This is a genomic window from Pseudomonas sp. MYb2 (assembly GCF_002979955.1).
In the GTDB taxonomy this organism is placed as follows: domain Bacteria; phylum Pseudomonadota; class Gammaproteobacteria; order Pseudomonadales; family Pseudomonadaceae; genus Aquipseudomonas.
The window spans coordinates 1-56136 of record NZ_PCQC01000024.1 but is presented as its reverse complement, the minus strand read 5'-3'; the positions used below and the strand labels follow the sequence as shown (position 1 = coordinate 56136).

Sequence of the window (56136 nt, the reverse complement as noted above, 5' to 3'; positions counted from 1 at the left end):
TAACAAACTGTTGCTGGCATTGACCGTAATGAGCGCCAGTATCGCGGCCCAGGCCGATACCACGTCGAACTTCGCCGGCCTGACCTTCGGCCAGACCAGTGACAAGATCAACAAATCCAGTTCGCTGAACAACAACCTCGATCATCCGAACGCCACCGGCGCGATCGACGGCAACAACACCTACGGCGTCCGCCTCGGTCAGCAAAACAGCCAGGGTCGCTACTACGCCACTTACGACAACGTGTCGGGCTCGCACAATGGCATTAAACTGCGTCAGGAAAATCTGTTGGGCAGCTACGATCTGTTCTACCCGGTGGGCGGCAGCACCAAGTTGTTCGGCGGTGCAACGGCCGGTCTGACCAAACTGACCCAGGAGTCGCCAGGCTTTAGCCGCGACAGTGATATCGGTTATGCCGTCGGCGGTCAGCTCGGTGTGTTGCAACAAGTATCGCAAAACACTTCGGTCGAACTCGGTTACCGTTACCTGCGCAGCAACGCCAGCACCGAGATGAGCGAGCGCGGCGGCAACAAGCAAGGCTCGCTGGATTTGACCAGCAGCGCCCAGACTTACCTGTCGGCCAACTACAATTTCTAAGGAGTTGCCAGCAGGTTCAATGTGGGAGCGAGCCTGCTCGCGAAAGCGGTGAATCAGTCGATCAATTTATCGACTGACACACAGCCTTCGCGAGCAGGCTCGCTCCCACAGGTGTGTGACTGGAGATTCTGATTTGCCCGGGAGAGTGTTATGAAACTGTTGGTCGTCGAAGATGAAGCGCTGTTGCGCCATCACCTGCAAACCCGCCTCACGGAGAGCGGTCACGTGGTCGAGTCCGTGGCCAATGCCGAAGAGGCGCTGTACCAGACCGGACAGTTCAACTTTGACCTGGCGGTGATCGATCTCGGCCTGCCGGGCATGGGCGGTCTCGACCTGATTCGCCAGTTGCGCGCGGGCGGCAAGACCTTCCCGATCCTGATCCTCACCGCGCGCGGCAACTGGCAGGACAAGGTCGAAGGCCTCGCCGCCGGTGCCGATGACTACGTGGTCAAGCCGTTCCAGTTCGAAGAGCTCGACGCCCGTCTGAATGCCTTGCTGCGCCGCTCCAGCGGGTTCACCCCGTCGACCATCGTCGCCGGGCCGCTGCTGCTTGACCTCAATCGCAAACAGGCGACTCTCGACGAACAACCGCTGGCGCTGACGGCCTATGAGTACCGCATCCTCGAATACCTCATGCGCCACCATCAGCAAGTGGTGCCCAAGGATCGCTTGATGGAACAACTCTACCCGGACGACGACGAGCGCGATCCGAATGTCATCGAAGTGCTGGTCGGCCGCTTGCGCCGCAAACTTGAAGGCCCGGCCGGTTTCAAGCCGATCGACACCGTGCGCGGTCTCGGTTACCTGTTCAATGAGCGCTGCACTTGATTCGTTCTCTTCGCGTTCGCTTGATGCTCGCCGCCACCACGCTGGCGGTGTTGTTCATGCTCGCCTTGCTGCCGGCAATGCAAGGCGCCTTCAGCCTTGCGTTGCAGGATTCGATCGAGCAGCGCCTGGCGTCTGACGTGACCACGCTGATCTCGGCTGCACGCATCGAAAACGGTCGGCTGGTGATGCCCAATCAGTTGCCGGACGAGCGCTTCAATCTCACCGACTTCCGTTTGCTCGGTTACATCTACGACCGCGAAGGACATCTGGTCTGGCGCTCGAAAGCCACCCAGGAAGAGCAGATCAACTACAAACCGCGCTACGACGGCCTCGGCAACGAGTTCGCGCGGATCCGCGAGGCCAACGGTCAGGAATTCTTCGTTTACGACGTTGAAGTCAAACTGCTCGGCGGCAAAAGTGCGGCGTTCAGCATCGTCGCCCTGCAACCGGTGCGCGAGTACGAAACCACCCTCGAAGGCCTGCGCGAGAATCTCTACCTCGGTTTTGGTGCAGCCTTGCTGGTGTTGTTGGCGCTGTTGTGGATCGGGCTGACCTGGGGCCTCAAAGCCTTGCGCCAACTCAGTCAGGAACTCGATGAAATCGAGGGCGGCACCCGCGACAGCCTGACCGAACAACATCCCCGCGAACTGCTGCGCCTGACCGGCTCGCTCAACCGTTTGCTGCACAGCGAGCGGCAACAGCGCAGCCGTTATCGCGATTCTCTCGATGACCTCGCGCACAGTCTGAAAACCCCGCTGGCGGTGCTGCAGGGCGTCAGTGAAGACATGGCCCAGCGTCCCGAAGAACGCGATCAGGCCTGGGTGCTGCAGAGCCAGATCGAACGCATGAGCCAGCAGATCAGCTACCAATTGCAACGGGCCAGTTTGCGTAAAAGCGGTCTGGTACGACATCAGGTGCGCCTGCAACCGGTGCTGAAAAGCCTCTGTGACACGTTGGATAAGGTCTATCGCGACAAACGTGTGCGAGTGGCATTCGATCTACCCGAGCATTGCTACGTGCCGATCGAGCAGGGCGCGCTGCTGGAGATGATGGGTAACCTGTTGGAAAACGCCTATCGCCTGTGTCTGGGCGAAGTGCGCATCAGCGTGCGCGAAAGCTTGGCCGGAGTTGAACTGTGTGTGGAAGACGACGGCCCCGGTGTGCCGCCGGATCAGCGCGCGCGGATTCTCGAGCGTGGTGAACGCCTGGATGCTCAGCACCCGGGGCAGGGGATCGGCTTGGCGGTGGTCAAGGACATCATCGAAAGCTACAACGCCAAACTGGCCTTGGGTGATTCACCGATGGGCGGGGCGGCGTTCAGGATTCATTTTCCGGCGGTGTGATCGGGAGTTGCCCTCACCCTAACCCTCTCCCAGAGGTAGAGGGGACTGACCGAAGTGTCTTGCGAAAATGATCGACCTGAGCGATTTGCAGCGAATATGGATTCAATAGAGAGCTTGCAGGTCGGCGTATTTCTCAAGCATCCCCCAATCAGTCCCCTCTCCCCCCCGGGAGAGGGTTAGGGTGAGGTGCTTTTGATTTGGCGCCTCACTGCTCCTGCGCCCGATAAGCCCCCGGCGTCAACCCTGTCCACTTCTTGAACGCCCGGTGAAACGCCGACGGCTCAGAGAATCCCAATTGTTCGGCAATCTGTTGCAACGACAGATCCGCCCGGCCCAAATGATAGATGGCGATATCCCGCCGTAGCTGATCCTTCAATTCCTGAAAACTGCTGCCTTCCTCACGCAAATGCCGGCGCAGGGTCTGTGGGCTGATGTGCAAGTGCGCCGCCACTGCCTCCAGATCCGGCCAGTTAGCATTGTCGCGGCTGAGCAAGCGGCGCAGGCGACTGCTGAGGCTATCGCCATCGTCCGGACGTGAGAGCAGGTCGGCGGGGGAGCGTTCGAGGAAATGTTTGAGCGTGCGTTCGTCCTGCAACAGCGGCATAGACAGATAGCGGCTGTGGAATAAAAGGCTGCTTTGATCAGTGCCGAAGGTCAGCGGGCAGGGAAACAGCAGATCGTATTCGGCGCCATGCTCGGGGCGTGGATAGCTGAAGCTCGCCTGTTCGAGGCGAATCCGCTGACCGATCAGCCAACTGCCGAGGCGATGCCAGATCACCAGCAGGCTCTCAGTGAGAAAGTGATCTGGATCCCACAACGGTGAGTCGTCGAGGCTCAGGCGCACCCATTCGTCTTCGCGCGTCAGGCTCAGGCGCGGGGCTTCGGGGAATAGGCTATAAAACAATAAACCGCGTTGCAGGGCTTTCTCCAGATTGCGGCAGTGAATCGAGGCGTGGCACATCATGGCGAAACTGCCGGGTTTGCTCGGCGCGTTGCCGAAACCCAGATATTCGTCGTCCAGCGCCAGCCACAGGCTCTGAATCAACCGGGTGAATTGTTCCGGGGCAATGCGCGCGCGTGGCTCATCGAGCAGTTCCGGGCTGATGCCCAGTTGCAGCAGCAGGCCCGAGTAATCGAAACCCACGCGGCGCGCGCCACCGAGGGCGGCACGGGCAAAATGACTGGCGATGGTGCGTTCGCGCATAAGCGGCAGATCCTTCCTCAGGCGCCGGATGGTAGCTGGCGGCTGGACGCGCCTACAAGGCGGATTTCCGCCAAATTGTAGGACGAGAAGCGGCGAGTTGGCGGAAATCCGCCACGTCTGAGTCACAGGATGGTGACATCCGTAGACCCGTTACCCCTGATATCAAAAGGCTTGCTGGCAATCGCACCAAAGTGGCACGACGTTTGCGATACAAGCCACAGAAGCGTGCGTTTGGCCCTGATGGAAAACGCTGCTCCAACAACAAATCCCTCCAGTGCAGGAGGGTTCGCAATTAAGGTTTCGCGGCCAACAGATGGATGTTGCCACGCGGGACGCTTGAGGAAACCTGCAATGACGACTCGTCAGCCACTGTACAAATCCCTGTATTTCCAGGTGATCGTTGCCATCGCCATCGGCATCCTGCTTGGTCACTTCTATCCTCAGACCGGTGTGGCCCTCAAGCCGCTGGGTGACGGGTTCATCAAGCTGATCAAAATGGTCATCGCCCCGATCATCTTCTGTACCGTTGTCAGCGGCATCGCCGGCATGCAGAACATGAAGTCCGTGGGCAAGACCGGCGGCTACGCGCTGCTGTACTTCGAAATCGTTTCCACCATTGCCCTGCTGATCGGTCTGATCGTGGTCAACGTTGTGCAACCGGGCGCCGGCATGCACATCGACGTCACCACCCTGGACGCCTCGAAAATCGCCACTTATGTGACGGCCAGTAAAGACCAGAGCATTGTCGGTTTCCTCCTCAATGTAATCCCGAACACCATCGTCGGCGCGTTCGCCACCGGTGACATCCTGCAAGTGCTGATGTTCTCGGTGATCTTCGGCTACGCCCTGCATCGCCTGGGTTCGTACGGTCGTCCGCTGCTGGACATGATCGATCGCTTCGCCCACGTGATGTTCAACATCATCAACATGATCATGAAACTGGCGCCGCTGGGTGCTTTCGGCGCGATGGCCTTCACCATCGGTGCCTACGGCGTCGGCTCGCTGGTGCAACTGGGCCAGTTGATGATCTGCTTCTACATCACCTGCATCCTGTTCGTGGTGGTGGTGCTGGGTGCGATCTGCCGTGCTCACGGTTTCAGCGTGTTTAAACTGGTGCGTTACATCCGTGAAGAACTGTTGATCGTACTGGGTACATCCTCGTCGGAATCGGCACTGCCACGCATGCTGATCAAGATGGAGCGTCTCGGCGCGAAGAAATCCGTAGTGGGTCTGGTGATCCCGACCGGTTACTCGTTCAACCTCGACGGTACTTCGATCTACCTGACCATGGCGGCCGTGTTCATCGCTCAGGCGACCGACACCCACATGGACATCACCCACCAGATCACTCTGCTGCTGGTGCTGCTGCTGTCGTCCAAAGGCGCTGCCGGTGTAACCGGTTCGGGCTTCATCGTACTGGCAGCGACCCTGTCGGCGGTAGGTCACCTGCCGGTGGCCGGTCTGGCGCTGATCCTTGGTATCGATCGCTTCATGTCCGAAGCTCGCGCACTGACCAACCTGGTCGGTAACGCGGTAGCCACCATCGTGGTTGCCAAGTGGGTCAAGGAACTGGATACCGATCAGCTGCAAACCGAGCTGGCCTCGGGCGGTCGCGGTATCTCCGACGAGCGTGAAGAAGACGACCTGGGTGTGGCTGAAGGCCCAACCCCAAGCAATGTGAAATAAGCACTGCTTGCCTGGAAAAACCCGCTTCGGCGGGTTTTTTCTTGCCTGTTGTTTGAGCGTAACGGTCACACCCGCTGACATTTCCGGTGATTGCCGTGCGCGGCATCGCTGCCTAGGCTGAGTGCATCGCTTAAGGAGTTCGCCCATGTCCGCACCGCTGGCCTCACTGAAGATCCTCGATTTCTCGACGCTGTTGCCGGGGCCGTTTGCCTCGCTGTTGCTGGCGGACATGGGCGCCGAGGTGCTGCGCATCGAATCACCGACACGCCTGGATCTGCTGCGGGTATTGCCGCCCCATGATGGCGGAATATCGGCCAGTCATGCCTACCTCAATCGCAACAAGCGCAGCCTGGCACTGGACCTGAAACAGCCCGAGGCGTTGGAAGTGGTCAAGCAGTTGCTCGGCGATTACGACATCGTTCTCGAGCAGTTTCGCCCCGGTGTGATGGAACGTCTGGGGCTGGGTTACGAAGCACTGAAAGCGATCAATCCAAAACTGATCTACGTGTCGATCACCGGTTACGGCCAGACCGGGCCGTACAAGGAGCGCGCCGGGCATGACATCAATTATCTGGCACTGGCGGGGCTGGCCAGTTACACCGGCCGCGCCGAAAGCGGGCCGCTGCCGCTGGGCATGCAGGTGGCGGATGTCGCTGGTGGTTCGTTGCACGGGGTGATCGGCTTGTTGGCCGCTGTGATTGCGCGGCAGCAAACGGGACAGGGCACGCATCTGGACGTGAGCATGACCGACTGCGCGTTCAGTTTGAATGCCATGGCTGGCGCTGGGTATCTGGCCTGTGGCGCAGAGCCAGGATGGGAAGATCAGATGCTCAATGGCGGCAGTTTTTACGACTACTACCGCTCGCGGGATGGGCGCTGGATGTCGGTGGGCAGTCTGGAGCCGGCCTTCATGCAGCCACTGTGCGCCGCGCTGGGGCGGCCGGAGTTGGCGGCGCTGGGGTTGTCGCCCAAACCTGAGCAGCAGCGACAATTGAAATACGCGCTGACGGTCGAGTTTGAAAAGCATGATTTTGCTGAACTGTGCGAGTTGTTTGCCGGGATCGATGCGTGTGTCGAGCCGGTGTTGAACTTGGCAGAGGCGGTGCGCCATCCGCAGTTGCAGGCGCGTGAGCTGGTGACGCAGGTGCCGCGCGGGGATGGCACCACGCAGGCGCAGATGGCGTGTCCGTTGAGGTTTTCCGAGGAGTTACCGGCGCCGCGGCATGTTGGCGCGGCGTTGGGGCAGCATACGGATCAGGTGTTGGGGGAGTTGGGGTTTAGTGTTGAGCGGATTGCCGAATTGCGAGCCTTAAAGGTAGTTGCGTAGCTCGTTCCCACGCTCTGCGTGGAAATGCATCCCGTGACGCTCTGCGTCACAGTGGACGCGGAGCGTCCATGGCGGCGTTCCCACGCGGAGCATGGGAACGATCAGGGAGTCATTCGACGCGCATCTCACCACTGAACACCAAGGTACTGCGGCAGCGCCGACACAAATACCGCCGCCCCTGCCGTACCAGACTATGGCGCTGCGCCGAGAACGGAAAATCACTGTCGGCGCACGGGCATTTGTAGATGTAACGAGTCACGCTGCGCCGCTTGATTGCGTAGGTGTGGCACCGATCCGGCGGCAGTTCGTAAACCCCGCGCATGATCAGTTGCCACTCCTCGCCATGGGGCTGGATACGGTCGCCAAACAACTGATGAGCGATCAGATGCGCGACTTCGTGGGCCACGGTCTGCTTGAGGAAGTGTTCGGCGTTTTCCCGGTACAACTGCGGGTTGAAGCGCAGCAGGTTCTCGTGCAGATGCGCGACACCGGCTTTTTGCCCGCGCAGCTTGAGGCTGACGACAGGGCGTGGGAAAGAACGTTTGAAAAAGGATTCGGCGAGTTGGTAACAGTCTTCGACGCGGGTATTGAGTTGCTCGGGCATGCTTGATGGATCTCCAGAGACGTCGAGTATGCCGCAACGCCTTGGACTTGCGAATCGTCGAGCTGCCGAATGGTCATCCTTGAAACGACAAGGCCGCCTTGCGGCGGCCTGTATTCAGCCTGGCGAGTCAGTTGGTATAGACGGGACCAACGCCCAGCCCCCACACAATCACGGTAAACGCCATGATGGCGACCAGCACCACCAGACCCACGGCCAGCACTGAGCTGGAAAACAGGAAGCCTTCGTCCGATGGAATATTCATGAACGTCGGCAGGCCCACGTACAGCAGGTACACCGTGTAGCAGATGGCCGCCGTGCCGACGATCATTCCCAGCCACATATGCGGATACAGCGCCGCCAGCCCGCCGACAAACAACGGTGTCGCGGTGTAAGTGGCAAACGCCACGCAGCGAGCCAGACTCGGATTGGCGTCATAGGTCCGGGCCATCCAGTGCACGAAGGCACCCATGACCGCGACCCCGCCGAGCATCGCCAGGTACGACATGACGGTCATCCAGATCGCGCTTTCGACGGTGAGCATCACCGGCGCGCGGTTACCAATCACCCAGCCGACCTGGGTGGTGCCAATGAACGCCGAGATTGCCGGAATCGCCGCCAGAATCAGCGTGTGCGTCAGGTACATGTGGCTGATGCTTTCCTCTTGGTCGCCACGGATTTCCTTCCATTCCTGATCGGGGTGGGTGAAAAGTCCCACTACGTGATGGATCATGCCAGTCACTCCTCTTGTTATTGCCATCGCCCCCCAACGGAGCGCCTACGGGCCAAGGTGGCCGAGCAAATACAGGTCTTCAGATGTGTGCGACCTTATGTCGCAGTATAGAAAGGTCTTACCCGCACAGGTATTAGGGGCTTAGAGCAAATCGCGCTGTAAACAAGTGGCTTAATCGCCGCGCAGTCTTGACGAGCCCCCGTAGGAGCTGCCGAAGGCTGCGATCTTTTGATCTTGTTTTTAAACATCAAAATCAAAAGATCGCAGCCTTCGGCAGCTCCTGCATGAATATGCATTTCGGAATGCGACCGGTCGGTATGCTTCGCCCACGCCGGGTTTTTGCGTAAAATGCCGGCCTTTCGTCACACCTCACGGATTTCGCGTCATGGGCACTCTTACGGTCAACCAGAACAAACTGCAAAAGCGCCTGCGCCGCCTGGCCGGCGAAGCGGTTGCTGACTTCAACATGATTGAAGACGGCGACAAGGTCATGGTCTGCCTGTCCGGGGGCAAGGACAGCTACACCATGCTCGACGTGCTGCTGCACCTGCAGAAGGTTGCACCGATCAAGTTCGAGATCGTCGCGGTGAACATGGACCAGAAGCAGCCGGGCTTCCCCGAGCATGTGCTGCCGGCCTATCTGAAAGAGCTGGGCGTCGAGTATCACATCGTCGAGAAAGACACTTACTCGGTGGTCAAGGAACTGATTCCGGAAGGCAAGACCACTTGCTCGCTGTGCTCGCGCCTGCGTCGCGGCACGCTGTACACCTTCGCCGACGAAATCGGCGCGACCAAGATGGCCCTCGGTCATCACCGCGACGACATCGTCGAGACGTTCTTCCTCAACATGTTCTTCAACGGCAGCCTCAAGGCGATGCCGCCGAAGCTGCGCGCCGATGACGGCCGCAACGTGGTAATCCGTCCGTTGGCGTACTGCAACGAGAAAGACATTCAGGCTTACTCGGATTTGAAAGAATTCCCGATCATCCCGTGCAACCTCTGCGGTTCGCAGGAAAACCTGCAGCGTCAGGTGGTCAAGGAAATGCTTCTGGACTGGGAGCGCAAGACCCCCGGTCGAACTGAAAGCATCTTCCGCAGTCTGCAGAACGTGATCCCGTCGCAACTGGCCGACCGCAACCTGTTCGACTTCACCAGCCTGAAGATCGACGAGACCGCAGCTTCGCGCTTTGTGAACATCGTCAATCTGTAAACCCATTTCAAATGTGGGAGCGAGCCTGCTCGCGAAAGCGGTGTGTCATTCAACTGAATTTGTTGACTGGTACTCCCACTTCGCGAGCAGGCTCGCTCCCACATTGGTTTCTTCGCTTCATTCAATAGGAGAGGGCATGCGCGATTACAAGTGGCTGCACGAATACTGTCTGAACCGCTTCGGTTCGGCGGCTGAACTGGAAGCCCATCTGCCCGTTCCCAAGACTCCCGCGCAATTGCGCAAGATCAGCGACGATCGCTACCTCTCGACCATGGCCCTGCGCGTGTTCCGTGCCGGCCTCAAGCACAGTCTGGTCGACGCCAAGTGGCCGGCCTTCGAAGAAGTGTTCTTCAAGTTCGACCCGGAAAAAGTCGTGCTGATGAGCGCCGAGCACCTTGAGCGTCTGATGCAGGATGCGCGAATCATTCGCCATCTCGGCAAACTGAAAAGCGTGCCGCGCAATGCGCAGTTCATTCTTGATGTCGAGAAAGAGAAGGGCAGTTTTGGCGCGCTGATCGCCGACTGGCCGGTGACCGATATCGTCGGTCTGTGGACGTACCTGAAAAAGCACGGTCATCAATTGGGCGGACTGTCGGCGCCACGCTTTTTGCGCATGGTCGGCAAGGATACCTTCGTGCCGAGCTACGACGTGGTCGCGGCGCTGAACGCACAGAAGATCGTCGACAAGGTGCCGACCAGTCTGCGCGATCTGAAGATTGTGCAGGACGTGTTCAACCAGTGGCATGAAGAGAGTGGCGGGCGGCCGATGAGCCAGATTTCGATGATGCTCGCTTACACCGTCAATCATTGAGTCAATCCGATCGTTCCCATGCTCCGCGTGGGAATGCCGCCCGGGACGCTCCGCGTCCCTGAGACGCAGAGCGTCTCTGGATGCATTCCCACGCAGAGCGTGGGAACGATCGAATGTAGGAGCTGCCGAAGGCTGCGATCTTTTTCCATCAGGCGACGGAGATTTCCCCCTCGCCAGCCAACTTGCGATTCAACTGATACCGCCAGCGCACATACAGCAGTGCCGAGCAGAACACCGCCAGGCTCGCGACCATTTCCAGCACACCAAACAACTGTCGGTTCGGGTCATACGCCGCCAGTGCGCCTTTGATGAAGTACAGATTCACCACAAAACACATCCACGAATGGCCACGGGCGCTGCCCATGATCATCGCCGGTGCGAGGACGATCCATGGGATCAGTTCGATCAGCAGAATCACCCACGGCCGCGCACCGTGCAGGTCGGCGAACAGCAGGTAGTAGGCCGCGAGCAAACCGGCGAGAGCGAAAAAACTCAGCAGGCTTACCACCCGCATCGCTTTTACTCGTGGCTCCAGCCATTCGATGGAAGGCAAAACCTTCGGCTTCTTCGCCACTGTCAGCCCTCCAGTTTTTGCGCAATCTTGGCCAGGCGCAAGCCGAGGGCGCGACACAGTGCGACTTCGTGCTGATCCAGACCACTTTTGCCGTCAGCCCCGGCGTGGTGGCTAGCGCCATAAGGCGTGCCGCCACCCTGGGTTTCCAGTAGCGCCGATTCGCTGTACGGCAGGCCGGTGATCAGCATGCCGTGGTGCAGCAGCGGCAGCATCATCGACAGCAGGGTGGTTTCCTGGCCGCCGTGCAGGCTGGCGGTAGAGGTGAACACACCGGCCGGTTTGCCGACGAGGGCGCCGGTCAGCCACAGGTTGCTGGTGCCGTCGAGAAAGTATTTCAGCGGCGCGGCCATGTTGCCGAAACGTGTCGGGCTGCCCAGCGCCAGGCCGGCACAGTTCTTCAGATCATCGAGCGTGGCGTAGAGCGCGCCCTCATTCGGAATGTCCGGCGCTACGGCTTCGCACTCGGTGGAGATCGCCGGTACGGTGCGCAGGCGCGCTTCGAGGCCGGCCTGTTCGACGCCGCGCGCAATCTGCCGCGCCATCTCGTTGGTGGAGCCACTGCGGCTGTAATACAGCACCAGAATGTAAGGCGCGCTCACGGTAGCAACTCCAGGATTTTTTCCGGCGGACGCCCGATCACGGCTTTGTTGCCGACTTCGAGAATCGGTCGTTCCATCAGCTTGGGGTGCTGGGCGATAGCGTCGATCAATTGCGCTTCGCCGAGGCTGTCATCAGCGAGTTGAAGCATTTTGTATTCATCTTCTCCGGTGCGCAGCAACTGACGCGCGCTGATCCCGAGTTTGCCGAGCAGGGCCTTGATTTGCGCCGCGTTCAATGGGGTTTCGAGGTAGCGCACGACGTTTGGTGTCAGGCCGCGGGCTTCAAGAAGCTCCAGCGCACCGCGGGATTTCGAGCAGCGCGGATTGTGATAAAGCGTCAGATCGGTCATGGCGGGTCGCTTCTGGCGTAAAGTGGCGGCTATTCTAACTGTGCAGCGCGCAATCCAGAACTGTCAGAGGCGATGGGTCGCAGGCGCGTTTAAATTTTCACAAGGAACACGACATGACACGGCGATTGGCAGCGGCATTGACGGTTATCGGGGCGTTGATGCTGGGGGGCTGCGGCAATGATTACGGGATCGATCAGAATGGGCAGAAAGTCGCCTCCGAACGTCTGGACAAACAGTGGGTGGTGCTCAATTACTGGGCCGAATGGTGTGGTCCTTGCCGAACCGAAATCCCGGAACTCAACCATTTGGCCGATGAGCTCAAAAGCAGGAATGTCGGTGTGTTCGGGGTCAATTTCGACAATGTGCAGGGCGCGGAACTGAAAGAGGCGAGCGAGAAACTCGGCATCAAGTTCACCGTGCTGGCGCAGGATCCGGCGGAGTTGTTCGAGTTGCCGCGCAGTGAGGCACTGCCGGTGACGTATATCATCGACAACAAAGGCAAGGTACGTGAGCAGTTGATGGGTGAGCAGACGGCGGCGGGGGTGCTGGCCAAACTCGAAGCGTTGCAGGCGACCCAGTAACGTCAAAAGCCCCTCACCCCAGCCCTCCCGAAACGTCGGACCGCCCGTAGGGAGAGGGGGCCGACCGAGGTGTCTGGCGAGTTACATCGACCTGAGAAATCGAGTTGATTGTGGATTCGTCAAAACCAGATCAGCTCGATTAGGCAGTCGCCAGAGCGGGATTCGATCGATTATGGATTCGGCGAAAACCTTCCAGGTCGGCGTATCTCTCCAATATCCCCCAATCAGTCCCCTCTCCCTCTGGGAGAGGGCTAGGCGGGCGGCGTTCCGATGAGGGCTTGGCGGTCTTGAGACTCAACCCTCTTCCAGCCACCAGCGCAACGGCTTGCCTTCAGCCGGCCAGAAGCGCATCTGCTCGATTGGCGAGATGTCCCAGCGCTGGACATGTTCCAGCGCCTGCAGGAAGCGTTGTTCCTGCTCCATCAGCGCCGGAGCGCAGAGCTTGCGGGTCTTGCCGATCTTGCCGAAGGTGATCTTGTCACCTTCAAGGGTGTACGGCGCGAACCAATGGTTGCAGCCACCGTTGCCATAGGCACGGCCATCTTCACCGAGGGTGATGGTCAGGTGGCTGTAATCCATCAATGGCCGTTCGCCGATCCACTCCAGAATGTAGCTGCGGTTTTGCTGCAGTTGCACTGGCTCCGCAGCGCAGCCTGCCAAACCGACACCGACCAGAGCGGCCAGGGCAAGGCGTTTCATCATGCCGGCTCCTGGCATTTCGGGCACAGGTGCTTGTCGCCGACGGCTTTCCAGCCCAGCTCGGCGATGCGCGCGGTGGCGGCCGGTTTCTCGGCGGCTTTGCCGAGTTTGGCATCCACGGCGAACTCGAAGCTCAGCTCTTTGGCGCAGCTGTCGCAGTTGACCTGCCAGGTGTGGATGGCCAGTTCGCCGAACACCGGGCCTGTGGTCATCGCGGTCCATTGGCCCGGCGGGTTGATCAGGTGGCGGACGGTGTCGACGGTCAGGCGCATGGACAAATCCTTGCTGCCTTTGAGGGTGACCAACAGGACATCACCGATGCGGATCGAACCACCGTTGCCGGTGACCTGATAGCGGCCCGGAACCAGGGCGCGGCATTCGGTGAGGGTGTGTTGCGGGTTCATCAGGGTGTAGCGGAAATCGTGTTCGACCATGGGTCCTCCAAATATGCGCGACATGCTAGCACGGGCTCGATTGCAGAATGATGTGCGCTTGCGACCTTCGATCCGGTTCAAATCGACAGGCGCTCATGGCAAACTGCCGCCCCTCGACTCTGAAGGAACGGAACATGGCGCTGATCGAATGTTATGAATGCAAGCGGAGCATCAGTTCCGAAGCCTCGGCGTGCATTCATTGTGGGGCTCCGATGGCGGAGCAGATCGTTCGCGCTCATGCGCAGACGGTCGCGGCAGCAGAACCGGCACCTGCGCCTGCTAAGCCTTCGACGATCTCTTTTGGCAGCCTGCCGCGCAACAAGGCAGTTCCGGAAGCCGTGGCACCAGCTCCTGCGCCGGAGCCGTTACCGAAAGTCATGCCGGCAGCGGCGGGGCGTCGGCGCCGGCAGCCAGTCGAACAGCCGGCGCCAGCGTTTCAAACGCAGACCAATGCCGATGGCAGTCGTCCGGTAGAAGGCTGGCTGAAGATCATGATCTTCCTGCTGCCGATGGTTTTTGTCTGGTTTCTGCTGCGCAACGGGCACTCGATGAAGCAGCGCTTTTTCGGCTTTGGCTGGCTGGCTCTGTTGATCCTGGCGTCCACGCTGTCGCCAAAGTAAACCGTCAGGCCATCAACGCTCGACCTGGTTTTGCGGTGCACCTGCCGCCCAGGTCGCAATGTTGTGCAGTGTGGTCGCGGCGATCGCGCCGAGTGCTTCATGGGTCAGAAACGCCTGATGCGCGGTGATGATCACGTTAGGAAAGGTCAGCAAGCGTGCCAGCACGTCGTCCTGCAACGGCAGGTCGGAGCGGTCCTCGAAAAATATCTGCGCCTCTTCTTCGTACACATCCAGCCCGAGATAACCCAACTGCCCGTCCTTTAAGGCGTCGATCAGCGCCGGCGTGTCGACCAGACCACCGCGTCCGGTGTTGATCAGCATCGCACCGGTCTGCATGTGCGCCAGCGAGTCGCGGTTGATCAAGTGTTTACTGTGCTCGTTGAGCGGGCAGTGCAGGCTGATGATGCGCGATTGCGCAAGCAGTTCGGGCAGGCTCAGATAACGCGCGCCCAAGGCCACGACCTCCGGGTTCGGATACGGGTCGTAAGCCAGCAATTGGCAGCCAAAGCCGTGCATGATTTTTGCGAACGTCGCGCCGATCTGTCCGGTGCCGACGATGCCGACGGTTTTGCCGACCAGATCGAAACCGGTCAGACCGTGCAGGCTGAAATCGCCTTCGCGGGTGCGGTTATAGGCGCGATGCAAACGTCGATTCAGGGCCAGAATCAACGCGACAGCATGTTCGGCCACGGCATGTGGCGAGTAGGCCGGGACGCGCACGACGCTTAGCCCAAGGCGTTTGGCCGCGATCAGGTCAACATGGTTGAAACCCGCCGAGCGCAGGGCAATCAGGCGCGTGCCGCCAACGGCCAGGCGCTCCAGTACCGGCGCGCTGAGGTCATCGTTGATAAAAGCGCAAACCACTTCGTGGCCGTCGGCCAGTGCGGCAGTGTCGAGACTGAGTCGAGCCGGCTGGAAATGCAATTCGATCCCGCTTGGGCAAGCGGCACCGAGGAAGCTGTCGCGGTCGTAGGTCTGGCTGCTGAAAACGATCGTGCGCATGAAATCCTCCTGGAGCATCGACGCGGGCGCAAATCACCCGCGACCACTGTAGCGCCCTGCTGTATTGCCGGCATTGCCGTGGATCAGGCGCTGATCTTCGCCTGCGTGGCCAGACGATTGATTGCCCGCTCCAGTTCATCGAGCGCCATCAAAGCTTTCGGATCCTCTTGTTTGAGCAGGGTTTCACTGCGTTGGCAGGCTGCGCGCAACTGCGGCACACCACAGTAACGTGTCGCGCCATGCAGGCGATGGACACGCTCGAGCAGAGCATTCTGGTCGTGGTTGTCGCGTGCCGTACGGATGGCTTCGCGGTCAGCTTCCAGTGAGGCGAGCAGCATCGCCAGCATGTCTGCCGCCAGATCCGCCTTGCCGGCCGCCAGACGCAAGCCTTCCTCATGATCGAGCACCGGCAGTTCGTGATTGCCCAAGGCGCTTTCGCTGGAGCGCTCCGGCCCTTGATTGCGCAAGGCCAGACCGGTCCATTTCAATACGACTTGAGCCAATTGCCGTTCGCTGATCGGTTTGGTCAGGTAGTCGTCCATGCCGCTTTGCAGCAGCGCGCGTTTTTCGTTGGCCATGGCGTGGGCGGTGAGGGCGACAATCGGCAGCGGCGTGCAATGCCGTTCGCTTTCCCACTGGCGGATGGTTTCGGTGCTCTGGCGCCCGTCCATACCCGGCATCTGCACGTCCATCAGCACCAGGTCAAAAGATTCGCTCTGCACCGCTTTGACGGCGGCATAGCCGCTTTCCACGGCGAGAACCTTGGCGCCCATGTCTTCGAGCAGGGTCTGCACCAGCAACAGGTTGGCCGGGTTGTCGTCGACGCAGAGCACTTTCGGTGCGCGGCTCGACAGCGGTTCGCCCGGCTCATTGCGCGGCTGGCGCGGGTTGGCCAGATCCGACAACGCGCGGCGCAGTTTGCGCGTGCACGCCGGTTTGGCCTGGAGCTGGCTATGCGGGTTCGGTACCGAGAGATGGAACAGCGTCTGCTCGGTGGTCGGGCACAGCACCAGCACTTTGCAACCAAGGTGTTCGAGGTCCCAGATGTGCTGGTTCAAACGTTCCGGGAGCATGTCGTTGCTGGTGATGCCGAGCACCGCCAGATCAATCGCCTGATCGGTCTGATGCGCGCCGGTGACGCCATTGGTCAGGCTTTCGAGGGTATTGAACGTGGTGACATCGAGGCCGCAGTCTTCCAGTTGATGCTGCAGGGCCTGACGCGCCAGTTCGTGGTTTTCCAGCACTGCCACGCGGCGTCCGAGCAGCGGCGCCGAAGGCAGGTCCTCGGCATCGTCGCGGGTCTTTGGCAGGTTCAGGCTGATCCAGAATTCCGAACCTTCGCCCGGCGTGCTGTCGACACCGATTTCACCGCCCATCTGCTCGATCAGGCGCTTGGAAATCACCAGCCCGAGGCCAGTGCCGCCAGGTTGGCGCGACAATGAATTATCGGCCTGACTGAAAGCTTGGAACAGCGCACGGACATCCTGATTCGACAGACCGATGCCGGTGTCCTGAATGCTGATGCGCAGTTGCACGCTGTCTTCGTGTTCTTCTTCAAGCATCGCGCGGGCGACGATGGTGCCTTCGCGAGTGAACTTGATCGCGTTGCTGACCAGGTTGGTGAGGATCTGCTTGAGGCGCAGCGGATCACCGACCAGCGACAGCGGCGTGTCGCGGTACACCAGGCTGACCAGTTCCAACTGCTTGGCGTGAGCGGCGGGGGCAAGAATGGTCAGGGTGTCTTGCAGCAGGTCACGCAGGTTGAACGGAATATGGTCGAGCACCAGTTTGCCGGCCTCGATTTTCGAGAAGTCGAGGATCTCGTTGATAATGCCTAACAGGCTGTCGGCGGATTTTTCGATGGTGCCCAGATAGTCGAGCTGGCGCGGGGTCAACTCGCTTTTCTGCAATAGATGGGTGAAGCCGAGAATGCCGTTGAGCGGCGTGCGGATCTCGTGGCTCATGTTGGCAAGAAATTCGGATTTGATCCGGCTGGCTTCCAGTGCCTCTTTACGCGCCAGATCCAGTTCGATGTTCTGGATCTCGATGGTTTCCAGATTCTGCCGGACGTCTTCGGTGGCCTGATCGACGCTGTGCTGCAGTTCTTCGCGAGCGTTCTGTAACGTTCCGGCCATACGGTTGATGCCCGACGCCAGCTCATCCAGCTCCTGACTGCCGAGCGGCGGCAGACGGGTTTCCAGGTGGCCGTCCTTGAGTTGTGCGACGGCCTGTTTGATCTGGCTCAGCGGGCGGTTGATGGTGCGGCCCATGCGCAACGCCAGCAACGCCGCTCCGGCAAGACCGGCGGCGATCAGCAACAGGCTGGCAAACAGACTGCGATAACCGCGCAGCAGCATGCCGTTGTGCGACAGCTCCAGTTCCACCCAACCGAGCAGACGATCGGATTCTTCGGGGATCAGTTCTCCGGCGAGATTACGGTGCTTGCCGAACACCGGCATCAGGTAGCGCGTCGCGTCATTGCCGCTGCGCCGTTGCAATTGCGCGCTGTCGCCAGTCGGTGCCTGATTGAGCATGGTCGGGCCGGCGTGGGCCAGCGGCGAGCGATCCGGCGCAAGGAAAGTGACGGCGCGCACGTCCGGTTGTTCGAGGGACTGGGTGGCGATGCGCTCGAGCAATTCATTGTTGCCGTGGCCCATGGCCGGCGCCACCAGCGGGGCCAGTTGCTCGGCGATCATTTCGCCGCGCTGCATCAACTGGGTCTGCAAGTCGGACTGCTGCGCCCAGGTGAAATAACCACCGAGCACTAGCGCCATCAGGCTGGTCGGCAACAAGGTCAGCAACAACACGCGACCTTTGATTCCCAGTTTCTTGAGCACACCTATCTCCTGCATCCCGCTGAACTGTTGACTCATGCGTGCATCCGGCACGCGACATTCGCGCAGTGTAGCGATTTGCTCGCAGGCAATCTCCGGAAAAATGCGCTCGGGTCGGTTCAGGGCGCAGAGGCTCGTTGGTCCGATAGGACATCCTTGGGTTGCCCGATGCCCGGCAATCTTGAATAATCGCCCTTAACTGAGAATTACTTGCAGATAGTCATGACTCCTGTTTCCGCTGCCCAGCCACGCATACTTTCCATTGAGGACGATCCGGTTCTCGGCGCCTATGTTCACGAACATCTGGGTCGCAGCGGCTTTCAGGTGACCTGGTGCCAGAACGGCCAGGAAGGTCTGAGCATCGCCAGGCGCCAGCCGTTCGACGTGGTACTGATGGATATTCTGTTGCCGGGCATGGACGGTTTGAACGTACTGACGCAATTGCGCCAGAGCCATTCGACGCCGGTGCTATTGATGTCGGCTCTCGGTGCCGAGGCGGATCGCATCAGCGGTTTCCGTCTGGGCGCCGACGACTATCTGCCCAAACCGTTCAGCATGGCCGAGCTGCATGTACGCATCGAAGCGATCCTGCGCCGGGTCGCGCTGGATCGGCGCCCGGCATCGCTGGCGGCGCCCGTGGCGGCCGGTACGCTGCGGTTCGACGATGAACGGTGCGATGTGCTGTTCGGCGAGCAAGCCGCCGGGCTGACCCGCAGCGAGTTCCGTTTACTGGAAACCCTCAATCGCAATGACGAGGAAGTACTGAGCAAAGCCTTCCTTTATCAGCACGTTTTACAGCGCGGCTACGCGGCCCACGACCGCAGCCTCGACATGCACATCAGCCAGATCCGCCGCAAACTGAAAGCCATCGGTTACACCGAGCGTGAAGTGCGCACCGTGTGGGGCAAGGGTTACGTTCTGAGCGCGGCCGATGAAACGCTCTGAACTGCCGGGGCGGCATTCGCTGTTCTGGAAATTGGCGTTTCTGCTGGTCGCGTTCTGTCTGCTGATGATCTGGTTGAGCTGGTCGTGGGGCCGTTATATGGAGGAGCGCAACCAGTTCCTCTCCGACGAAGCGCGGGGCACGCTCAGTCGTTATGCCGCGCAAGCGGAACAGGCGTGGCAGCACGGCGGCCGCAGCGGGGTCGATGACTGGTTGCAGAGCATGGAGTTGCGTGAAGCCAGTTGGGTCGGCGTCATCGGTGGCAACTTGCAGTCGCTGAGCAGCGATCCGCTGAATGAACAGGAAATCCAGCACCTGACGTTCTTGCGCGGTCTTGACTGGCCGATCCACAAACAGAACCGGCCGTGGCTGCGCATACCTTTTCCCAAAGAGCCGTCCGCCGGCAGCCTGGTGATCGAATTGCCCGAGCGATTTCTGCCGGGTAAATATCGGCTGTTCTGGCGCGTCATCACCAACGGCGTGATTCCGGGGTTGTTCACTTTGCTGCTGTGCGTCGGTCTCTATCGTCTTCTGGTAGTGCCGCTGAACAACTTGCGTGAACAGGCCAACGCTTGGCGCGCCGACCAGTTGAATGTGCGCCTGTCGAGCGGCATCACCCAGCGGCCGGATGAGCTTGGAGAGCTGGCGCGGGCATTCGACTCGATGTCCGAGCGCCTGCAATCGACCGTGGCTCTGCAACAGCAACTGCTGCGTGATCTGTCCCACGAATTGCGCACGCCGCTGAGCCGTTTGCGTGTCGCCAGTGAAAGCGAACAGGGTCTGATGCAACTGCGCGAGCGCATCGGTCGTGAAGTTGACGGTATGCAACGGCTGGTCGAAGACACCTTACAACTGGCCTGGCTCGATACCGACCGCACGCCGCTGCCCGAGGAAGCGATCCAGATTCAGGCCCTGTGGGAAATGCTCACGGACAACGCCTGTTATGAAAGCGGCTGGCCGAGCCTGCAATTGCAGTGTTCGGTCGAGGCGTCGTGCTGGGTGCGTGGCAACCTGAATACGCTGGCGCAGGCGCTGGAGAACATTCTGCGTAACGCGATTCGGCATTCGCCTGCGGGTGGGGTCGTGCGACTGGATGGACGGCGCGACGGCGATTTCTGGCATCTGTGGCTGGAAGATCAGGGCGGCGGCGTAGCGGAAGGGGATCTGGAGCGGATCTTCTCGCCGTTCACCCGCCTCGACGGCTCGCGGCCCGGCGACGGTGGATTCGGCTTGGGCCTGAGCATCGCGCGCAATGCCGTGCAGCGTCAGGGCGGAAGTATTTGGGCGGAGAATAGCGGGGCGGGGTTGCGGTTGAATTTGCGGTTGGTGGCTGACGATGGCGTTGCGCCGACTGACGCCTTCGCGAGCAGGCTCGCTCCCACATTGGATCTCGGTTCGCCGCAGGTTGTGTGATCAACGCAGATCTCCTGTAGGAGTGAGCCTGCTCGCGATGTAGTCCATTCGGGTGGCCAATCCTGATGGCTTGCCGGAGCGCTCGCCTTTTTTTGTACGACATTTCCCAAGTTGCATCGGCGGTCATTTCAAGCTTCCTGAAGGGGTTAGGCTCGTGCTTCACCTGATCTTCAAGGAATTGCGCATGACTGTATCCAGCGTTACTGGCAACCCGGATGGCGAACGTTTCAACGAAGTGCTCGCGTTGATTCACAGTTCCAGACATAAGGCCATGCAAGCGGTCAATACACAGCTGATTGAGCTTTATTGGCAGGTGGGGGCGCATATCAGTCGTAAGATTGAGCAGGCGGAGTGGGGCGATTCGGTCATAACTCAACTGGCCGCACATCTGGCGTATACCCAACCGGGCTTGCGTGGGTTCACCCGACCAAATCTGTTCCGAATGCGCCAGTTTTATGAAACCTATCGGGATGATCCAATTGTCTCACCACTGGTGAGACAATTGCCGTGGACTCATAACATGATCATTTTGAGCCAAAGCAAACACCCGGAAGAGCGTGGGTTCTACCTGCGAATGGCCGTTCAGGAACAGTGGTCGAAGCGCGAACTGGAACGCCAATTCAAGTCTGCTTTGTTTGAGCGAAGCGTCACCGATCCTGCAAAAGCCTCCGCCGCACTGAAACAAAATCATCCCGAAGCTCTCGAGATATTCCGCGATTCCTACATGGTCGAATTTCTCGACTTGCCCGCTGCTCATTCCGAAACCGATCTGCACCAGGGGCTTCTTTCACGTCTCAAGGCGTTCCTTATTGAGCTCGGTCGCGACTTCTGCTTTGTCGGTTCCGAATATCCACTGCAGGTCGGTGGCCGGGATTTCTCTCTCGATCTTCTGTTCTTCCACCGAGGGCTAAACTGCCTTGTAGCCATTGAACTCAAGGTCGGCCGTTTTGAGCCGGAATACCTCGGTAAGCTGGATTTCTATCTGGAGGCGCTGGATCGCAATGTCCGCAAGCCTCACGAAAGTCCGGCCATCGGTGTCCTGCTGTGTGCAAGCAAGGAAGATGAGGTCGTCGAGTACGCCCTCAATCGCAGTCTTTCGCCCGCATTGATAGCGCAATATCAAACCTGTCTGCCGGATAAGCAGTTGCTGCAGGCCAAGTTGCATGAGTTTTATGCAATGGATACGGCGCCAGCAGAAAATAGCGACTAACCGCTGCTTATTCCCATAAACCATAAGCACCGCACTTTGCGTGATATGGCCTGCGCGGGTTTGCCGGTATGATAGGCGCCCCCGCACGTCTGGATTGCGAATACGCCATGACCCTGCAGTACCCAACCATCGCCGATTGCGTCGGCAACACTCCGCTGGTGCGTTTGCAGCGCCTGCCCGGTGCCACCAGCAACACCCTGTTGCTCAAGCTCGAAGGGAATAACCCGGCGGGTTCGGTCAAGGACCGTCCGGCGCTGTCGATGATCACTCGCGCCGAGTTGCGCGGGCAGATCCATGCCGGCGATACGCTGATCGAAGCGACCTCGGGCAACACCGGGATCGCCCTGGCCATGGCCGCCGCCATCAAGGGTTACAAGATGATCCTGATCATGCCCGACAACTCCAGCGCCGAGCGCAAAGCGGCAATGACCGCTTATGGCGCCGAGCTGATTCTGGTCAGTCAGGAAGAAGGCATGGAAGGCGCCCGCGACCTCGCGCAGCGCATGGAGGCCGAAGGCCGTGGCAAGGTGCTCGATCAGTTCGCCAATGGCGACAATCCTGAGGCGCACTACACCACCACCGGTCCGGAAATCTGGCGTCAGACCCAGGGCTCCATCACCCATTTCGTCAGTTCGATGGGCACCACCGGCACCATCATGGGCGTTTCGCGCTACTTGAAAGAGCAGAGCGACAACGTGCAGATCGTCGGTCTGCAACCGATGGAAGGCTCGGCCATTCCCGGCATCCGCCGCTGGCCGCAAGAATACCTGCCGAAGATTTATCAGGCCGAGCGCGTCGACCGTATTGTCGACATGGCGCAAAGCGAGGCCGAGGACGTCACCCGTCGTCTGGCCCGCGAAGAAGGCATCTTCTGTGGCGTGTCTTCGGGCGGTGCGGTGGCAGCGATGCTGCGCCTGTCCAAAGAACTTGAAAACGCGGTGATCGTCGCGATCATCTGCGACCGTGGCGACCGTTACCTGTCGACCGGCATTTTCGACGCACCCAACTGATGGCCAAGCACGAGAGAGGCCTGCGCTTCCAGCCCACAGGCGGCAGCAAGGCACCGCAAATCCCGACCGGCAAAAAGCAGCGCTTGAACATCGAGCGCCTGGCCAATGACGGTCGCGGCATCGCGTTTTTCGAAGGCAAAACCTGGTTCGTCCTTGGCGCCCTTGCCGGTGAAGAGGTCGAAGCGCGGGTGCTCGGCGCCCACGGCAAAGTGGTCGAGGCGCGCACCGAGCGCGTGTTCAAGGCCAGCGAACTGCGCCGCCCGGCACCGTGTCAGCATGCCGGCCGCTGCGGCGGTTGCAGCGTTCAGCATTTGCCCCACGACGAACAGCTTGCCCTGAAACAGCGCATGCTCGCCGAACAACTGTCGCGGGTTGCCGCTGTCGAACCTGAAGAGTGGGCCGCACCGCTGACCGGTCCGGAATTTGGCTATCGCCGTCGTGCTCGGATTGCCGTGCGCTGGGACATGAAAGCGAAGAACCTCGAAGTCGGTTTCCGCGCCGCCGGCAGCCAGGACATTGTCGCGATCAGCGAATGCCCGGTGCTGGTACAGCCCTTGCAACCGATCATGACCCGCTTGCCGGAGATGCTCCGTCGCTTGAGCAAACCGCAGGCGCTGGGGCATGTCGAGTTGTTCAGCGGTTCGTCGCTGGCGGTGCTGCTGCGGCATATGGCGCCCTTGTCCGAAGCGGATCTGACCATCCTCAAGGATTTCTGCGAGTTTCATGAAGCGCAATTGTGGCTGCATGGCGAAGGCGAGCCACAACCGGTCGATCGAACCCAGTCGCTGGGCTATCGCCTGGAGCAGTGGGATCTGGACCTGGCGTATCGGCCGGGGGATTTCATCCAGGTCAACGCCGGTGTCAACGAAGCCATGGTGGCGCAGGCGCTGGAATGGCTGAAACCGGGCCGCGACGAGCGCGTGCTGGATCTGTTCTGCGGCTTGGGCAACTTCGCTTTGCCGCTGGCCAAAACCGTGCGCGAAGTGGTCGCGGTGGAAGGTGTGCAGACCATGGTCGATCGCGCTGAAGCCAACGCCGCCAGTAACAATTTGCATAACACAAAGTTTTTTCAAGCCGATTTATCCCAGCCTTTGACCGATGCCCAGTGGATCGGAAACGGCTTTTCTGCGGTACTCTTGGACCCACCACGTGACGGTGCTTTCGAGGTAGTACGCAAGCTGGCGAGCCTGGGTGCCAAACGGTTGGTGTATGTGTCGTGCAATCCGGCAACGCTGGCGCGCGATACGGTCGAATTGATCAAGCAGGGCTACCGGTTAAAACGTGCCGGGATTCTCGATATGTTTCCTCAGACGGCACATGTCGAGGCCATGGCGTTATTTGAAGCGAGCCAGGATGGCTCGTCTGAATCCGTCTGACCTGTCCGCGCAGTGCTCGCATCGGCCCCGCGAGCGCAAACGGACCGTAGAGGTCAGCGATTTGACGCATTGAATCTGCGTCGTAGGGAAGGTAAAGCAAGATGGTACAGGTGAGAGCACACCAGCCGATCAACACTGACGGCAGTATCAATCTCGAGGCTTGGCTCGATCACGCGGTCAGTGTCGATCTGGCACTGGATCGCGAAGCCTTGAAAGAAGCCTGCGAGTTCGCTCGCGAGGCCGAACAACAGTCCAATGCCAAGAAGAATCTGTGGGCCGAAGGCTCCGGCAGTTTCAGTACTGGCCTGGAAATCGCCGAGATTCTCGCCGACCTCAAGCTCGATCAGGATTCGCTGGTCGCGGCGGTCCTGTATCGCGGCGTACGCGAAGGCCAGATCGAACTCGCGGCCATCGGCCAGCGCTTCGGCCCGGTGGTCGCCAAGCTGATTGACGGCGTGCAGCGCATGGCTGCGATCAGCGCCAGCCTCAGTCCGCGTCAGTCGATGGTGATGGGCACGCAAGGGCAGGTGGAAAACCTGCGCAAGATGCTCGTGGCGATGGTCGATGACGTTCGCGTTGCGTTGATCAAACTGGCCGAACGTACCTGCGCGATTCGTGCGGTGAAAACCGCTGACGACGAAAAACGTAACCGTGTCGCCCGGGAAGTGTTCGACATTTATGCGCCGCTCGCACATCGCCTCGGTATCGGTCATATCAAATGGGAGCTGGAGGACTTGTCCTTCCGTTACCTGGAGCCGGATCAATACAAACAGATCGCCAAGTTGCTCCACGAGCGACGGCTGGATCGTGAGCGTTTCATCGCCGACGTGATGACCCAGCTCAAGGACGAGTTGCAGGCCACCGGCGTCGACGCCGACATCAGCGGCCGGGCCAAACACATCTATTCGATCTGGCGCAAAATGCAGCGCAAGGGTCTGGAATTCAGCCAGATCTACGACGTGCGTGCGGTGCGTGTGCTGGTGCCGGAAATGCGCGACTGCTACACCGCGCTGGGCATCGTCCACACCTTGTGGCGGCACATCCCGAAGGAATTCGACGACTACATCGCCAACCCGAAAGAGAACGGCTACCGCTCGCTGCACACCGCGGTGATCGGCCCTGAGGGTAAGGTGCTTGAGGTGCAGATTCGTACGCACTCGATGCACGAAGAAGCCGAACTCGGTGTCTGCGCGCACTGGCGCTACAAGGGCACCGACGTCAAATCCGGTTCGAATCACTACGAAGAGAAAATCTCCTGGCTGCGTCAGGTGCTCGAGTGGCACGAAGAGCTGGGCGACATCGGCGGTCTGGCGGAACAGCTGCGTGTCGATATCGAACCGGATCGGGTGTACATCTTCACCCCCGACGGCCACGCCATCGACTTGCCGAAAGGCGCAACGCCGCTGGACTTCGCCTACCGCGTGCACACCGAAATCGGTCACAACTGCCGTGGCGCGAAGATCAACGGGCGCATCGTCCCGCTCAACTACAGCCTGCAGACCGGTGAGCAGGTCGAGATCATCACCAGCAAGCACGGTACGCCGAGCCGCGACTGGCTGAACTCCAACCTCGGTTATGTCACCACCTCGCGGGCGCGGGCGAAGATCGTCCACTGGTTCAAATTGCAGGCGCGCGACCAGAACGTTGCCGCTGGTAAAACCCTGATCGAACGCGAACTGACGCGCCTCGGTCTGCCTGCGGTGGACTTCGACAAGCTGGCCGACAAGGCCAACATGAAAACCGCCGAAGACATGTTCGCCGCCCTCGGAGCCGGCGACTTGCGTCTGGCGCAATTGGTCAACCTCGCGCAGCAACTGGTCGAGCCGGAACGCGGCAACGAACAGCTGGAGCTGATCCCGCGCAAAGCCACCGGCTACAAACCGGGCAAGCGCGGCGACATTCAGATCCAGGGCGTCGGCAACCTGATGACGCAAATGGCCGGCTGCTGCCAGCCGCTGCCGGGCGATGCGATCGTCGGTTACATCACTCAGGGCCGTGGCGTGAGCATTCACCGTCAGGACTGCGCCTCGGTGCTGCAACTGGGCGGGCGTGAGCCAGAGCGGATCATTCAGGTCAGCTGGGGCCCGGTGCCGGTGCTCACCTATCCGGTGGACATCATCATTCGCGCCTACGACCGTTCCGGTCTGCTGCGTGATGTGTCGCAAGTGCTGCTCAACGAGCGGATCAACGTGCTGGCGGTCAACACCCGCTCGAACAAGGAGGACAACACCGCGCTGATGTCCCTGACCATCGAGATCCCGGGTCTGGATGCGCTGGGACGATTGCTCGGGCGGATTTCGCAGTTGCCGAACATCATCGAAACGCGGCGTAACCGTACGCCTTGAAGATGACCAATGTAGGAGTGAGCCTGCTCGCGATGAGGCCGTGTCAGTCAGCATTAATGGTGACTGATACACCGCTATCGCGAGCAGGCTCGCTCCCACAGTGGTTTTGTGGTGAGACAGAAATATGATGTACAGCCTTGAAGACCTGCTCCACCTCATGAGCCGTCTGCGCGATCCGCAGTACGGTTGCCCGTGGGACATCAAGCAAACCTACGCGACCATCGTTCCGCACACCCTCGAAGAAGCTTACGAAGTGGCCGACGCCATCGAACGTGGCGACTTCGATCATCTACAGGGCGAGTTGGGCGATCTGCTGTTCCAGGTGGTGTATTACAGCCAGTTGGCCAAGGAAGAAGGGCGTTTCGAATTTGCCGGGGTGATCGACAGCATCACCCGCAAGCTGATCCGTCGTCACCCTCATGTCTTTCCGACTGGCGATCTGTACGCGCCGCTCGACGTGCCGCGCTTGAGTGAAGAGCAGGTCAAGCAGCGCTGGGAAGAGATTAAAGCCGAAGAGCGCGCCGAGAAATCCGCCGCGCCCGAGCAGCTGTCATTGCTCGATGATGTGCCGGCCACACTGCCGGCATTGTCGCGTTCGGCCAAGTTGCAGAAACGCGCAGGGCAGGTCGGTTTCGACTGGCCGGATGCCTTGCCGGTGCTCGACAAAGTGCGCGAAGAGCTCGATGAAGTCCTCGAAGCCATGTCGGAAAACGATCCCGTTGCCGTGGCCGACGAGATCGGCGACCTGCTGTTTTCCGTGGTCAATCTGGCCCGGCATCTGAAGGTCGATCCGGAAACCGCGCTGCGTGGTGCCAACGGCAAGTTTGAAAGACGTTTCCGATTTATCGAACAGGCATTGCGCGACACCCACCGTCCCATAGAAGATTGCACCCTCGAAGAGTTGGACGCCCTGTGGGGCGAAGCCAAACGTCAGGAAAAGAATGCGCCCAGCTGCGGCTGAGCAACTGCCCAAGTGAGTAAGCCCGATGAGTATTTCCCTTCGCGACCAGTTGCTCAAAGCAGGTCTGGTCAACCAAAAGCAGGCCAAGCAGGTCAGCAAGGACAAGCAGAAGCAGCAACGTCTGGCGCATAAAGGCCAGATCGAACTGGACGACTCGCAGCAGCGTGCTGCCCAGGAAGCCATGGCCGAGAAGGTCAAGCGCGATCAGGAACTGAACCGTCAGCAGAAAGAGAAAGCCGAGGCCAAGGCGCGTGCGGCGCAGGTCAAGCAGTTGATCGAAGTTTCGCGTCTGCCGAAGCTGACGACCGAGGACTACTACAACTTCGTCGACGACAAGAAGGTCAAGCGCCTCTCGGTCAACACGCTGATGCGCAACAAGCTCAGCAGCGGTTCGCTGGCGATCGTCCACCATGCCGGTGGTTACGAAGTGATTCCGCGTGAAGCGGCCCTGAAGATCCAGGAGCGCGATCCGCAACGTATCGTTCAGCTCAATGTGCAGACCGAAGAGGTCAGCACCGAGGACGATCCGTACGCGGCGTATCAGATCCCTGATGATCTGATGTGGTAAACCGATAAAGCTGTAACAACGACAAACCCCGCTCATGGCGGGGTTTGTCGTTTTCAATGCTGTGGTTGAATCAGGCGGATTTCAGATCACGTTGCTGTTCTTGCACTTCCAGCTCGGCCTTATAGTTGTGGGCATCGATCTCGTTGTGGAACATGCCGACCAGCAAGTCTTGTTGATGCACATCCCAAATGCGGATACCGGCGGCTACGCCTTCGTGGGACATGTGTGAATCGTCGCGTTCAGTTACTTTTACAGTCATCTGCTAGCTCCAAATCTCAAGTTATCTGCAGCAAGGCGTGTGCAGGACTCTGTTATATGATTTGTTAGCTTGCTAAGTAAACGGCTGATTTGTGCAAGGTGTTGTTGCGTTTTTTGCAACAGTGCTGCAGCCCGCGTAATCCGCGACATTCGGTCGCAGGGCGGTAAGTTTCATGACAGAAGTTTCATTTCCAGAAGCGCCGAAACCCATTGTTGATCGTTCCCACGCTCCGCGTGGGAACGCCTCTGGGGACGCTCCGCGTCCAGTGACGCGGAGCGTCACGGGGGTTGCATTCCCACGCAGAGCGTGGGAACGATCAACAACACGGACCGGTAGTGTCCCGGCTAATTTCTGCAGGCGAAAAAAAACGCCCCGAACCAGTCGGGGCGTTTTCATGTGTGGCTCAAGCAGGGGGAATTACTTGCCTTCCCAGCGCTTCAGTACCAGCGTGGCGTTGGTGCCGCCGAAGCCGAAGCTGTTGCTCATCACGGTGTTGATGGTGGCGTTTTCGCGGGTCTTGGTCAGCACCGGCAGATCGGCCACTTCAGGGTCCAGCTCGTCGATGTTGGCGGAGCCGGCAATGAAGTTGCCTTCCATCATCAGCATGCAGTAGATCGCTTCGTGAACACCAGCGGCGCCCAGGGAGTGACCGGACAGGCTCTTGGTCGAGCTGATCGCAGGTGCCTTGTCGCCGAACACTTCACGCACACCTTTCATTTCCGCAACGTCGCCGACCGGAGTCGAGGTGCCGTGGGTGTTCAGGTAGTCGATCGGGGTATCAACGGTGGACATCGCCATCTGCATGCAGCGGATCGCGCCTTCGCCACTTGGGGCAACCATGTCGTAGCCGTCGGACGTTGCGCCGTAGCCAACGATTTCGGCGTAGATTTTCGCGCCACGGGCCAGAGCGTGTTCCAGCTCTTCAACCACGACCATGCCGCCACCGCCAGCGATGACGAAACCGTCACGGTCTTTGTCGTAGGCACGGGAAGCAAGTTCCGGGGTGTCGTTGCGCTTGCTGGACAGAGCGCCCATGGCGTCGAACAGGAACGACTGGCTCCAGTGCTCTTCTTCACCGCCACCGGCGAAGACGATGTCCTGCTTGCCCATCTGGATCTGTTCCATGGCGGTACCGATGCAGTGAGCACTGGTGGCGCAGGCAGAAGCGATGGAGTAGTTCAGGCCCTTGATCTTGAATGGCGTGGCCAGGCAAGCGGAAACCGTGCTGCTCATGGTCCGCGTGACACGGTACGGGCCAACGCGCTTCACGCCTTTCTCGCGCAGGATGTCCAGCGCTTCCATCTGGTTCAGCGTGGAAGCACCACCGGAGCCAGCCACCAGGCCGGTACGCGGGTTGGACACTTGCTCTTCGGTCAGGCCGGAGTCAGCAATGGCGTCTTTCATGGCCAGGTAGGCGTAAGCCGCTGCGTGGCCGACGAAGCGATAGATCTTGCGATCGATCAGCTCTTCAAGGTTCAGGTCAATGGAGCCGGAAACCTGGCTACGCAGACCCATTTCGGCATATTCCGGGTTGAACCGGATGCCAGGGCGGCTTGCACGCAGGTTAGCGGAGACGGTCTCTTTGTCATTGCCCAGGCACGAAACGATGCCCAGACCAGTGATAACGACGCGGCGCATGCGAATAACCCTTAGAAGTTGTCAGTGGAGGTGAACACGCCGACGCGAAGGCCTTCGGCGGTGTAGATTTCGCGACCGTCAACAGACACCGAACCGTCGGCAATGGCCAGGTTCAGCTTGCCCTTGAGGACGCGCTTGATTTGAATGTTGTAGGTGACTTTCTTGGCGGTCGGCAGGACTTGACCGAAGAACTTCACTTCGCCCGAACCCAGCGCACGGCCGCGGCCCGGCAGGCCTTGCCAGCCCAGGAAGAAGCCGACCAGTTGCCACATGGCATCCAGGCCCAGGCAGCCCGGCATCACCGGATCACCTTCGAAGTGGCAGGCGAAGAACCACAGGTCAGGGTTGATATCCAGTTCGGCGACCAATTCACCTTTGCCGTACTTGCCGCCTTCTTCGCTGATCAGGGTGATGCGATCGACCATCAGCATGTTCGGGGCGGGCAGTTGCGCGTTACCTGGGCCGAACAGCTCACCGCGACTGCAGCGCAGCAGATCTTCCCGAGTAAAGGCGTTTTGTTTGGTCATGCGAGCTCCTCAATAATCCCATGCGGCAGGTGGGGCAAATCTTCCCGACCGTTCGACGCGTTCATGCCTCGAACCGGCAGCCTACTCATAGACTATTGCGTTGTGGTGAAAGTCACAGCACCAAGGACATGAATGTACACTTGTGCACTGAAATTTTTATTCAAGCCCCTTTTGAGGCTTGTTCGGGTGCCTAAGACTGCCGCACTTTCGCTTTTCACGCCAGTCGCAGATGGTCGAAAGGCCCACACTACGACACCCAGCGCTGCAGAATCTGCTGCAGATCATTACGTTTGAACGGCTTCGCCAGATAATCGTTCATGCCTGCCTCCAGGCAGGTTTCGCGGTCACCCTGCAACGCGTTGGCGGTCAGTGCGATGATCGGCACGTCGCTGCGTCCCGGCAGTTGGCGGATCTGTCGCGTCGCCTCATAGCCATCGATGATCGGTAAGCGGCAATCCATCAGAATCACTTCGAAATCACTTTCTTCAGCGCTGCGTACGGCCTGCGCGCCATCGACGGCGACGCTGACAGTAAAGCCCAGACTGCGCAGCATCGCTTCGATAACCGTCTGGTTCACCGGATTGTCTTCCACCAGCAAGACATTGCGCCCTTCACCCTGTCCTTTGCCGTTCAGTGCGCGCGGCGCGGCCAATGGCGGTAGCGCTTGCTTATAAAGCGCCAGCGGGATCTCCAGAGTAAAGACCGAACCGCGGCCTTCCTCGCTCTGCGCGCGCAAAGTGCCGCCCATGCGTTCTGCCAGGGTGCGGGCGATTGGCAAGCCGAGGCCGGTGCCGCCATAGCGCCGCGAGATCGAACTGTCGGCCTGCTGGAAAGCGTTGAACATCAATTCCAGACTTTCGGAAGAAATGCCGATGCCGCTGTCGCGTACCGAGCAGGTGAACCACAGCAATTCGTGATCCAGCGATTGCCACTGCGCCTCGATGCTGACCCGACCCTGTTCGGTGAACTTCAGTGCGTTGCCGACCAGGTTGACCAGAATCTGCCGGATCCGCGTCGGATCGCCCTGCACCTGCAAACTGCGCATGTCGTCCGGGATCCGCAGATTCAGCGCCAGGCCGCGTTGCACCGCGCTGTGCTGGAACGACTGCGCGCAGGCACCGATCAGCTCGGTGAGGTTGAACGGTATGTGCTCCAGCTCAAGTTCTGATCGCTCGATGCGCGAGAAGTCGAGAATGTCGTTGATGACTTTCAGCAAGTGCTCGGTGGACTCCGACGCGAGGGCTGCATACTCGATCTGCTCCTCAGTCATCTCGGTGGTTTCGAGCAACTGCAGCATGCCCAGCACACCGTTCATGGGGGTGCGCAGTTCATGGCTCATCATCGCCAGGAAGTCGGATTTTGCGTTGTTGGCCTTTTCCGCTTCTTCGCGGGTCTGGATCAGTTGCGCCATGGCTTGATGCTGCTCGCGGCTGGCCTGTTCCAGCGCCTGTGCGAGGTTGTTGATGTGCTGCGACAAAGCCCCCAATTCAGTGTCGTCGACAATCGGCAACGGGGTCTTGTAGTCGCCGTCCTGAATCGCCTTGACCGCATCGCCGATGTCGCGAATCGGCTGCGACAGGCTACCGGCCAGACGCCGAGCCAGGACAAAAGTGAAGAGCAGGGCGAACAGCGCGAGAATCCCGGCCTTGAGCAGAATTTCCTGCTGACGCTGACTGAAGGCATCGTTGGACAGGCCGACGATCACGCGTCCCAGATAATCCTCGGCGGCCGCACCATTACTGACTTTGCCGTCCTGAAAGAAATCATTGTGCAGGGAGATCCGCTGCAGTCGCACCGGGGCCTGAAACACTTCGACCTGATGCGGGCGATTGTGGGTGTCAGCCGGTTGTTCGACGTACACCAGAATCCGGTTGGCGCTGTCCTGCACTTCAAGAAAACGCACATTGGGCGTAGCCAGTGTGGCTTTGAGCAGGCTCTCCAGCACTTCATTGTTGCCGGAAATCACTCCGTACTCGGTGGCAGGGGCCAGTTGGTTGGCGATCAGTTGGCCGGTGTGGTTCAGCTCCTGGCGCAAATCCTGGATGCGCACAAACGTGAAGAAGCTGATCAACAGCAAGGTCAGCAACAGCGCCGGGCCCAGGCTGATCAGCTGGGTGCGGGTGTTGATGTCCCAGCGGCGACGGAAACTCATGGGCGGCGTTCTCCTTCGGCCAGCGCTCTGGCGACAGACGCATCATTCAGCGGTTCGATACCTAATGAACGAGCCACCTGTGCATTACTTGAAACATTAAAACGTGCGGGATAGAGCGCTCGCGGCCAAGCAGCCGAGGGTTGGTCAAGCAATTGATCAAGGATTGCCAGCCAATCGTTCTGATCGCTGTAGCTGCTGGCCAGGCTGCCGGCACGGACGAAAGCGACGTTGGGTCCGACCAGCGCGACTTGCCGCGAGTAGCTGCTGAGCAACAGGTTCTTCGCGGTCTTCGGGTTGTACAGATCGGGATCGTCGAGGCCCAGCAGCACGTCGCTGTTTTTCAGCACGGCTTGCAGTGGACGACTGTCAAGGGTGTTGTCCCAGCGCTGGCTGACGATTTGCAGATTCAGCGGTTGTGCAGCCAGATTCAGTTCTTTCAGCAAAAACTCGCTGTGTTGATCGAACAGCACGCCGACCCGCCGTGCCTGCGGCAAGATTCGCCGGATCAATTGCAGTTGCCGACTCAGTGGTGGATCGCTCCACAGCAGGCTCAGGTGTGCAGGTTCTGCGTCACCAAAACGCTGGCGCGCTTGCAAGCGGCTGATGCGCAGCACCAGCGTTGCCGGACCTTGGGGTTCTTGCAGGCGCCAATCCAGGCTTGGCAGATCGAGGAGGATCAGGCGCAGGCTGGCCGGCAGTTTGCCCGGTGCCGGGAGACTGTCCAGCGGCTGGAAACGCACGTTGTCGGTCGGGCGCAATTCGCTCAGAGCCTGAACGAACGCTTGTACGCCGGGGCTTTCCTCGGCCCCCGTGAGCAGAATGTCCGCGGCCTGGACCGCGACACCGTGCAGCCACGCAGTCAAAAACAGAAAGACCCCGGCCAGCCAGTGGCCAAGGGTTGGCGTCTTCCGTGACAGGCCGTGACGCATCCTAGAACTCCAGTTCGGCGCTGAAGTACATCACCCGGCGCTCGTCGTAGTTGTTGTCGACGAAGGTAGTCGGCTCATGGTCGAGACGTTGTTGCAACACGCCGGCCAATTGCAGCTGAGCCTTGCCCAGCGGGATGCGTTTGGCGATGCGCGTGTCGACCCGTTCGAAGCGGTAGCCATTGAGCGCGTTGTCACCATAATAGAAGAGGGCGCTGTTCCAGCCGTGCCCCCAGTCGCGCAGCCAGCCGGCGGAACCGCTGTTGCGCGAAGTGAATTGCTGATCGAGCGGATTGCTCGCCTCGGCATCGACAAAAGCGTAAGTGAAACGCAAGCGGTCGGCCCTGCTCACACGCCAGTCGAGCTGGGTTTCGGTACCGCGAAAACGTGAGCTGTTGGCGTTGCTGGCGATGTACTGATTGTTGCGTAATGGCTCGCTGATCATCCCGGTGATTTCGTCGTAGAACAGCTTTACGTCGAGTGCCAGACCCAGTTCGGCGAAATAGCCGTTGTAGCCCAGTTCACGCGAGCGCATGTGTTCCTGATCGAGATCGCCCGGGCCGCGCGTCTTGACGAAGTAGCGCGCCGAAGACTGTCCGTAGGCCGAGGGCCGCAGGTTGTTGACCTGATAGCTCCAGTTCACATTGTTCTCGAACATGTCCGGCGAGCGGATTGCTTCCGAGTACACCGCGCGCAAGCCGTGGCGCGGATTGATCAGATAATTGACGGCAAAGCGCGGCGTCAGCGAACTGCCGATCAGTTGCGTGTCTTCGAACATCGCGCCGCCCTGCAACAACCAGTGCTCAGTGGCGCGCCATTCCAGTTGGCCGAACGCACGCCAGGTGGTGTCGTCCAGCGTGCCATTGAAGTAGGTTTCGGAATCGGCGCGGTCGTAACGATAGTTCATGCCGCTGACCAGACGCAGGCTGTCGGACAGGCTGAGGGTGTCCTGCAATTCGAGGTCGTAGCGCGATTCGCGGGCGCTCTGGTCGATGTCGCCGCACAAGGTCTGGCTGGCGCCATTGCGCCATTGATCCAGCACCCGATTGGCCAGAGCCATTTCCTGCGGTGTGCCCGGTGCTGCGCCGGGGCCGGTGAAACGGGTGATGTTGCGCGCCAGGCGTTCGGTGTAATTGGGGTTGAGTTGCCACAGTTGCGTCAACTCGGGGCTGAATGACACCTCGGCATCGCAGGCGCGCCAGGTTTGCTGGCGATCCCAGTGTTGCGCCGAGCCTTGTATATAAAGGCTGTGTTCGGGATTGATGTCGAGGTTCCAGCGCACCGAACCGGCGTAATCCTTGGCGACTACGTCAGAATTGTTCCCGGCGGCGGTAATCCCGGAGAACACCGGCCGATAGGTGTAGGGCCGCTGGTTGGTGCCGTCTTTGGCGTTGACCTGCCAGTCGAGACTCTGGTTATCACTGAGGGTGTGGCTGACCGCAAGACTGAAACGGTTCAAGCGGCGGCTGTCACGGTAATCGGCGCCGCTGCGATCGCTGTCGAAGCCGTCATCTTCCTGACCGGACAGCGACAGGCGCAGATCGCCGCCATTCCAGCCGGTGCCCTGGCTGGCATAGAAATCATTGATGCCACGCTGGCCGCGGGTATATTTCAGACGCGTTCCATGGCTATCCGCCGGGTTGCGCGTGATGATATTGACCACCGCCATCAGCGCGTTGGCGCCATAACTGACGGTGTTCGGGCCGCGAAAGACTTCGATGCGCTCGATGTCCTCCATGGCCACGGGGATGTCACTCCAGTCCACCGTGGCCAGACCTGCGCGGTACACCGAACGGCCGTCGATCAGCACCTGCATGCGCCGCGCTTCGGTGGCATTGGTGCCGTGGTAATTGACCGCCGCCTGATTGCCGCTGATGTTGCCGACCATCATCCCAGGCACCAGGCGCAGCAGTTCGCTGATGTCACGGGCACCGCTGGCGTTGATCAATTCGCTGTCGAGTACGGTCATGCTCCCCGGCACTTCTGCCGGTGTCTGTTTCAGGCGCGTGGCCGTCAGCACCTGTGGCAGTGCCTGGTTGTCCATGAACAGGTCGTCCGCCAGCACTAGCGGGCTGAACAACAGCGCCAGCAACAGGGGCGAACGGGGAGGGCGAGGAGCGAAAAACACGACGCAGCCTTGATCGTAAAGATTTGGCGCGCATGTTAACCGAGCACCGTGACTTTTCCATTCACGTTAGTAGCATTTTCCTAGGTTTTATTGGTCTTCTTCCTACAAGTGTCGGTAATTGTTGCTGGGGCTGGCCGCGACCGGGCTGCCCCGTATAATGCCGCCATCGCCACTGGTATGGATTAACGGATTGCATATGACTGAACAGCGCCCGATTGCGGTCCTGGGAGGCGGAAGTTTCGGTACCGCCGTGGCCAACCTTTTGGCCGAGAACGGCCATCAAGTCCGGCAGTGGATGCGTGACCCCGAGCAGGCCGAGGCCATCCGGGTCAATCGCGAAAACCCGCGTTACCTCAAAGGCATCAAGATTCTGCCGGGCGTGACCGCCGTCACCGACCTGCAGGAAACCCTCGACGCCTGTGATTTGTGCTTTGTCGCACTGCCGTCCAGCGCGCTGCGCACGGTGCTCGCGGCCCACGCCGAGCGCTTGAGCGGCAAGATGCTGGTCAGCCTGACCAAGGGCATCGAGGCCCAGACCTTCAAACTGATGAGCCAGATTCTCGAAGAGATCGCCCCGCAGGCGCGCATCGGCGTGTTGTCCGGGCCGAATCTGGCGCGCGAGATTGCCGAGCACGCGCTGACTGCCACGGTGGTCGCCAGTGAGGACGAAGAACTCTGCAAGCAGGTGCAAGCCGCGTTGCATGGTCGTACTTTCCGCGTCTACGCCAGTGCTGATCGCTTCGGCGTCGAGCTGGGCGGGGCGTTGAAAAACGTTTACGCGATCATTGCCGGCATGGCGGTCGCGCTGGAAATGGGTGAGAACACCAAGAGCATGCTGATCACCCGCGCACTGGCGGAGATGACCCGCTTTGCGGTGAATCAGGGCGCCAACCCGATGACCTTCCTCGGTCTGGCCGGTGTCGGCGATCTGATCGTCACCTGTTCGTCGCCGAAGAGTCGTAACTATCAGGTCGGTTTCGCGCTGGGTCAGGGCTTGAGCCTCGACGAAGCGGTGTCGCGCCTCGGAGAAGTCGCCGAAGGCGTCAACACCCTCAAAGTGCTCAAGGCCAAATCCCAGGAGGTCGGCGTGTACATGCCGCTGGTCGCCGGGCTGCATGCGATCCTGTTCGAAGGACGCACGCTGGAGCAGGTGATCGGTCTATTGATGCGAGCCGAGCCAAAAACCGACGTCGACTTTATTTCCACCAGTGGTTTCAACTGAGTGAGCCGGGAGCAGCAAGCCATGAACGATCCGAAAACCGAAGCCAAGTACGAATCCATCCTCCTGCGGGTGCTGTGGATGATCGTCTACGTGCTGGTCTGGCAAGTGGCGCAGTTCATCCTCGGCGCGGTGGTGCTGGTGCAACTGATCTATCGTTTGATCTATGGCGCACCGAGCGCCAGCCTGATGAACTTCGGCGACAGCCTGAGCCAGTTTCTGGCGCAGATCGGCCGCTTCGGCAGTTTCCACAGCGACCAGAAACCCTGGCCTTTCGCCGACTGGCCAGCGCCGCGTACCCCGGAAGGTGAAGCGCCGCACGCCGTGCCGCCGACACCGCATCCGGTTCGAGATGAGGAACCCAAGCTATGAAACTCTGGGTATTGCGTCACGGTGAGGCCGTGCCTTACGGCTCGTGCCCCGATTCCGAACGGGAGTTGACCGAGCACGGTCGCAAAGAAGCCTTGAGCAGCGCTGCCCATTTGATTGGCCAGCCGCTTACTGCGATCTACGCCAGCCCTTATCTGCGGGCGCAGCAGACTGCACAGATTGTGCGCGAAGCGCTCGGGTTCGAACCGGAGATTCGCACGGTCGAGTGGCTGACTCCGGAGGTCGACCCGGACAAGGTTACCGATCAACTGGTGTCGGTAAGCAACGTGCTGCTGGTCAGCCACAACCCGCTGGTGGGCAATTTGCTGAGCTATCTGCAGCATGGCGCCGGACATCCTCCGGAGCGGGTCAGCACCGCCGATCTGGCTGAGCTGGAAAGCCCGGAGTTGCTGATCGGCTCGATGACCCTTAACAGCCTCAAACACCCGTGAAGTTGTAAACACCGACCCCTGTAGGAGTGAGCCTGCTCGCGATAGCGGTCTATCAGTCGCTATTTATGTCGACCGACAGACCGCTATCGCGAGCAGGATCACTCCTACAGGTACCGCGTACACCATGAAATTATTTGTTTGAATTTTCCAACCAAGCACTTGCTTGGTTGACTACGCTTGCTCCAGACCAAAATCACAGGAGCGAGTCGCATGTCTGCCGCATTCCGATTGCCGCTGGACGTGTTTTATGAACGTGAAGCCCGGCATCCGCGCCAGCGCTTTCTGGTGCAGCCCACTGGCGGCGGGCAGGTCGAGACCCTGACCTGGGCCGACGTCGGCCATCAGGCCCGCTGCGCCGCGCACTGGTTGCGTGCCCGTGAGTTGCCGCACGGCAGCCACATCGCCCTGATCTCGAAAAACTGCGCACACTGGATCATCGCTGACCTCGCTATCTGGATGGCCGGGCACGTTTCTGTTCCGCTCTATCCCAATCTCACCGCCGACTCCGTAGCGCAGGTGCTCAATCATTCGGAAAGCGTCCTGGCGTTCATCGGCAAACTCGATGACTGGCCGGGCATGGCCAAAGGCGTGCCGGCCGATTTGCCGACCATCAGCCTGCCGCTGCATCCACCTGGCGAATTCGATTTCAACTGGGCAGACCTGCAACGCAGTTCGCCGATCCAGGACGATCCGCGTCCTGCCGCCGAGCAACTGGCAACCATCATCTACACCTCCGGCACCACCGGCCTGCCCAAAGGCGTGATGCACAGTTTCGCCAATCTCGGCTTCGCCACCACGCGCGGCACGCAGCTGTTCGGCCTCAATGAGAATGATCGGCTGCTGTCGTACCTGCCGCTGTGTCATGTCGCCGAGCGCATGTTCGTTGAATTGGCCTCGATCTATACCGGGCAGACGGTTTTCTTCGCCGAGAGCCTCGATACGTTCATCACCGATTTGCAGCGCGCACGGCCGACCGCGATGTTCGGCGTGCCGCGAATCTGGACCAAATTCCAGATGGGCGTGTACGGCAAGATTCCGGCGAAACGCCTGGATTTCCTGCTCGGCCTGCCGTTCATCGGCAAGCGGGTCGGGCACAAAGTCCTCGCCGGGCTGGGGCTGGACGCCTTGCGCGTGGCGTTGTCCGGTGCGGCGCCGGTACCGCAGACCCTGCTCGCCTGGTATCAGAAACTCGGTCTCGACGTGCTTGAGGTCTATGGCATGACCGAGGGTTGCGGTTACTCGCACATCTGTCTGCCAGGGCAATACAAACAAGGCTGGATCGGTAAACCGTGCCCGGATGTCGAAGTGCGCATCGATGAGTTGGGTGAAGTGCAGGTGCGCAGTCAGGCGAACATGCTCGGCTATTTCAAGGAACCGCAGAAAACCGCCGAAACGATCACCGAGGACGGCTTCCTGCGTACCGGTGACAAGGGCGAGCAGGATGCCGAAGGGCGTCTGCGCCTGACCGGGCGACTCAAGGAAATCTTCAAGACCAGCAAGGGCAAATACGTCGCTCCAGCGCCGATCGAAAACCGTTTGGCCGTGCATTCACGGATCGAGCAAGTGTGCGTGGTCGGCGATGGCCTGAGCGCGCCACTGGGGTTGTGCGTGCTGTCGACGGTCAATCAGGAAGAGGGCCGGGCCAGCCTGCATTCGAGTCTGGAAAGACTCCTGGAAGAGGTCAATGCGGTGCTCGACAAGCACGAACGCTTGCGCCGCCTGGTGGTGGTCAAGGACAGCTGGGCGGTGGAGAACGGCTTTCTTACGCCGACGCTGAAGATCAAGCGCAACGTCATCGAAGACACCTATGGCGCGCGTTTCGAAGAATGGAGCGAGCGCAGCGAGGCGGTGCTGTGGCAGGATTGAGCGACCACTACAACAACAAAGGAAGTCTGCGATGAGCTTGTGGCGTACTACTCCCGACATCGAGCAGTTGAACGCGATCCAGAAAAATACCATCGGCGAAGTGCTCGACATCCGCTTCGAAGCGTTCGACGAAGAATCGCTGACTGCAAGCATGGTCATCGACCATCGCACGCACCAGCCTTACGGCTTGCTGCATGGCGGCGCGTCGGTGGTGCTGGCGGAGTCCGTGGGTTCGATGGCCAGCTACCTGTGCATCGACGCCAGCAAGTTCTATTGCGTGGGGCTGGAAATCAACGCCAACCATTTGCGCGGCTTGCGCAGTGGCCGGGTGACTGCGGTGGCCAAGCCGATTCACATTGGCCGCACCACCCATGTGTGGGATATCCGTTTGACCAGTGACGAAGGCAAGGCCAGTTGTGTGTCACGGCTGACCATGGCGGTGGTGCCTTTGGGTGAGCAGCCACCCTCACCCTAACCCTCTCCCAGAGGGAGAGGGGACTGACCGAGTGGGTTGTTCGAAGTACATCGACCTGAGATACCGAGTCGAATACAAATTCGCAATAGTATGGAGATCGGCTCCCTTTCCCCCTCGCCCCCCTGGGGGAGAGGGTTGGGGTGAGGGGGTAGCGATCCGGCTGACTCACCATAGCCCTGACCGGACTGTCATCATTCCTGGCAGTTACGGTCATTGCTGTAAGGCACGGTCTTACGGACAATCAACACCACGTTTCCCGCTCATGGATTTTCCGGTATGTCGCAACCGATCTTTTTCGCCCACGCCAACGGGTTTCCCTCGGGCACCTATGGCAAGTTGTTCGCGGCGCTGGCGCCCGAGTACCGGGTCGCGCATCTGGAGCTGCACGCCCATGACCCGCGTTTCCCGGCGGATGACAACTGGTACAACCTGGTTGACGAGCTGATCCACCATTTGCAGCAGCAGGATCAACCGGTATGGGGTGTCGGCCATTCTTTCGGCGGTGTTTTGCACCTGCACGCGGCGCTGCGTTGCCCTGAGCTGTATCGCGGCGTGGTGATGCTCGACTCGCCAGTGCTGACCCGCACCGATCAGTGGGTGATCCGTGCCGCCAAGCGCTTGGGTTTCATCGACAAACTGACACCGGCGGGGCGCACATTGGGCCGACGTGAAGAGTTCGCCGATCTCGACAGTGCGCGCAGCTATTTCGCCGGTAAAACGCTGTTCCGGGGCTTCGACCCGGAATGCTTCGATGCCTATCTGCAATACGGCTTGCACCAGGTCGGCGACAAGCTGCGCCTGCGTTTCGACCCCGCCACTGAAATCAGCATCTATCGTGGTGTGCCGCACACCAGCCCCGGTCGCACCCGGCAGTTACAGGTGCCACTGGCGGTGGTGCGCGGGCACAAGAGCCGCGTGGTCATGCGTCATCACACCCGCTTCGTTTCGCGCCTGGCACAAGGCGAGGCGCTGAGCATGCCCGGCGGGCACATGTTCCCGCTGGAGCGTCCGCAAGACACTGCGCGGTTGTTGAAGAACCTGTTTACCCGTTGGGAAAACCGTCAGGACAAGGATTGCGCATGAGCCCGACCTTCGAAGAAGTGCGCCTGAGCCTGCCGCATATCGAGCTGGCGGCGCATTTGTTCGGTCCCGAGGACGGTTTGCCGATCATTGCGCTGCACGGCTGGCTCGACAACGCCAACAGCTTCGCGCGGCTGGCGCCGAAGCTCAAAGGTTTACGCATCATTGCCCTGGATATGGCCGGGCATGGGCATTCCGGGCATCGACCGAACGGCGCCGGTTATGCGCTGTGGGACTACGCCCATGACGTGCTGCAAGTCGCCGAACAACTGGGCTGGAAGCGTTTCGGCCTGCTCGGGCATTCGATGGGGGCCATCGTTTCCATGGTATTGGCGGGATCGTTGCCGGAGCGTATCAGCCATCTGGCGTTGATCGACGGCGTCATTCCTCCTACAGACAAAGGCGAAAACGCAGCCGAGCGCATGGGCATGGCCTTACAGGCGCAACTGGATCTGCGTGAGAAACGCAAACCGGTCTACAACACCCTCGACCGCGCCATCGAAGCGCGCATGAAGGGGCTGGTCGCGGTCAGTCGTGAGGCGGCTGAACTGTTGGCGCAGCGCGGATTGATGCCGGTGCCGGGCGGCTACACCTGGCGCACGGATAATCGCCTGACTTTGCCGTCGCCGCTGCGCCTGACCCAGGAGCAGGCAATGGCTTTCGCCCTGCGCGTCAGTTGCCCGGCGCATTTGGTGGTTGCCGCTGATGGCATGCTGGCCAAACACTCCGAACTGCTGGAGCGGCTACCCTTTAGCCAGGAACAGCTGCCGGGCGGGCACCATCTGCACTTGAACGACGAGCCAGGCGCGGGTCTTGTCGCAGACTGTTTCAATCGGTTCTTCGCCATTCCTTGACTTGCCGTGGGCAACTGTCGAGGCTGGGCGGGTTGAAATGGGAGACAACCACGATGGATCTTTATACCGCTGCGACCCCGAATCACACAGTCACTCCGATCCGATGAGCCTGACTATGCGGTCACTCAGTCTGTTGGCACTGTGCTGTTTCAGTTCCGTTTCTTTCGCTGCCGACGTGCCGGGCAGTCACGATCTGCAGATCGTGCCACGGCTGGCCGATGCGCAAATCGTCGACTATCGCCCGCCGGCCGAGCTGGAGCGCATCTATCCGTTGGGCTCTATCCGCAAGATCAGCGGCCAGTTACGTTTCGACGGCCAGGTCACCGCCCGTGGCCAAATCACTTCGGTGACCTACGAGTTACCGCCCGAACATTCCGCCACCGAAGCCTTTACCGCTGCCCGCGAAGCCTTGCAGGAGCAGGACGCCGAGTTGCTGTTCTGGTGCCAGGCCCGTGATTGTGGTGAAAGCAGCCTGTGGGCCAACGAGGTATTCGGCAACTCCAAGTTGTACGGTGCTGACGAGCAGCAAGCGTATCTGCTGTTGCGACTGGCAGCGCCGCGAGACAACACGCTGGTGGCGCTGTACAGCATCACTCGCGGCAATCGCAAAGCCTATCTGCATGTTGAACAGTTCGAAGCAATTGCGCCGCTGGGCGAGTTGCTGCCGACCTCGGCGACCCTGTTGCGTCAACTCAAAAGCACCGGCGAACTGGATTTCCCCGATCGAGTCGATGATCCGGATGACACCTGGCTGCGCCTGATCTCCCGTGGCCTGAACCTCGACACGACATTGCGCGTCACGGTATCCGGGCCCAAGGCCGAGGCCTGGCGTCAGGCCCTGATCAATCAGGGCGTGCGCGCTGCGCGGATGGAAACCGGCACTGTCGAGGGTAAAGGCCTGCGCATCGACCTGTTGCGATAAGCTGTGGCGAGCGAGCACGCACGGCGTGTTCGCCTACTCTTGGCCTGACTGACTTTTTCGAGACCTTACATGCTCAATAACGATCGCCTGCTGGTGCAGATCCTGCTGCTGGTGTTGTTTGGTGCCAGCTTCTGGGTGATGGCGCCGTTCTGGTCGGCGCTGTTCTGGGGCGCGGTGCTGGCGTTCGCCAGTTGGCCACTGATGCGCCTGCTGACCCGTTTGCTCAAGGGACGCGAGGCTTTGGCTGCGGCGATTTTGACCCTCGGCTGGATGTTGCTGGTGGCGGCGCCGCTGGTCTGGCTGGGGTTCAACCTGGCCGATCATGTGCGCGATGCCACGGCGTTTATCAAGGACGTGCAGGTTGATGGCCTGCCGGAGGCGCCGGTATGGCTGGCTACTGTGCCGTTTGTGGGTGAACGGCTCGTCGGCCTCTGGAACAGCATCGATCAGCAGGGCGCGGCATTGATGGTGTCGATCAAGCCGTATCTGGGTCAGGTCGGCAACTGGTTGCTGGCGCGCAGTGCGCAGATTGGCGGCGGGATTCTCGAGCTGACGCTGAGCATTGTCTTTGTGTTCTTTTTCTACCGCGACGGCCCGCGACTGGCGGCGTTTGTGCACAGTCTGCTGGAGCGCCTGATCGGTGATCGCGCCGGCTATTACATCGAACTGGTCGCCGGTACGGTGCAGCGGGTGGTTAACGGCGTAATCGGGACGGCGGCGGCGCAGGCGATTCTGGCGTTGATCGGGTTTTTGATTGCCGGCGTTCCCGGGGCTCTGGTGCTCGGGATTGTGACGTTTTTGCTGAGTCTGATTCCGATGGGGCCGCCGTTGGTGTGGGTGCCGGCGACGGCTTGGCTGGCGTGGAAGGGTGAGTACGGGATGGCGGTGTTTCTCGGGATATGGGGAACATTCATCATCAGTGGCGTGGACAACGTGCTCAAGCCGTATCTGATCAGCCGAGGCGGCAATTTGCCGTTGGTGATTGTGTTGCTTGGGGTGTTTGGCGGGTTGATTGCGTTTGGGTTTATCGGGTTGTTTATCGGGCCTACGTTGTTGGCGGTGGCTTACAGTTTGTTGACGGATTGGAGTAAGAGTCAGTCTCGGGTTGAGGATCGGCGGTAGCTGTTTTGGGTTTTGGGTTTTGGGTTTGGGTGTATATCCATTGCTGCGGTAACGGCGGCTTAGGGTTCCGCCCTTACGGCGGGTCACCTTTTCCAAACGCCGAAAAGGTAACCGAAAAGGCTTGCTCCTGCGTGCGGCCCGCTCGCTGGGGCTCGGGGTTCCTTCGCTCCGGGATCAATCCGGGCGCAGCGCCTACGGTTTGCTGCGCTGCACCTCCTCTCGCTGTGTTTGGCTTCGCCAAACGGTCGCTGCGCTCCCACCCCCGGATCAATCCCTCCGCTCAGCCTTCCGACGTCGCCCGTGGATCAAGATCAAGATCAAGAGCAGGCGAGCTGACACTCGGCCTATTGAGTGGTGAAGAGCGTGGGGTGTTTGGCGTTTGATTTGCGTTCAACGCGGTATCGCACGTCGGCGTACCTCTCCCAAACACCTCGGTCAGTCCCCTCTCCCTTTGGGAGAGGGCTAGGGTGAGGGGCTTTTGATCTGTTTCAGAATCTGAGTTCGACTCGGTGTTTCACGTCGGTTTACCTCTCCCAAACACCTCGGTCAGTCCCCTCTCCCTCTGGGAGAGGGTTAGGGTGAGGGGCTTTTGATCTGTTTCAGAGTCTGAGTTCGACTCGGTATTTCACGTCGGTGTACCTCTCCCAAACACCCCGATCAGTCCCCTCTCCCTCTGGGAGAGGGTTAGGGTGGGGGGCTTTTGATCTGTTTCAGAATCTGAGTTCGACTCGGTATTTCACGTCGGTGTACCTCTCCCAAACACCCCGATCAGTCCCCTCTCCCTATGGGAGAGGGCTAGGGTGAGGGGCTTTTGATCTGTTTCAGAATCTGAGTTCGACTCGGTGTTTCACGTCGGTGTACCTCTCCCAAACACCCCGATCAGTCCCCTCTCCCTATGGGAGAGGGTTAGCGTGAGGGGCGTCGACTCAAGTCGCCACATTCAAATACTTGCCCACCGACGCAGTGTTTTCCAGCGAGTACTGCTTGCTCAAATTGGCAATCATGCGATTCAGCGCTTCTGCCGTGCTCTGGGTCGATGCCGTCTGTTCTTCGTCCGGTCGTTCATGCCCGGCCTGTAAAGCCGCTTTCAGCTCATCACTGCTCACGTCACCACTGCTGTCGCTATCGAGCACTTTGAGTAGCGCTGCGCTGGTGTCGGTGCTGGTCGATGAGGTGCTGTTGCTGGTCTGCACAGCGCTGCTTAATTCCGTGGCCGTCACGCTGCCATCGCCATCCGCATCGAGCTGGCTGAACAGTTCGTCGCTGTTGATTTGTGGTGGCGGTGGTGGCGGTGGGGTCAGGCTGGCGGTTAGTTCGTCCTGGCTGACGGTGCCGTCCTTGTTCTTGTCGAGGGCGGAGAAGAGTTCGTTGCTGTCGGCGGTACTGCCGGCGCTGGTCAGGCCGCTGCTCAGTTCGTCGCTGCTGATGGCGCCGTCGCCGTCGATGTCGAGGGCGCTGATCAGGGCGTCGGCGAGGTCGGTGTTCGGTGCTTGATCCTGTGGCGGCGGGGGCGGCGCCATGGCGGTCATTTCTTCGGCGCTGAGGCTACCGCTGTCGTCGCTGTCGAGATCACTGAACTGCTTGCTCAGGTTGACCAGCAGGCCGTCGTCGGACTTCTGCGACAGGGCGCTTTTCAGTTCGTCCTGATCCACTGCGCCGTCGCCGTTACTGTCGAGCTTGGCGAACAGTTCTTTTTGCAGTTGCTGGCTGCGCGAATTTTGCGTGGCGGTGCTGCTGGTGCTGGTATAGCTCGTGTAGTTGCTGACGCTACCGATCATCGGGCTCACTCCCTGGAATCGCAAACCGGCGGGTGTACCGGCTTATGCAGGGTCAGGGTGCGAGTTGTCCGGGGTATGTGGGGTTTGTACCGGACGGTACACACGGCAGAATGAACACCGCCAAACCCTGTGGGAGCGAGCCTGCTCGCGAAGAGGCCAGTACATCCAAAAAAGATGTTGGATCAGATGACGCCTTCGCGAGCGGGTTCGCTCCCACAGTGAGTCGGTGGCGTTCTCAGGGGCGTGGCAGGCGAATGATGGCGGTAAGGCCGCCGCCCGGGGTTTCTTCAAGATTGAGCTGGCCGCCCAGACGCTGCGCCGCCTCGCGAGCAATGGTCATCCCTAGCCCCACACCGCCGGAATTGCGATTGCGCGAACCTTCCAGCCGATAGAACGGTTCAAACACGGCTTCGCGTTTGTCGGCGGCGATTCCCGGGCCGTGGTCGATCACGCGAATCAGCAATTGCTCGCGCTGATCCTGCAATTCGATTTGCGCCTGCCCGGCATAGCGCAAGGCGTTATCCATCAGATTGTTGATGCACGAGCGCAGTGCCATCGGCTGCACGGGCAAGGGCGTGCAATGGCCGCTGACCTGCACGTCGGCGCCCTGATCCTGCGCATTCTCCGCCAGCGATTCGACCAGTGCCTGCACATCCATCATTTGCAGCGCTTCGCTGGTGCGCTGTTCATGCAGGTAGGTGAGCGTGGCGTCGAGCATGCCGATCATGTCGTCGAGGTCCTGACGCATCTGGCCCTGCAGTCGTTCATCGCTGATGTTTTCCAGGCGCAGTTTCAGACGTGACAGCGGTGTGCGCAGGTCGTGGGAAACCGCGCCGAGCATGCGCGCGCGTTGCTGCACCTGCTCGCGAATGCGTTGCTGCATCAGGTTGAAGGTGTGCGCCGCTTGCCGTGCTTCGCGCGGGCCGGACTCGTCCAGTGGCGGGCTGTCGAGGTCTTCGCTGAGGCGCTCAGCGGCGTCGCTCAGACGCTGGATCGGCCGACTGAGCAGTTTGGCGCCGTACCACGCCGCGATCATCAGCGTGATGAATTGAAAGGTCAGTGGCACCACCGGGCCACCGAACCAGGGGCGCGGTGGCCGCTGCGCATAGCGTGGATCCGGCATGGGCCGTTGCCCTTCGACACCCTGGGAAAACTCTGGCGGCGGTGGTGGCGGTGGCGGGCCGTAGAGGCGGAACCAGGTGAACGCCAGCAAGTGCGCCAGGACAATCGCCACGAACAGCACGCCAAACAGACGGCCGAACAGCGTGTCGAAGCGCGCTCGCATCAGCCGATGTCCCGTGCGTCGAACAGGTATCCCTCACCGCGTACGGTTTTGATCAACTGCGGGGCTTTCGGGTCGTCGCCGAGCTTCTGGCGCAGGCGCGAGACCAGCAGATCGATGCTGCGGTCAAATGCTTCGATTGAACGGCCGCGCGCGGCATCGAGCAGTTGTTCGCGACTGAGCACTCGGCGCGGGCGTTCGATAAAGACCCAGAGCAGGCGGAATTCGGCGTTGGACAGCGGCACCACCAGGCCGTTGTCGGCGATCAACTGGCGCAGAACGCTGTTCAGGCGCCAGTTGTCGAAACGAATGTTGGCCCGTTGCTCGGTACGATCATCGCGCACCCGACGCAGAATGGTCTGAATGCGCGCCACCAGTTCGCGCGGCTCGAAGGGTTTGGCCATGTAGTCATCGGCGCCCAGTTCCAGGCCGATGATGCGGTCGGTCGGTTCGCAACGGGCGGTGAGCATCAGGATCGGGATGTCCGATTCGGCGCGCAGCCAGCGGCACAGCGACAAGCCGTCTTCGCCGGGCAGCATCAGGTCCAGCACGACAACATCGAAATGCTCGGCGAGCAGCGCCTGACGCATCGCCGCGCCGTCGGTGACGCCGCTGGCGTGGATGTTGAAGCGGGCGAGGTAATCGATCATCAGCTCGCGAATCGGCACGTCGTCGTCGACGATCAGCGCGCGGATGCTCCAGCGCTTGTCGTCTTTTGGCTCATCCGTCGCGGTCGTTTGGGTGTTGTGCATGGGGCTGTTCATCTGCCAGTAGGCCGCCAACCACAAAGATGGGCTGCGAGGTTGTGGTTTCAGCATAGGCGTCCTGCCGTGAGGCGGGAAGTGCTGATGTAAGGGCGTGTTGCGGCTGGCGAGGCTAGCGCGGGCGCGTGTTGGCGGCATGTCGGTTGTGTATCGGAGTCGACACAATAGCAGCGGACGCTATGCTGATCACGGTCAGCGCGACGATTTACCGATCATCGGGTGCCGCGCCGCCGCCGGTTCCGCTACAATGCGCGCCGATTTCGACCTGCCTGAGAGCCCATTCATGTCCGCCTGCCAGACTCCTATCATCGTCGCCCTGGATTTCCCCACCCGTGACGCCGCACTGAAGCTGGCCGACCAGTTGGACCCGAAACTGTGCCGGGTCAAAGTGGGCAAGGAACTCTTCACCAGTTGCGCCGCGGAAATCGTCGGCACCCTGCGTGACAAGGGTTTCGAAGTATTCCTCGACCTGAAATTCCACGACATTCCCAACACCACCGCGATGGCCGTGAAAGCCGCTGCCGAGATGGGCGTGTGGATGGTCAACGTGCATTGCTCGGGTGGTATGCGCATGATGGCCGCCTGCCGTGAAGTGCTGGACAAGCGCAGTGGCCCGCAGCCATTGCTGATCGGCGTCACCGTACTGACCTCGATGGAGCGTGAAGACCTCGCCGGTATCGGTCTGGACATCGAACCGCAAGAGCAAGTGCTGCGTCTGGCCGCATTGGCCGAGAAGGCTGGCATGGACGGCCTGGTGTGCTCGGCGCTGGAAGCCACTGCACTGAAAACCGCACACCCATCGCTGCAACTGGTGACCCCGGGGATTCGTCCGGCGGGCAGTGCGCAGGACGATCAGCGCCGCATTCTGACCCCGCGTCAGGCACTGGATGCCGGTTCCGATTATCTGGTGATCGGCCGTCCGATCAGCCAGGCGACGGATCCGGCCAAGGCATTGGCTTCGGTTGTAGCCGAAATCGCCTGATCAGACACCGCGAAACCCTGTAGGAGTGAGCCTGCTCGCGATAGCGGTGTGTCAAACAACGTTAATGTTGACTGACACACCGCTATCGCGAGCAGGGCTCACTCCTACGTTTGTTTTGTGGTGATTTTAGATTTTCAACACCAACTTGCCGAAATTCTCGCCGCTGAACAGTTTCATCAGCGTCTCTGGAAAGGTCTCCAGGCCTTCGACGATGTCTTCCTTGCTCTTGAGTTGCCCCTTGGCCATCCATCCGGCCATTTCCTGCGCGGCGCTGGCGTATTGCGCGGCATAGTCCATCACCACAAAGCCTTCCATCCGCGCACGATTGACCAGCAGCGACAGGTAGTTGGCGGGGCCTTTGACCGCTTCCTTGTTGTTGTACTGGCTGATCGCGCCGCAGATCACCACACGCGCCTTCATGTTCAAGCGACTCAGCACTGCGTCGAGAATGTCACCGCCGACGTTATCGAAATACACGTCGACGCCTTTCGGGCATTCGCGCTTGAGGCCGGCAATCACATCTTCGTTCTTGTAGTCGATGGCGCCGTCGAAGCCCAGCTCATCAATGAGAAATTTGCACTTGTCGGCACCGCCGGCGATTCCCACCACGCGGCAGCCTTTGATCTTGGCGATCTGCCCGGCAATGCTGCCTACCGCACCTGCCGCGCCTGAAAGCACAACGGTATCGCCAGCCTTCGGCGCGCCGACATCCAGCAGGGCGAAGTAAGCGGTCATGCCGGTCATGCCCAGCGCGGACAGATACACCGGCAGCGGCGCCAGTTTCGGATCGACTTTGTAGAAACCTCTGGGTTCGCCGAGGAAATAATCCTGCACGCCAATGGCACCGTTGACGTAGTCCCCGACGGCAAACCCTGGGTTGTTCGAGGCGACGACTTTGCCTACGCCCAGTGCGCGCATGACCTCGCCGATTCCAACCGGCGGGATGTAGGACTTGCCCTCGTTCATCCAGCCACGCATGGCCGGGTCGAGCGACAGGTATTCGTTCTTGACCAGAATCTGTCCCGCCGCCGGTTCGCCGACCGGTATTTCCTGATAGGTGAAGGTCTCGCGGGTCGCGGCGCCCACCGGGCGTTTGGCGAGCAGGAACTGGCGATTGGTCTGGGAGGTCATGGCAGGCACTCGAATTGAATGAAGCCTTGTTGATAGACCTTCAGCGCCGATCTCGCAAGGTTGGCTGACGCGGCGAATGCACGCCGATCCAGTGCAGTGATGATCACCCGCACAGTTTTATCACTGCGATGCATGGCCACATAAACAGCCATTGGATAGTGCTGACGCGTGGCCGGCCTCAATGGCTATGCTGCGATGCCACACATCCCCTGCATCTATCCCTTCGAGGACACAACAATGAGCATGACGTTTTCCGGTCAGGTTGCCGTAGTCACCGGCGCGGCCAACGGTATCGGTCGTGCGACCGCGCAGGCGTTCGCTGCCGAAGGCCTGAAAGTGGTGGTCGCCGACCTGGACGCGGCAGGGGGCGAGGGCACGGTCGCGCTGATTCGTACAGCCGGTGGCGAAGCGAGCTTTGTGCGTTGCAACGTGACCATCGAAAGCGAAGTGAAAAATCTGATGGACGAGGTCATCAATACCTACGGCCGTCTGGACTATGCCTTCAACAATGCCGGCATCGAAATTGAAAAAGGCAAACTGGCCGACGGCTCGATGGATGAGTTCGACGCAATCATGGGGGTCAACGTCAAAGGCGTCTGGATGTGCATGAAGTATCAACTACCGCTGTTGCTGGCGCAGGGCGGCGGAGCGATCGTCAACACCGCCTCGGTGGCAGGGCTGGGCGCGGCGCCGAAGATGAGCATCTATGCGGCGTCGAAGCATGCGGTGATTGGTCTGACCAAATCGGCCGCCATCGAATACGCGAAGAAGAAAATCCGCGTCAACGCGGTGTGTCCGGCGGTGATCGATACCGACATGTTTCGTCGCGCTTATGAGGCCGATCCGAAAAAGGCTGAGTTCGCCAACGCCATGCACCCGGTCGGCCGCATCGGCAAAGTCGAGGAAATCGCCAGTGCCGTGTTGTACCTGTGCAGCGACGGTGCGGCATTCACCACTGGCCACTCGCTGGCTGTGGATGGCGGTGTCACCGCATTCTGAACAGAGCGCAGGAAAGACAGCCCGCATTCGTTGCGGGCTTTTTTGTGGATCACGTTCAGTTCCGTGAAGCCCCTTAAACAATGTGTATCAAATGGTTAGAACGGTCGCTTTTGGCGGCGTTGTCGCACAGCCTGTCCGGCGCGGCTGTGATTTACTGCCGCCAGCAAAACGGACAGGAGTTTGCGTGCTCATGGAATTGAGAATTGACCGACAGGCAATGGTGCCAGTCGTACAGCAGATTGTTGACGGAGTGATCGACTGGATCGTGCGAAGTGATGTGCCACCTGCCACACGGTTGCCTTCAGTACAGCAAATCGCACGCAGCAATTTGCTCAGTCAGTCATGCGTGGTTCAGGCTTGTGATCGACTCGTGGCACAAGGCGTTCTGGCGCCGCGCCAAGGTTCGGGATTCATGGTGGCAGCAGCGCCTCGCCGTGCGATAAATACGCCTGTACCGGCGAGTATCGATCGGCTTCGGCCAGAGGCGGGAAGTGTTTGCGGTTTACCGGGCACGTTGAATCTCGGCGATGGCGGGTTACCTGAAAACTGGCGTGAGTCTGATGACTTGAGCTATGCGATAGGTCAGGTCGCTCGCACCGACATGAGCAGTCTGTTCAACTACAGCACGCCACTGGGGCTGCCGGCGCTGCGCGAACAGATCGTCAAACGCCTGAAAATGATCAATGTTCAGGCTGGCGCCGCGCAGATAATGACCACCTGCGGTGCGACTCAAGCCCTTGACCTGATTGTGCGCGCCCTGCTGAAGGCTGGCGATTACGTGGTGGTCGAGAACCCGGGACATGTGCAGCTGTTCGATCTTTTGCGATTGCACGGCGTGCACTTGCTCGAAGTTCGTCGCACCCCGAACGGGCCTGACATCGACGCGCTGGCGCGCGTGCTGGAGCAGTTCCGGCCAGTGGCAATGTTTATCAACAGTCATCATCACAATCCCACCGGCTCCTGTTTGAGTCCGACCGTAGCCCGGCAGGTCCTGCAGCTGTGCAATGCCGGTGATGTGCGCGTGATCGAAGATGATGTCTACGCCGATTTGCATAACGGCAATGGCACACGGTTGGCGGCACTTGATCAACGAGTGATTTACGTCGGCAGTTTCTCAAAAACCCTGAGCAGCTCATTGCGGGTGGGCTTCGTTTTCGCCGATCTTGAGCTGATCGCACGGCTTGCGCGGATCAAGATGATCAGCAGTGCGGGGTCTTCAGGCTTTAATGAGGCGGTACTGGCTCGTCTCCTGGCCAGTGGCGCCTATCGCAAGCTGGTGCATCGTCAGCGTCAGCGCTTGAGTGTCGACCGTGCAGCCGCGTTGCAAGTACTGGAAGACGCCGAGTGGGAAGTGTTCGGAAAACCGTGCGGTGGCTTGTTCATCTGGGCGCGTTCGCCATCTGCCGATCCTGCCCGATTGCGTCGACAGGCGCTGGGCAGTGGTGTATCGCTTGCCGCGTCGGGAGCATTCAGTCCCGGTGGCGAGGTGTGCGAGTGGCAGCGTATCAACGTCGCATACGCCTGCGACCCCCGTGCACGGCAGTTTTTCCGCAGCACCCGCGTGGATCGACCTCAAGCGTTCTGAAAACGACGCGGGCGTAGCTTTTTGCCATTATTCCGACGCCAGAGACTTGTGCCGGTCCATGGCCATTGCGAATCTTCGTCCACACACTTTGGCAAGGGGCTTCGCGCAATGATTTCGGCCGTGCAAGGACGTTTTGCCAACCTCGGTATGGCGAAAAAACTGGGTGTCGGGTTTGTGCTCGTACTGCTGTTGACCGCGCTGGTGGCAGCAATGGGTGTCTGGTCCCTGCAAACCATCAGTCAGCGTTTCAATGGGCTCAAGCAGATGTCTTCGCTCAACAGTGGCCTGCTCAACGTACGCCTGCTGGAGCAGGAATACGCTTTGCGCAGCAATCCGAAAACCGCCGATGCCTTGCGCGAAGGTGTTGTTGCTCTTATTGCCCTGGCCAACCAGCTCAAGGCGCAGTCGCCGGCGAATGTACCGGTGATGAGTGATGTCGAACAGTCGCTTGATGCCTATCGCAAGGCGTTCGACGAGTTTGTCTCGTTGACCCAGGCCAAGGATCTCGCGCTGGAAATGGCCAGTTGGTCGGTGTCCAGCGTGGCCAACAACCTCGATGTGTTGCAGGCCGGACTGGCCGATGATGGCGCCTATACCTTGAAAGACACCGAGGGCAAGGACGGTGCGCAGTTTATCGAGCAGGCCAGTCAGGTCAGCCAGGTATCACGCTTGATGTTGCAGGCCATGAACGAAGCACGGATTCGTCTCGATCAGAGTCGCAAGGGCGATGCCGACAGTGCCGGCAAGGGCAGTATCGAGCAGGCCGCGCAGGCGCAGGCGCAAGCCGAAGAGCTGAAGTCCACGGTCAAGGATGAGGGGTATCTGACGGTGCTCAATGAGGTGTCCGGGCACATCGCCGGGTTCAACGACAAGCTGGCCGAATACACCGGGTTGCTGGCGCAGGAAAAAACCGTTTACGAACAATTGCACCAGCGTGCCGCGCAAGTGATGGAGCGGGTGGATCAGGCGTATGTCGCTGAAGATGGCGCGATGCAGGCGGAACTGAAGAAGAATTCATTGCTGATTATCGGCTCTTCGGCATTGGCACTGGTGGTCGGGTTGATCGCAGCCTGGGTGATAACCCGGCTGATTGTTTCGCCGTTGCGCAGCGTGATTCAGGTGGCCCAGCAGATTGCCGCCGGTGATTTGAGCGCGACGATTGGCGTGACGCGCCGGGATGAAATCGGCCAGTTGATGTTGGCGATGCAGCAGATGGGCGCAGGACTGAGCACGATTGTCAGCGGCTTGCAGGCCGGCATCGAGCAATTGGCCAGTTCTGCGCAGTCGCTGTCGACGGTGACCGAGCAGACCAATCTTGAAGTCAGCAGTCAGAAGGAGGAAACCGAACAGGTTGCCACCGCGATGAACCAGATGACGGCGACTGTTCACGATGTCGCGCGTAATGCCGAAGAGGCCGCGTTGGCGGCGCAGACGGCGGATGACAAAGTCGAGACGGGTCAGCAGGTAGTGCGTCAGAGCATGGCGCGCATTGAGCAGTTGGCGGACTCGGCGACTTCTGCGAGTACCAGCATCGAGAGTCTCAGTGCCGAGATTCAGAATATCGGCACGGTACTCGAGGTGATCAAGAGTGTTGCCGAGCAGACCAATCTGCTGGCGCTCAACGCGGCAATCGAAGCGGCGCGCGCCGGTGAGCAGGGCAGGGGCTTTGCGGTGGTGGCCGATGAGGTTCGCGCGCTTGCACGGCGTACACAGCAATCGACCGAGGAGATCGAGCGGTTGGTCAGCGCCTTGCGGGCGGCGGCGCATGCTTCGGTGCAGCAGATTCAGAGCAGTGGTGAGTTGGTGAAGCTTGCGGTCAGTGATGCACTGCAGACGGAAAGTGCATTGGGGAGTATTGCGGCAGCGGTTTCATTGATACAGCAGATGAATCAACAGATTGCGGCGGCAGCGGAGGAACAGAGTTCGGTGGCAGAGGAGATCAATCGCAGTGTGACGAGCATTCGTGCCAGTGCGGATCAGTCATCGATGGCGATGCGCGGGAATGCGGCTTCCAGTGTTGAGCTGGCGCAGTTGGGGAGTGAGTTGCGCGGGATGGTTGGGCATTTTCGGCTTTGACGCTTTGACGCTTTGACGCTTTGGGCTTGGCGGCCTTTGGGCCGACCATGCTCTTGGGGTTTTGGGTGAGTGTCCGGTTCTGCGGTTGCTGCGGCTGGCGGTTTCGCCCTTACGGCGAGTCACCCTGCTGGCGATGGCGGTCGTCCATTCACCCGATCCTCATCGGTCACCCACAAAAAAGCCACCTCGGCGGTGGCTTCTTTTCCTGCATCGACGATCAGTCGTAGATCACTTTTTTCTTCCAGTCTGCATCCGCTTCGACGTCTTTGAGGCCGGCGGTGAGTTGGTTTTCTTCGCCTTCGACCGGGGCGATTTTGTCCATGACCTGGGCGTTGGCGCGAGCGAGCAGTTTTTCCAGGTATTGCAGTTGTTCTGCATACATCTGTGGATCCTGCTGTTTGCGCAGGTATTGCACGCCGCGTTCGAAGGCGAGGCGAGCCTGGCCGGGCTGGTTTTGTTGCAGGGACTGTTGGCCGAGGTTGTTGAAGAACTCGATGTGCAGCAACACCAGGATGTGGCGCACTTCACGAACCCAGTGTTTGGCTTCGTTTGGTGGCAGAAAGCCGTCGTGGGCGGCGCGGGTGATTTGGCCGTGGAGGGCTTCGAGGAGGAAGCGTACGTCCTTGGCCTTGGCTTCGGTCATGATCGGTGCTGGTGGGTTGTTGACCGGGATCGACTCGCCCTGGGCGACCAGTCCACTCAGTTCGGTGATGCGTGCCTTGGTAGTGGCGCTGGTTTTTTCCAGGCTCAACAGGCGCTGGCAAACGTTGAGTTCCAGGCGCGTCAGCAGCAGCTTCAAGGCCGGGGTCATGAATTGACCGGGGAAAGTTTCGGTCAGTTCGCCGCAACGACGCAGGCGGTCGTTGAGTTCGACTTTGGTGCGGGCCTTCTCCAGTTTGTTGTTTTCCACCACATGGTTCATGTAGCCAATGGCGATCAGAATTGCGATCCCGGCTACGACTAGCAGGGTGATCATGAGTGGTGTCACCGGTAAGACCTCTTTATAGGGTTCGCATGCGAGTGTAGTGGCTGGGCATTTAACCGCCTAGCGCCGCTCGACTGGTTGGTTCGGCAGGTTCAATCTGTATCGGCCGCGCGCTGCTTATATGAATGCTGGCGCTGCGGGTTCAGATTGCCATCACTGTGCGGTGGACTATAACGTCTTGGCGAGTGGCGGAATATAGGCGTCAATCGTCGGACGACGGAAAAGCCGGATTGCAGCTGCAAAGCAGGTCGAAGTCATTGATTTAAATAAATTTATATCAAGGGGTTGACGACCTCTCAATCCATCCATAGAATGCGCGCCACTTGCAGCGTAAAGCACACAGCGAAGCGCGGCAGGAAGTGAATGTTGTAGTGTGTCCCCTTCGTCTAGTGGCCTAGGACACCGCCCTTTCACGGCGGTAACAGGGGTTCGAGTCCCCTAGGGGACGCCAATGCGGGAATAGCTCAGTTGGTAGAGCACGACCTTGCCAAGGTCGGGGTCGCGAGTTCGAGTCTCGTTTCCCGCTCCAATTTTAAACAGCACTGCTTTCGGGCGGGGCTGAGTGAAACCAGAACCAAGTCTTCGGATACGGATCTGGACACCGAAACACACACCATGTGTTCCGGGTAGCGTGTCCCCTTCGTCTAGTGGCCTAGGACACCGCCCTTTCACGGCGGTAACAGGGGTTCGAGTCCCCTAGGGGACGCC

General features: G+C 60.0%; 51 protein-coding genes, 3 tRNA genes and 1 pseudogene (1 of these 55 only partly in view). 34 read left to right on the top strand and 21 right to left on the bottom strand.

The window, feature by feature from the left end:
* The 3 genes from CQ009_RS26935 to CQ009_RS26925 all read left to right on the top strand — a co-directional run.
* Positions 1-595: the 3' portion of an outer membrane beta-barrel protein gene (locus CQ009_RS26935; protein ID WP_064391634.1), read on the top strand. Its footprint begins 8 nt before the window's first position; the window shows 595 of its 603 coding nt (coding positions 9-603); its start codon lies beyond the left edge, outside the window; the stop codon is at positions 593-595.
* A gap of 150 nt (positions 596-745) precedes the next feature.
* Entirely contained in the window at positions 746-1423 is a 678-nt protein-coding gene (locus CQ009_RS26930; RefSeq protein ID WP_105709221.1) for a response regulator transcription factor, read from the top strand.
* Positions 1420-2766, top strand: a complete 1347-nt coding sequence (locus CQ009_RS26925; protein WP_064391631.1) for an ATP-binding protein — start codon at positions 1420-1422, stop codon at positions 2764-2766. The genes CQ009_RS26930 and CQ009_RS26925 overlap by 4 nt, the downstream gene beginning before the upstream one ends.
* Before the next feature lie 205 nt (positions 2767-2971).
* On the opposite strand, the gene CQ009_RS26920 is transcribed toward CQ009_RS26925, so the two are convergent.
* On the bottom strand, positions 2972-3970 hold the full coding sequence (locus CQ009_RS26920; protein WP_105709220.1) for an AraC family transcriptional regulator: 999 nt from the start codon (positions 3968-3970) through the stop codon (positions 2972-2974).
* A 351-nt stretch (positions 3971-4321) separates the two neighbouring features.
* On the opposite strand from CQ009_RS26920, the gene CQ009_RS26915 reads away from it, so the two are divergent.
* Both CQ009_RS26915 and CQ009_RS26910 read left to right on the top strand, forming a co-directional pair.
* Positions 4322-5656 carry a dicarboxylate/amino acid:cation symporter gene (locus tag CQ009_RS26915; protein ID WP_007917521.1) on the top strand — a complete coding sequence of 445 codons (1335 nt, stop codon included), beginning with the start codon at positions 4322-4324 and terminating at the stop codon, positions 5654-5656.
* Positions 5657-5801: 145 nt separating this feature from the next.
* Entirely contained in the window at positions 5802-6983 is a 1182-nt protein-coding gene (locus CQ009_RS26910) for a CaiB/BaiF CoA-transferase family protein (protein WP_105709219.1), read from the top strand.
* Between the two features lie 109 nt (positions 6984-7092).
* Here CQ009_RS26910 and CQ009_RS26905 read toward each other — a convergent pair whose 3' ends face one another.
* Positions 7093-7587, bottom strand: coding sequence for a SprT family zinc-dependent metalloprotease (locus CQ009_RS26905; RefSeq protein ID WP_064391623.1), 495 nt, complete (start codon positions 7585-7587; stop codon positions 7093-7095).
* A 127-nt stretch (positions 7588-7714) separates the two neighbouring features.
* On the bottom strand, positions 7715-8317 hold the full coding sequence (locus CQ009_RS26900; RefSeq protein ID WP_053122787.1) for a Yip1 family protein: 603 nt from the start codon (positions 8315-8317) through the stop codon (positions 7715-7717).
* Positions 8318-8702: 385 nt separating this feature from the next.
* On the opposite strand from CQ009_RS26900, the gene ttcA reads away from it, so the two are divergent.
* Both ttcA and CQ009_RS26890 read left to right on the top strand, forming a co-directional pair.
* Positions 8703-9527, top strand: a complete 825-nt coding sequence (gene ttcA, locus CQ009_RS26895) for a tRNA 2-thiocytidine(32) synthetase TtcA (RefSeq protein WP_064391621.1) — start codon at positions 8703-8705, stop codon at positions 9525-9527.
* A gap of 136 nt (positions 9528-9663) precedes the next feature.
* Complete coding sequence (locus tag CQ009_RS26890; protein ID WP_105709218.1) at positions 9664-10338, top strand: DNA-3-methyladenine glycosylase I; 675 nt, start codon at positions 9664-9666, stop codon at positions 10336-10338.
* Positions 10339-10486: 148 nt separating this feature from the next.
* On the opposite strand, the gene CQ009_RS26885 is transcribed toward CQ009_RS26890, so the two are convergent.
* From CQ009_RS26885 to arsC, 3 genes are read right to left on the bottom strand one after another with little or no spacing between them, the layout of a single operon-like run.
* Entirely contained in the window at positions 10487-10912 is a 426-nt protein-coding gene (locus CQ009_RS26885) for a DUF2069 domain-containing protein (RefSeq protein WP_105709217.1), read from the bottom strand.
* 2 nt (positions 10913-10914) lie between these two features.
* A complete protein-coding gene (gene wrbA, locus CQ009_RS26880; protein WP_105709216.1) occupies positions 10915-11511 on the bottom strand; it encodes an NAD(P)H:quinone oxidoreductase in 597 nt (198 codons plus the stop codon).
* Positions 11508-11861 carry an arsenate reductase (glutaredoxin) gene (gene arsC, locus CQ009_RS26875; protein WP_064391614.1) on the bottom strand — a complete coding sequence of 118 codons (354 nt, stop codon included), beginning with the start codon at positions 11859-11861 and terminating at the stop codon, positions 11508-11510. The genes wrbA and arsC overlap by 4 nt, the downstream gene beginning before the upstream one ends.
* Before the next feature lie 113 nt (positions 11862-11974).
* Here arsC and CQ009_RS26870 point away from each other — a divergent pair, with 113 nt between their 5' ends.
* On the top strand, positions 11975-12442 hold the full coding sequence (locus CQ009_RS26870) for a TlpA disulfide reductase family protein (protein ID WP_105709215.1): 468 nt from the start codon (positions 11975-11977) through the stop codon (positions 12440-12442).
* Positions 12443-12736: 294 nt separating this feature from the next.
* Here the strand turns inward: CQ009_RS26870 and CQ009_RS26865 are convergent, their stop codons facing one another.
* Together CQ009_RS26865 and CQ009_RS26860 are read right to left on the bottom strand one after the other, a co-directional pair.
* Positions 12737-13141: an META domain-containing protein gene (locus CQ009_RS26865; protein WP_064391610.1), complete on the bottom strand. Its 405-nt coding sequence runs from the start codon at positions 13139-13141 to the stop codon at positions 12737-12739.
* A complete protein-coding gene (locus CQ009_RS26860; RefSeq protein WP_105709214.1) occupies positions 13141-13575 on the bottom strand; it encodes a hypothetical protein in 435 nt (144 codons plus the stop codon). Before CQ009_RS26860 ends, CQ009_RS26865 begins: the two co-directional genes overlap by 1 nt.
* 134 nt (positions 13576-13709) lie before the next feature.
* Here CQ009_RS26860 and CQ009_RS26855 point away from each other — a divergent pair, with 134 nt between their 5' ends.
* Positions 13710-14195, top strand: a complete 486-nt coding sequence (locus CQ009_RS26855; protein WP_105709213.1) for a hypothetical protein — start codon at positions 13710-13712, stop codon at positions 14193-14195.
* A gap of 12 nt (positions 14196-14207) precedes the next feature.
* Here the strand turns inward: CQ009_RS26855 and CQ009_RS26850 are convergent, their stop codons facing one another.
* Both CQ009_RS26850 and CQ009_RS26845 read right to left on the bottom strand, forming a co-directional pair.
* The gene (locus CQ009_RS26850; RefSeq protein ID WP_105709212.1) at positions 14208-15197 is read right to left on the bottom strand and encodes a 2-hydroxyacid dehydrogenase; all 990 of its coding nucleotides are present in this window, start codon (positions 15195-15197) and stop codon (positions 14208-14210) included.
* Positions 15198-15280: 83 nt separating this feature from the next.
* The gene (locus CQ009_RS26845; protein ID WP_105709230.1) at positions 15281-18034 is read right to left on the bottom strand and encodes a response regulator; all 2754 of its coding nucleotides are present in this window, start codon (positions 18032-18034) and stop codon (positions 15281-15283) included.
* Positions 18035-18253: 219 nt separating this feature from the next.
* Between CQ009_RS26845 and CQ009_RS26840 the strand changes: the two genes are divergently transcribed.
* The 8 genes from CQ009_RS26840 (at position 18254) to CQ009_RS26805 (ending at position 27857) form a co-directional block, all read left to right on the top strand.
* Positions 18254-18976, top strand: coding sequence for a response regulator transcription factor (locus CQ009_RS26840; protein WP_105709211.1), 723 nt, complete (start codon positions 18254-18256; stop codon positions 18974-18976).
* A complete protein-coding gene (locus CQ009_RS26835) occupies positions 18963-20387 on the top strand; it encodes a sensor histidine kinase (protein ID WP_105709210.1) in 1425 nt (474 codons plus the stop codon). The genes CQ009_RS26840 and CQ009_RS26835 overlap by 14 nt, the downstream gene beginning before the upstream one ends.
* A gap of 184 nt (positions 20388-20571) precedes the next feature.
* On the top strand, positions 20572-21597 hold the full coding sequence (locus CQ009_RS26830; RefSeq protein WP_064391600.1) for a YhcG family protein: 1026 nt from the start codon (positions 20572-20574) through the stop codon (positions 21595-21597).
* Between the two features lie 107 nt (positions 21598-21704).
* On the top strand, positions 21705-22607 hold the full coding sequence (gene cysM, locus CQ009_RS26825; protein WP_177431020.1) for a cysteine synthase CysM: 903 nt from the start codon (positions 21705-21707) through the stop codon (positions 22605-22607).
* Positions 22607-23983 carry a 23S rRNA (uracil(1939)-C(5))-methyltransferase RlmD gene (gene rlmD / locus CQ009_RS26820; protein WP_064391596.1) on the top strand — a complete coding sequence of 459 codons (1377 nt, stop codon included), beginning with the start codon at positions 22607-22609 and terminating at the stop codon, positions 23981-23983. The genes cysM and rlmD overlap by 1 nt, the downstream gene beginning before the upstream one ends.
* 101 nt (positions 23984-24084) lie before the next feature.
* Complete coding sequence (gene relA / locus CQ009_RS26815) at positions 24085-26328, top strand: GTP diphosphokinase (RefSeq protein ID WP_064391594.1); 2244 nt, start codon at positions 24085-24087, stop codon at positions 26326-26328.
* Between the two features lie 127 nt (positions 26329-26455).
* On the top strand, positions 26456-27289 hold the full coding sequence (gene mazG, locus CQ009_RS26810) for a nucleoside triphosphate pyrophosphohydrolase (RefSeq protein WP_105709208.1): 834 nt from the start codon (positions 26456-26458) through the stop codon (positions 27287-27289).
* A 25-nt stretch (positions 27290-27314) separates the two neighbouring features.
* Complete coding sequence (locus CQ009_RS26805) at positions 27315-27857, top strand: DUF2058 domain-containing protein (RefSeq protein WP_064391592.1); 543 nt, start codon at positions 27315-27317, stop codon at positions 27855-27857.
* A 70-nt stretch (positions 27858-27927) separates the two neighbouring features.
* Here the strand turns inward: CQ009_RS26805 and CQ009_RS26800 are convergent, their stop codons facing one another.
* From CQ009_RS26800 to CQ009_RS26770, 6 genes are all read right to left on the bottom strand, one after another.
* Positions 27928-28116 carry a hypothetical protein gene (locus tag CQ009_RS26800; RefSeq protein WP_007917473.1) on the bottom strand — a complete coding sequence of 63 codons (189 nt, stop codon included), beginning with the start codon at positions 28114-28116 and terminating at the stop codon, positions 27928-27930.
* 417 nt (positions 28117-28533) lie between these two features.
* A complete protein-coding gene (fabB, locus tag CQ009_RS26790) occupies positions 28534-29754 on the bottom strand; it encodes a beta-ketoacyl-ACP synthase I (RefSeq protein ID WP_053122750.1) in 1221 nt (406 codons plus the stop codon).
* 11 nt (positions 29755-29765) lie between these two features.
* Complete coding sequence (gene fabA, locus CQ009_RS26785; RefSeq protein ID WP_064391590.1) at positions 29766-30281, bottom strand: 3-hydroxyacyl-[acyl-carrier-protein] dehydratase FabA; 516 nt, start codon at positions 30279-30281, stop codon at positions 29766-29768.
* A 247-nt stretch (positions 30282-30528) separates the two neighbouring features.
* Positions 30529-32433 carry a response regulator gene (locus tag CQ009_RS26780; protein ID WP_064391588.1) on the bottom strand — a complete coding sequence of 635 codons (1905 nt, stop codon included), beginning with the start codon at positions 32431-32433 and terminating at the stop codon, positions 30529-30531.
* Complete coding sequence (locus CQ009_RS26775; protein WP_105709206.1) at positions 32430-33362, bottom strand: ABC transporter substrate-binding protein; 933 nt, start codon at positions 33360-33362, stop codon at positions 32430-32432. Before CQ009_RS26775 ends, CQ009_RS26780 begins: the two co-directional genes overlap by 4 nt.
* A gap of 1 nt (position 33363) precedes the next feature.
* Positions 33364-35487 carry a TonB-dependent siderophore receptor gene (locus CQ009_RS26770; protein WP_105709205.1) on the bottom strand — a complete coding sequence of 708 codons (2124 nt, stop codon included), beginning with the start codon at positions 35485-35487 and terminating at the stop codon, positions 33364-33366.
* 196 nt (positions 35488-35683) lie between these two features.
* Between CQ009_RS26770 and CQ009_RS26765 the strand changes: the two genes are divergently transcribed.
* The 9 genes from CQ009_RS26765 to CQ009_RS26725 all read left to right on the top strand — a co-directional run bounded on the left by CQ009_RS26765 (position 35684) and on the right by CQ009_RS26725 (position 43846).
* Positions 35684-36709, top strand: coding sequence for an NAD(P)H-dependent glycerol-3-phosphate dehydrogenase (locus CQ009_RS26765; protein WP_064391581.1), 1026 nt, complete (start codon positions 35684-35686; stop codon positions 36707-36709).
* Between the two features lie 21 nt (positions 36710-36730).
* Complete coding sequence (locus tag CQ009_RS26760; RefSeq protein WP_105709204.1) at positions 36731-37078, top strand: DUF4389 domain-containing protein; 348 nt, start codon at positions 36731-36733, stop codon at positions 37076-37078.
* Positions 37075-37527 (top strand): phosphohistidine phosphatase SixA, encoded by a 453-nt coding sequence (sixA, locus tag CQ009_RS26755; protein WP_064391578.1) that lies wholly within the window; start codon positions 37075-37077, stop codon positions 37525-37527. Before CQ009_RS26760 ends, sixA begins: the two co-directional genes overlap by 4 nt.
* A gap of 210 nt (positions 37528-37737) precedes the next feature.
* Positions 37738-39393: an AMP-binding protein gene (locus tag CQ009_RS26750; protein WP_105709203.1), complete on the top strand. Its 1656-nt coding sequence runs from the start codon at positions 37738-37740 to the stop codon at positions 39391-39393.
* Between the two features lie 31 nt (positions 39394-39424).
* Positions 39425-39868: a hotdog fold thioesterase gene (locus CQ009_RS26745; RefSeq protein ID WP_064391574.1), complete on the top strand. Its 444-nt coding sequence runs from the start codon at positions 39425-39427 to the stop codon at positions 39866-39868.
* Positions 39869-40144: 276 nt separating this feature from the next.
* Entirely contained in the window at positions 40145-40951 is an 807-nt protein-coding gene (locus CQ009_RS26740) for an alpha/beta fold hydrolase (RefSeq protein ID WP_105709202.1), read from the top strand.
* Positions 40948-41802, top strand: a complete 855-nt coding sequence (locus tag CQ009_RS26735; RefSeq protein WP_064391570.1) for an alpha/beta hydrolase — start codon at positions 40948-40950, stop codon at positions 41800-41802. The genes CQ009_RS26740 and CQ009_RS26735 overlap by 4 nt, the downstream gene beginning before the upstream one ends.
* A 115-nt stretch (positions 41803-41917) precedes the next feature.
* Positions 41918-42724 (top strand): DUF4892 domain-containing protein, encoded by an 807-nt coding sequence (locus tag CQ009_RS26730; protein WP_064391568.1) that lies wholly within the window; start codon positions 41918-41920, stop codon positions 42722-42724.
* A gap of 69 nt (positions 42725-42793) precedes the next feature.
* Complete coding sequence (locus tag CQ009_RS26725; RefSeq protein ID WP_064391566.1) at positions 42794-43846, top strand: AI-2E family transporter; 1053 nt, start codon at positions 42794-42796, stop codon at positions 43844-43846.
* A 926-nt stretch (positions 43847-44772) separates the two neighbouring features.
* Here the strand turns inward: CQ009_RS26725 and xopAW are convergent.
* The 3 genes from xopAW to CQ009_RS26710 form a co-directional block, all read right to left on the bottom strand.
* Positions 44773-45624 (bottom strand): XopAW family type III secretion system calcium-binding effector, encoded by an 852-nt coding sequence (gene xopAW, locus CQ009_RS26720; RefSeq protein WP_105709201.1) that lies wholly within the window; start codon positions 45622-45624, stop codon positions 44773-44775.
* Between the two features lie 235 nt (positions 45625-45859).
* Positions 45860-46909 carry a cell wall metabolism sensor histidine kinase WalK gene (locus CQ009_RS26715; RefSeq protein ID WP_064391561.1) on the bottom strand — a complete coding sequence of 350 codons (1050 nt, stop codon included), beginning with the start codon at positions 46907-46909 and terminating at the stop codon, positions 45860-45862.
* Positions 46909-47670 carry a response regulator gene (locus tag CQ009_RS26710; RefSeq protein WP_105709229.1) on the bottom strand — a complete coding sequence of 254 codons (762 nt, stop codon included), beginning with the start codon at positions 47668-47670 and terminating at the stop codon, positions 46909-46911. Before CQ009_RS26710 ends, CQ009_RS26715 begins: the two co-directional genes overlap by 1 nt.
* Before the next feature lie 283 nt (positions 47671-47953).
* On the opposite strand from CQ009_RS26710, the gene pyrF reads away from it, so the two are divergent.
* Positions 47954-48652 carry an orotidine-5'-phosphate decarboxylase gene (gene pyrF, locus CQ009_RS26705; protein WP_161806667.1) on the top strand — a complete coding sequence of 233 codons (699 nt, stop codon included), beginning with the start codon at positions 47954-47956 and terminating at the stop codon, positions 48650-48652.
* 126 nt (positions 48653-48778) lie between these two features.
* Here the strand turns inward: pyrF and CQ009_RS26700 are convergent, their stop codons facing one another.
* Complete coding sequence (locus CQ009_RS26700) at positions 48779-49783, bottom strand: NADP-dependent oxidoreductase (protein ID WP_064391557.1); 1005 nt, start codon at positions 49781-49783, stop codon at positions 48779-48781.
* 237 nt (positions 49784-50020) lie between these two features.
* Between CQ009_RS26700 and CQ009_RS26695 the strand changes: the two genes are divergently transcribed.
* The 4 genes and pseudogenes from CQ009_RS26695 (at position 50021) to CQ009_RS30555 (ending at position 54443) form a co-directional block, all read left to right on the top strand.
* Positions 50021-50782 carry an SDR family oxidoreductase gene (locus CQ009_RS26695; protein WP_105709200.1) on the top strand — a complete coding sequence of 254 codons (762 nt, stop codon included), beginning with the start codon at positions 50021-50023 and terminating at the stop codon, positions 50780-50782.
* A 190-nt stretch (positions 50783-50972) separates the two neighbouring features.
* Complete coding sequence (locus CQ009_RS26690) at positions 50973-52367, top strand: PLP-dependent aminotransferase family protein (RefSeq protein ID WP_064391554.1); 1395 nt, start codon at positions 50973-50975, stop codon at positions 52365-52367.
* A gap of 108 nt (positions 52368-52475) precedes the next feature.
* Positions 52476-53582: pseudogene (locus CQ009_RS30560) on the top strand (HAMP domain-containing protein); the annotation flags it as partial.
* On the top strand, positions 53562-54443 hold the full coding sequence (locus tag CQ009_RS30555) for a methyl-accepting chemotaxis protein (RefSeq protein ID WP_371920187.1): 882 nt from the start codon (positions 53562-53564) through the stop codon (positions 54441-54443). The pseudogene CQ009_RS30560 and the gene CQ009_RS30555, both read left to right, overlap by 21 nt.
* A gap of 217 nt (positions 54444-54660) precedes the next feature.
* On the opposite strand, the gene CQ009_RS26680 is transcribed toward CQ009_RS30555, so the two are convergent.
* Entirely contained in the window at positions 54661-55419 is a 759-nt protein-coding gene (locus CQ009_RS26680; RefSeq protein WP_064391550.1) for a hypothetical protein, read from the bottom strand.
* 384 nt (positions 55420-55803) lie between these two features.
* On the opposite strand from CQ009_RS26680, the gene CQ009_RS26675 reads away from it, so the two are divergent.
* From CQ009_RS26675 to CQ009_RS26665, 3 genes are all read left to right on the top strand, one after another.
* Positions 55804-55879: transfer RNA gene (locus CQ009_RS26675), tRNA-Glu, on the top strand.
* Positions 55880-55881: 2 nt separating this feature from the next.
* Positions 55882-55957 (top strand) — tRNA-Gly (locus CQ009_RS26670).
* A gap of 104 nt (positions 55958-56061) precedes the next feature.
* Positions 56062-56134 (top strand) — tRNA-Glu (locus CQ009_RS26665).
* The last annotated feature ends 2 nt before the right edge of the window (positions 56135-56136 follow it).

Excerpts from the sequence above, each read along its gene's own strand:
- CQ009_RS26725 (WP_064391566.1), top strand. The coding sequence starts at position 42,794 with ATGCTCAATAACGATCGCCTGCTGGTGCAGATCCTGCTGCTGGTGTTG.
- CQ009_RS26715 (WP_064391561.1), bottom strand. The coding sequence starts at position 46,909 with ATGCGAGCGCGCTTCGACACGCTGTTCGGCCGTCTGTTTGGCGTGCTG.
- CQ009_RS26890 (WP_105709218.1), top strand. The coding sequence starts at position 9,664 with ATGCGCGATTACAAGTGGCTGCACGAATACTGTCTGAACCGCTTCGGT.
- pyrF (WP_161806667.1), top strand. The coding sequence starts at position 47,954 with ATGTCCGCCTGCCAGACTCCTATCATCGTCGCCCTGGATTTCCCCACC.
- CQ009_RS26680 (WP_064391550.1), bottom strand. The coding sequence starts at position 55,419 with ATGATCACCCTGCTAGTCGTAGCCGGGATCGCAATTCTGATCGCCATT.
- CQ009_RS26800 (WP_007917473.1), bottom strand. The coding sequence starts at position 28,116 with ATGACTGTAAAAGTAACTGAACGCGACGATTCACACATGTCCCACGAA.
- CQ009_RS26760 (WP_105709204.1), top strand. The coding sequence starts at position 36,731 with ATGAACGATCCGAAAACCGAAGCCAAGTACGAATCCATCCTCCTGCGG.
- CQ009_RS26920 (WP_105709220.1), bottom strand. The coding sequence starts at position 3,970 with ATGCGCGAACGCACCATCGCCAGTCATTTTGCCCGTGCCGCCCTCGGT.
- CQ009_RS26830 (WP_064391600.1), top strand. The coding sequence starts at position 20,572 with ATGACTGTATCCAGCGTTACTGGCAACCCGGATGGCGAACGTTTCAAC.
- CQ009_RS26750 (WP_105709203.1), top strand. The coding sequence starts at position 37,738 with ATGTCTGCCGCATTCCGATTGCCGCTGGACGTGTTTTATGAACGTGAA.
- CQ009_RS26765 (WP_064391581.1), top strand. The coding sequence starts at position 35,684 with ATGACTGAACAGCGCCCGATTGCGGTCCTGGGAGGCGGAAGTTTCGGT.
- CQ009_RS26915 (WP_007917521.1), top strand. The coding sequence starts at position 4,322 with ATGACGACTCGTCAGCCACTGTACAAATCCCTGTATTTCCAGGTGATC.
- CQ009_RS26710 (WP_105709229.1), bottom strand. The coding sequence starts at position 47,670 with ATGAACAGCCCCATGCACAACACCCAAACGACCGCGACGGATGAGCCA.
- relA (WP_064391594.1), top strand. The coding sequence starts at position 24,085 with ATGGTACAGGTGAGAGCACACCAGCCGATCAACACTGACGGCAGTATC.
- CQ009_RS26805 (WP_064391592.1), top strand. The coding sequence starts at position 27,315 with ATGAGTATTTCCCTTCGCGACCAGTTGCTCAAAGCAGGTCTGGTCAAC.
- CQ009_RS26865 (WP_064391610.1), bottom strand. The coding sequence starts at position 13,141 with ATGAAACGCCTTGCCCTGGCCGCTCTGGTCGGTGTCGGTTTGGCAGGC.
- fabB (WP_053122750.1), bottom strand. The coding sequence starts at position 29,754 with ATGCGCCGCGTCGTTATCACTGGTCTGGGCATCGTTTCGTGCCTGGGC.
- sixA (WP_064391578.1), top strand. The coding sequence starts at position 37,075 with ATGAAACTCTGGGTATTGCGTCACGGTGAGGCCGTGCCTTACGGCTCG.
- CQ009_RS30555 (WP_371920187.1), top strand. The coding sequence starts at position 53,562 with ATGTTGGCGATGCAGCAGATGGGCGCAGGACTGAGCACGATTGTCAGC.
- ttcA (WP_064391621.1), top strand. The coding sequence starts at position 8,703 with ATGGGCACTCTTACGGTCAACCAGAACAAACTGCAAAAGCGCCTGCGC.
- CQ009_RS26840 (WP_105709211.1), top strand. The coding sequence starts at position 18,254 with ATGACTCCTGTTTCCGCTGCCCAGCCACGCATACTTTCCATTGAGGAC.
- CQ009_RS26730 (WP_064391568.1), top strand. The coding sequence starts at position 41,918 with ATGCGGTCACTCAGTCTGTTGGCACTGTGCTGTTTCAGTTCCGTTTCT.
- CQ009_RS26745 (WP_064391574.1), top strand. The coding sequence starts at position 39,425 with ATGAGCTTGTGGCGTACTACTCCCGACATCGAGCAGTTGAACGCGATC.
- arsC (WP_064391614.1), bottom strand. The coding sequence starts at position 11,861 with ATGACCGATCTGACGCTTTATCACAATCCGCGCTGCTCGAAATCCCGC.
- rlmD (WP_064391596.1), top strand. The coding sequence starts at position 22,607 with ATGGCCAAGCACGAGAGAGGCCTGCGCTTCCAGCCCACAGGCGGCAGC.
- CQ009_RS26930 (WP_105709221.1), top strand. The coding sequence starts at position 746 with ATGAAACTGTTGGTCGTCGAAGATGAAGCGCTGTTGCGCCATCACCTG.
- CQ009_RS26835 (WP_105709210.1), top strand. The coding sequence starts at position 18,963 with ATGAAACGCTCTGAACTGCCGGGGCGGCATTCGCTGTTCTGGAAATTG.
- CQ009_RS26700 (WP_064391557.1), bottom strand. The coding sequence starts at position 49,783 with ATGACCTCCCAGACCAATCGCCAGTTCCTGCTCGCCAAACGCCCGGTG.
- CQ009_RS26900 (WP_053122787.1), bottom strand. The coding sequence starts at position 8,317 with ATGATCCATCACGTAGTGGGACTTTTCACCCACCCCGATCAGGAATGG.
- CQ009_RS26860 (WP_105709214.1), bottom strand. The coding sequence starts at position 13,575 with ATGGTCGAACACGATTTCCGCTACACCCTGATGAACCCGCAACACACC.
- CQ009_RS26690 (WP_064391554.1), top strand. The coding sequence starts at position 50,973 with ATGGAATTGAGAATTGACCGACAGGCAATGGTGCCAGTCGTACAGCAG.
- mazG (WP_105709208.1), top strand. The coding sequence starts at position 26,456 with ATGTACAGCCTTGAAGACCTGCTCCACCTCATGAGCCGTCTGCGCGAT.
- cysM (WP_177431020.1), top strand. The coding sequence starts at position 21,705 with ATGACCCTGCAGTACCCAACCATCGCCGATTGCGTCGGCAACACTCCG.
- CQ009_RS26870 (WP_105709215.1), top strand. The coding sequence starts at position 11,975 with ATGACACGGCGATTGGCAGCGGCATTGACGGTTATCGGGGCGTTGATG.
- CQ009_RS26695 (WP_105709200.1), top strand. The coding sequence starts at position 50,021 with ATGAGCATGACGTTTTCCGGTCAGGTTGCCGTAGTCACCGGCGCGGCC.
- CQ009_RS26735 (WP_064391570.1), top strand. The coding sequence starts at position 40,948 with ATGAGCCCGACCTTCGAAGAAGTGCGCCTGAGCCTGCCGCATATCGAG.
- CQ009_RS26905 (WP_064391623.1), bottom strand. The coding sequence starts at position 7,587 with ATGCCCGAGCAACTCAATACCCGCGTCGAAGACTGTTACCAACTCGCC.
- fabA (WP_064391590.1), bottom strand. The coding sequence starts at position 30,281 with ATGACCAAACAAAACGCCTTTACTCGGGAAGATCTGCTGCGCTGCAGT.
- CQ009_RS26780 (WP_064391588.1), bottom strand. The coding sequence starts at position 32,433 with ATGAGTTTCCGTCGCCGCTGGGACATCAACACCCGCACCCAGCTGATC.
- CQ009_RS26910 (WP_105709219.1), top strand. The coding sequence starts at position 5,802 with ATGTCCGCACCGCTGGCCTCACTGAAGATCCTCGATTTCTCGACGCTG.
- CQ009_RS26855 (WP_105709213.1), top strand. The coding sequence starts at position 13,710 with ATGGCGCTGATCGAATGTTATGAATGCAAGCGGAGCATCAGTTCCGAA.
- CQ009_RS26775 (WP_105709206.1), bottom strand. The coding sequence starts at position 33,362 with ATGCGTCACGGCCTGTCACGGAAGACGCCAACCCTTGGCCACTGGCTG.
- xopAW (WP_105709201.1), bottom strand. The coding sequence starts at position 45,624 with ATGATCGGTAGCGTCAGCAACTACACGAGCTATACCAGCACCAGCAGC.
- CQ009_RS26740 (WP_105709202.1), top strand. The coding sequence starts at position 40,145 with ATGTCGCAACCGATCTTTTTCGCCCACGCCAACGGGTTTCCCTCGGGC.
- CQ009_RS26850 (WP_105709212.1), bottom strand. The coding sequence starts at position 15,197 with ATGCGCACGATCGTTTTCAGCAGCCAGACCTACGACCGCGACAGCTTC.